This window comes from Streptomyces scopuliridis, assembly GCF_042790125.1.
GTDB classification, from domain to species: domain Bacteria; phylum Actinomycetota; class Actinomycetes; order Streptomycetales; family Streptomycetaceae; genus Streptomyces; species Streptomyces scopuliridis_A.
On sequence record NZ_JBHTZS010000010.1, the window covers coordinates 221744 to 266690 of the forward strand.

38 protein-coding genes (1 of these 38 only partly in view) are annotated in these 44947 nt (G+C 70.5%); 11 read left to right on the top strand and 27 right to left on the bottom strand.

The window, feature by feature from the left end; translation table 11 throughout:
* On the bottom strand, window positions 1-4021 hold the 5' portion of the coding sequence (locus ACFRKB_RS18260) for a golvesin C-terminal-like domain-containing protein (protein WP_383106891.1). Its footprint begins 4601 nt before the window's first position; the window shows 4021 of its 8622 coding nt (coding positions 1-4021); the start codon lies at window positions 4019-4021; the stop codon falls past the left edge of the window.
* A 555-nt stretch (window positions 4022-4576) separates the two neighbouring features.
* Here ACFRKB_RS18260 and ACFRKB_RS18265 point away from each other — a divergent pair.
* Both ACFRKB_RS18265 and lepB read left to right on the top strand, forming a co-directional pair.
* On the top strand, window positions 4577-5092 hold the full coding sequence (locus ACFRKB_RS18265) for an MmpS family transport accessory protein (RefSeq protein WP_383106892.1): 516 nt from the start codon (window positions 4577-4579) through the stop codon (window positions 5090-5092).
* Window positions 5089-5742 (top strand): signal peptidase I, encoded by a 654-nt coding sequence (lepB, locus tag ACFRKB_RS18270; RefSeq protein ID WP_383106894.1) that lies wholly within the window; start codon window positions 5089-5091, stop codon window positions 5740-5742. Before ACFRKB_RS18265 ends, lepB begins: the two co-directional genes overlap by 4 nt.
* Window positions 5743-5851: 109 nt before the next feature.
* On the opposite strand, the gene ACFRKB_RS18275 is transcribed toward lepB, so the two are convergent.
* The 3 genes from ACFRKB_RS18275 to ACFRKB_RS18285 all read right to left on the bottom strand — a co-directional run bounded on the left by ACFRKB_RS18275 (window position 5852) and on the right by ACFRKB_RS18285 (window position 11778).
* Window positions 5852-7180, bottom strand: coding sequence for a class I SAM-dependent RNA methyltransferase (locus tag ACFRKB_RS18275; protein WP_383106895.1), 1329 nt, complete (start codon window positions 7178-7180; stop codon window positions 5852-5854).
* Between the two features lie 224 nt (window positions 7181-7404).
* Complete coding sequence (locus ACFRKB_RS18280) at window positions 7405-9468, bottom strand: APC family permease (protein WP_383106896.1); 2064 nt, start codon at window positions 9466-9468, stop codon at window positions 7405-7407.
* Between the two features lie 132 nt (window positions 9469-9600).
* Window positions 9601-11778, bottom strand: coding sequence for a glycoside hydrolase family 3 N-terminal domain-containing protein (locus ACFRKB_RS18285; RefSeq protein WP_383106898.1), 2178 nt, complete (start codon window positions 11776-11778; stop codon window positions 9601-9603).
* 318 nt (window positions 11779-12096) lie between these two features.
* On the opposite strand from ACFRKB_RS18285, the gene ACFRKB_RS18290 reads away from it, so the two are divergent.
* Both ACFRKB_RS18290 and ACFRKB_RS18295 read left to right on the top strand, forming a co-directional pair.
* Window positions 12097-12765, top strand: a complete 669-nt coding sequence (locus ACFRKB_RS18290) for a potassium channel family protein (RefSeq protein WP_030350197.1) — start codon at window positions 12097-12099, stop codon at window positions 12763-12765.
* Entirely contained in the window at window positions 12765-13442 is a 678-nt protein-coding gene (locus ACFRKB_RS18295; RefSeq protein ID WP_365974247.1) for a potassium channel family protein, read from the top strand. The genes ACFRKB_RS18290 and ACFRKB_RS18295 overlap by 1 nt, the downstream gene beginning before the upstream one ends.
* Before the next feature lie 58 nt (window positions 13443-13500).
* Here ACFRKB_RS18295 and ACFRKB_RS18300 read toward each other — a convergent pair whose 3' ends face one another.
* The 11 genes from ACFRKB_RS18300 to ACFRKB_RS18350 form a co-directional block, all read right to left on the bottom strand.
* Complete coding sequence (locus tag ACFRKB_RS18300) at window positions 13501-14304, bottom strand: DUF3159 domain-containing protein (RefSeq protein WP_383106900.1); 804 nt, start codon at window positions 14302-14304, stop codon at window positions 13501-13503.
* Between the two features lie 3 nt (window positions 14305-14307).
* A complete protein-coding gene (locus ACFRKB_RS18305; RefSeq protein WP_078490470.1) occupies window positions 14308-14694 on the bottom strand; it encodes an OB-fold nucleic acid binding domain-containing protein in 387 nt (128 codons plus the stop codon).
* A 34-nt stretch (window positions 14695-14728) separates the two neighbouring features.
* Window positions 14729-15418, bottom strand: coding sequence for a response regulator (locus ACFRKB_RS18310; protein ID WP_383106902.1), 690 nt, complete (start codon window positions 15416-15418; stop codon window positions 14729-14731).
* Between the two features lie 25 nt (window positions 15419-15443).
* Window positions 15444-17987 (bottom strand): ATP-binding protein, encoded by a 2544-nt coding sequence (locus tag ACFRKB_RS18315; RefSeq protein ID WP_383106904.1) that lies wholly within the window; start codon window positions 17985-17987, stop codon window positions 15444-15446.
* Window positions 17988-18112: 125 nt separating this feature from the next.
* Window positions 18113-18775, bottom strand: a complete 663-nt coding sequence (locus tag ACFRKB_RS18320; protein ID WP_383106967.1) for a potassium-transporting ATPase subunit C — start codon at window positions 18773-18775, stop codon at window positions 18113-18115.
* A 14-nt stretch (window positions 18776-18789) separates the two neighbouring features.
* Entirely contained in the window at window positions 18790-20901 is a 2112-nt protein-coding gene (kdpB, locus tag ACFRKB_RS18325; RefSeq protein WP_383106968.1) for a potassium-transporting ATPase subunit KdpB, read from the bottom strand.
* A 26-nt stretch (window positions 20902-20927) separates the two neighbouring features.
* Complete coding sequence (gene kdpA / locus ACFRKB_RS18330; RefSeq protein ID WP_383106905.1) at window positions 20928-22592, bottom strand: potassium-transporting ATPase subunit KdpA; 1665 nt, start codon at window positions 22590-22592, stop codon at window positions 20928-20930.
* A 3-nt stretch (window positions 22593-22595) separates the two neighbouring features.
* Window positions 22596-22685 carry a K(+)-transporting ATPase subunit F gene (gene kdpF / locus ACFRKB_RS18335; RefSeq protein WP_037727062.1) on the bottom strand — a complete coding sequence of 30 codons (90 nt, stop codon included), beginning with the start codon at window positions 22683-22685 and terminating at the stop codon, window positions 22596-22598.
* A gap of 312 nt (window positions 22686-22997) precedes the next feature.
* Window positions 22998-23780, bottom strand: coding sequence for a DUF3710 domain-containing protein (locus tag ACFRKB_RS18340; protein WP_383106907.1), 783 nt, complete (start codon window positions 23778-23780; stop codon window positions 22998-23000).
* Window position 23781: 1 nt separating this feature from the next.
* Window positions 23782-24306, bottom strand: coding sequence for a dUTP diphosphatase (gene dut / locus ACFRKB_RS18345; RefSeq protein WP_383106909.1), 525 nt, complete (start codon window positions 24304-24306; stop codon window positions 23782-23784).
* On the bottom strand, window positions 24303-24923 hold the full coding sequence (locus ACFRKB_RS18350) for a PaaI family thioesterase (protein WP_365974239.1): 621 nt from the start codon (window positions 24921-24923) through the stop codon (window positions 24303-24305). Before ACFRKB_RS18350 ends, dut begins: the two co-directional genes overlap by 4 nt.
* A gap of 58 nt (window positions 24924-24981) precedes the next feature.
* Between ACFRKB_RS18350 and ACFRKB_RS18355 the strand changes: the two genes are divergently transcribed.
* Complete coding sequence (locus ACFRKB_RS18355) at window positions 24982-25440, top strand: DUF3093 domain-containing protein (protein ID WP_383106910.1); 459 nt, start codon at window positions 24982-24984, stop codon at window positions 25438-25440.
* A gap of 27 nt (window positions 25441-25467) precedes the next feature.
* On the opposite strand, the gene ACFRKB_RS18360 is transcribed toward ACFRKB_RS18355, so the two are convergent.
* From ACFRKB_RS18360 to ACFRKB_RS18375, 4 genes are all read right to left on the bottom strand, one after another.
* Window positions 25468-26382, bottom strand: a complete 915-nt coding sequence (locus ACFRKB_RS18360) for a hypothetical protein (protein ID WP_383106911.1) — start codon at window positions 26380-26382, stop codon at window positions 25468-25470.
* Between the two features lie 13 nt (window positions 26383-26395).
* A complete protein-coding gene (locus tag ACFRKB_RS18365) occupies window positions 26396-26692 on the bottom strand; it encodes a DUF4193 domain-containing protein (RefSeq protein ID WP_030350183.1) in 297 nt (98 codons plus the stop codon).
* Window positions 26693-27095: 403 nt separating this feature from the next.
* Window positions 27096-28328: a sensor histidine kinase gene (locus ACFRKB_RS18370; protein ID WP_383106913.1), complete on the bottom strand. Its 1233-nt coding sequence runs from the start codon at window positions 28326-28328 to the stop codon at window positions 27096-27098.
* A 5-nt stretch (window positions 28329-28333) separates the two neighbouring features.
* A complete protein-coding gene (locus ACFRKB_RS18375; RefSeq protein ID WP_030350181.1) occupies window positions 28334-28987 on the bottom strand; it encodes a response regulator transcription factor in 654 nt (217 codons plus the stop codon).
* Window positions 28988-29337: 350 nt separating this feature from the next.
* On the opposite strand from ACFRKB_RS18375, the gene ACFRKB_RS18380 reads away from it, so the two are divergent.
* Window positions 29338-29520 carry a hypothetical protein gene (locus ACFRKB_RS18380; protein ID WP_030350180.1) on the top strand — a complete coding sequence of 61 codons (183 nt, stop codon included), beginning with the start codon at window positions 29338-29340 and terminating at the stop codon, window positions 29518-29520.
* A 170-nt stretch (window positions 29521-29690) separates the two neighbouring features.
* On the opposite strand, the gene ACFRKB_RS18385 is transcribed toward ACFRKB_RS18380, so the two are convergent.
* Entirely contained in the window at window positions 29691-30545 is an 855-nt protein-coding gene (locus ACFRKB_RS18385; protein ID WP_383106914.1) for an inositol monophosphatase family protein, read from the bottom strand.
* A gap of 11 nt (window positions 30546-30556) precedes the next feature.
* A complete protein-coding gene (locus ACFRKB_RS18390; RefSeq protein WP_383106915.1) occupies window positions 30557-31684 on the bottom strand; it encodes a ferrochelatase in 1128 nt (375 codons plus the stop codon).
* Window positions 31685-31832: 148 nt separating this feature from the next.
* On the opposite strand from ACFRKB_RS18390, the gene ACFRKB_RS18395 reads away from it, so the two are divergent.
* Together ACFRKB_RS18395 and ACFRKB_RS18400 are read left to right on the top strand one after the other, a co-directional pair.
* The gene (locus tag ACFRKB_RS18395) at window positions 31833-33080 is read left to right on the top strand and encodes an MFS transporter (protein WP_383106916.1); all 1248 of its coding nucleotides are present in this window, start codon (window positions 31833-31835) and stop codon (window positions 33078-33080) included.
* Window positions 33040-34359, top strand: coding sequence for a D-arabinono-1,4-lactone oxidase (locus ACFRKB_RS18400; RefSeq protein ID WP_383106917.1), 1320 nt, complete (start codon window positions 33040-33042; stop codon window positions 34357-34359). Before ACFRKB_RS18395 ends, ACFRKB_RS18400 begins: the two co-directional genes overlap by 41 nt.
* A gap of 50 nt (window positions 34360-34409) precedes the next feature.
* On the opposite strand, the gene ACFRKB_RS18405 is transcribed toward ACFRKB_RS18400, so the two are convergent.
* Window positions 34410-35243: a hypothetical protein gene (locus tag ACFRKB_RS18405; RefSeq protein WP_383106919.1), complete on the bottom strand. Its 834-nt coding sequence runs from the start codon at window positions 35241-35243 to the stop codon at window positions 34410-34412.
* Between the two features lie 488 nt (window positions 35244-35731).
* On the opposite strand from ACFRKB_RS18405, the gene sepH reads away from it, so the two are divergent.
* Complete coding sequence (sepH, locus tag ACFRKB_RS18410; protein WP_383106920.1) at window positions 35732-36760, top strand: septation protein SepH; 1029 nt, start codon at window positions 35732-35734, stop codon at window positions 36758-36760.
* 125 nt (window positions 36761-36885) lie between these two features.
* Here sepH and ACFRKB_RS18415 read toward each other — a convergent pair whose 3' ends face one another.
* Window positions 36886-37713, bottom strand: a complete 828-nt coding sequence (locus ACFRKB_RS18415) for a sulfurtransferase (protein ID WP_383106921.1) — start codon at window positions 37711-37713, stop codon at window positions 36886-36888.
* 211 nt (window positions 37714-37924) lie between these two features.
* On the opposite strand from ACFRKB_RS18415, the gene ACFRKB_RS18420 reads away from it, so the two are divergent.
* The gene (locus tag ACFRKB_RS18420; RefSeq protein WP_383106923.1) at window positions 37925-38701 is read left to right on the top strand and encodes a VOC family protein; all 777 of its coding nucleotides are present in this window, start codon (window positions 37925-37927) and stop codon (window positions 38699-38701) included.
* Between the two features lie 44 nt (window positions 38702-38745).
* On the opposite strand, the gene ACFRKB_RS18425 is transcribed toward ACFRKB_RS18420, so the two are convergent.
* From ACFRKB_RS18425 to ACFRKB_RS18440, 4 genes are all read right to left on the bottom strand, one after another.
* A complete protein-coding gene (locus ACFRKB_RS18425) occupies window positions 38746-39387 on the bottom strand; it encodes a thymidine kinase (RefSeq protein ID WP_383106925.1) in 642 nt (213 codons plus the stop codon).
* A gap of 67 nt (window positions 39388-39454) precedes the next feature.
* Entirely contained in the window at window positions 39455-40651 is a 1197-nt protein-coding gene (locus ACFRKB_RS18430) for an alkaline phosphatase family protein (RefSeq protein ID WP_383106926.1), read from the bottom strand.
* The gene (locus ACFRKB_RS18435; protein ID WP_383106928.1) at window positions 40651-41256 is read right to left on the bottom strand and encodes a DUF5998 family protein; all 606 of its coding nucleotides are present in this window, start codon (window positions 41254-41256) and stop codon (window positions 40651-40653) included. Before ACFRKB_RS18435 ends, ACFRKB_RS18430 begins: the two co-directional genes overlap by 1 nt.
* A gap of 319 nt (window positions 41257-41575) precedes the next feature.
* On the bottom strand, window positions 41576-44446 hold the full coding sequence (locus ACFRKB_RS18440) for a bifunctional acetate--CoA ligase family protein/GNAT family N-acetyltransferase (RefSeq protein WP_383106930.1): 2871 nt from the start codon (window positions 44444-44446) through the stop codon (window positions 41576-41578).
* Between the two features lie 146 nt (window positions 44447-44592).
* Here ACFRKB_RS18440 and ACFRKB_RS18445 point away from each other — a divergent pair, with 146 nt between their 5' ends.
* Window positions 44593-44874, top strand: coding sequence for an HPr family phosphocarrier protein (locus ACFRKB_RS18445; protein WP_030350167.1), 282 nt, complete (start codon window positions 44593-44595; stop codon window positions 44872-44874).
* The last annotated feature ends 73 nt before the right edge of the window (window positions 44875-44947 follow it).

The following is a 44947-nucleotide window of genomic DNA, read 5'->3' on the forward strand; positions in this document are numbered from 1 at the left end:
TGAACGTGAAGTTCTTCGGCTGCGAGCTGCCCACACCGTCGGTGAACTGCCCGAGCAGACCCTTGGCCGTGTAGTAGAACTCGACCTTCCGGCCGGAGATGTCGGTGACCGAGCGAATGTGGTCGTAGATCTTCGAGTTGTTGAGGTTGCCGGTGTCCGAGGTCAGCACACCCGAGTCGTTGATGTACTGGTAGCCCTTCTGGCCCTTGTCCCAGTACTCGACGTTCAGCGACTGCCGGCCCGCCGGGTCGGTGATGTACTTGAGGAACTTGGTCGGCTTGTTGTTGGACTTCCGCTCCTCGTACGTGAACAGCTGTGTGTTGCCGTTCTTGTCGATCGTCGAGGTGAGATAGCCGTCGCAGCCGAACAGGAACCTGGTCCCGTCCGGGCGGGTCATCGTCCAGGCGTCCGGGACCGGGTCACTGGACGGCTTGCAGTCCAGGCCCGATTTCATGGTGACCTTGTAGTGGACGCCCGCGGGAGCCTTCCAGGTGCCGTCGTCCTGCTTGCGGAAGACGTGCGTGGTGCCGTCACCGTCGGGGAGACGGATCTCCGTCGGGTTCGGGTTGGGGTGGAAGTCCAGCGGCGCGCCGAGCCGGATCGGGCCGGCGGCCTGCATCGACCAGCCGTGACCGGAGACCGTGTCGGAGGTGTCGAGTGAGTTGTAGGCCATGCGGAAGAACGTGCTCAGGCCCCGGCCGGGGTTGCTGAACGCGTTGTACGACCACACGCTGTTGCCGGAGGAGAGGTTGTTCATCACCGTCGAGCCGGCGCCGGTGTTCTTGCCCGCGTAGGCGTAGAACTTCTCCATGCCGAGCGAGTTGGACGTCGGGTCCTCGACCGCCACGTTCTGCTTCAGCGGGGTGATCGCGGGGTTGGTGACCGAGAGCCAGGAGCTGTCGGCGATCTTCTTCACGTCCCAGCCGAGGACGTATTCGGTGCGTTTGTTGCCGCTGTCGGAGTTGATCGGTGTCTTGACCGTGGCCTTGACGGTGGCGGACTCGCCGGGGATCAGGGCCGGGATGGCGGTGGCCGCCTGGTTGCCGCCGGTGGTGACGTCGGTGCCGTCGGGCAGCTTCCAGGTGTAGGACAGCTGGCGCTCACCGGCCGCCCACGCGGTGCTCGTGGTGTTGGTGACGGTGAAGTCCACGGTGTACGTGGAGTTCGGGGTCATCCGGGCGGGGGTGGTCGGCGCGTAGTACGTGTCCTCGGTGGTGGAGTCGACGTAGATCACGCGCAGCAGCGGGCCGAGCTGCCAGTCGGCGGCCTCCGAGGACAGCCACAGGGTGCGTTCCTGCTGGGTGGCATCGGTGTCGTTGGCCAGTTTGACCATGGCGCCCTTGTTGTTGGCGGGGTTCTGCACCCAGCTCTTGGTGAGCGTGGTGGCATCCCACCAGTGGCGGCCGACCTCATCGGTGAACTGCGGCACGGTGTCGGAGACCGTGGCCGAGAAGTCGCCGCCGGGAGCGGTCCAGGGGGCCGAGGTGGCCGACTGGTTCCAGGTGGCGGTGGTCTCGTCGAAGGCCTTGTTCAGGCCGCGGAGTTCATAGACGGCACCCGCGGCGGTGTTGGTGGTCTCCGCACCCCACAGGAACATCCGTCCTTCGAGGACGGTGGCCGTGGTGGGGATGGACGCGGTGTTGAACTTCAGCGCGGCCCGGGTGGTGCCGTAGGTACCGGAGTTGTCACCGGTGCTCAGCCACTTCTGGCCGACCCCGAAGGACTGGATGGTGTCGTGGTTGGTGGTGGGCTGCTGGGAGGAGAGCGTGGTGTCGGTGACGTCGTCGGTGCCCTGGAGCAGCCGCATGGTGCGGCCCGGCTTGGGGATGCCGACGGTACGCGTCGGTGAGCCGAGCACCTGCCCGTCGATCGTCTTGACCGCGATCTGGTAGTAGTACGACCGGCCGATCTCCGGTGTTCCGACCCCGTTCGGGGACGGTGTCGCGGTGGTGTCGGTGTACGCGGTCGCGGTCTTGGCGATCGGCGCCACCAGGGTGGCGGACGACGGGGTGAAAACCTGCCGCGTCGACCGGTGCAGCTGGTACTCGGCGATGTCGAGCTTGGTGTCCCCGCTGTCGTTCTTGTACGCGGGCCAGCTCAGTTCGGGTCCGGTGGAGTGCACGACCTCCGGTGAGTTCAGCGAGGTGCCGACCTTGCCGTAGGTGACGGTCAGCCGCGGGATGGTCGCCGTCTCTCCGCCGTACGTGGAGCCGTCGGCGGCCTCGTAACGCGGGCCGCCGGTCGGCGCGGCGGCCGACTCGTCCGTGGCCTTGAGTACGAAGCCGTGGTTGGCGGCGGTCCCCGAGACCCACTTCTGGACGGTGTCGGTGACCGGGAAATTGTGCCACTGGTTGTACTCGCCGGTGTTCTTGACGATCGAGGCGGGGTTCACCAGGCGCACGGCGTCGGCCATGGTCCGCTTGGTGGGGTCCCCCGTGTCGCCGAGGACGATCTTGTCGGCGTTGCCCTTGTTGAAGTCCAGCTGAGTGCTGGTCAGGGCCTTCCAGGTGGACGTGGTCCCGGCCGTCTGGTCGACCGTGTAGTTGTGGGTGGCCCCGGCGTGAATGACCTTGTACGGGGCCGCGGTGGTGTTGTCGGCCAGCGGCGAGTAGTGCGCCTCGACGCGGTAGGACGCCGTTTCGGGGATCTGCGGCTGGTAGGTGTAGGACTCGCCGGTGACCGCGTTCTTGTTGTACGCGTAGTCGCTGCCGATGTTCTGCGTGCTGTTGGTGGTGACCCTCGGCCACTCGCCGACGGCGGCCGTCCCGGGGTCACCGTCGTCGATCTGCACGGTGGTACCGGACAGCTCACCGACCAGACCGCTGGTGTTGGACCAGTTGGCACCGTCCTCGGTCCAGGTGCCGGTGGCCCGGTAGGCGCCGATGGTCACGTCATTGGCGTTGGTGGTGTGCGATTGGTCGAAGTACATGCCCAGGCGGGCCGAGTCGACCTTCACCCCTGACGGGATCTCCGACAGCGGGAACTGCACCAGGGAACGGGCGAGACCGACATCGGTCTTGCCCGCCGACAGCTTCCAGGTGGTGTTGAAGTTGGTGGACGGCTGGTCCGAAAGGACCATGGTGTCCTTCGAACCGGCCGCGTCCGGGGTGATGGTGATCGTCGGGTCGATCACGACCGGGTACTGCCGGTCCTTGTGGGCCAGCCACCGGGTGTCCGGGACAACCGTGATCTTCCAGTTGTCGCCGTCCTTGGTCAGCTTCTGGGTGACCTCGGTGCTGTACGTGCCGCCGGTCGGAGACGTCGAGTCCTTCGCCGCGTCCGTCATGTACGGGGCGGGGATGACCATCACCGGTGTCTGAGGGCCCTCGCCGTACAGGGCGATGGAGCCGTCCTTGCGCGACGTGGGCGTCAGACCGCCCGCGTCCAGCGTGAAGGTGAACTTCACCGGTCCGTCCGGGCGCTCGGCCAGGACGATGTTCTCCTTGACCTGGCCCGGCTCGACGACGTATTCGAGATCGGCGCCCTCGACGGCGTCCGGATAGGTGACCTTGGCGCCCTTGGCCGCAGGCTTCAGCTCCTTGCCGGCGGGCGTTGCCACGGTGTCCAGGCCGAGGGTGACGGACGCGCCGCCCTCGCCCTCGATCCGCACCAGCTCACCCGGCTTGGAACCGAAGTAGGTCCGGCCGAGGTTGGCGGTGTTGGCGTAGTCGAAGCCCTTCTTCGCGGTCTCCCGCACGGAGACGTCGATCGGCTTCCAGGTCTTGTTCTGCTCGTCCTGGTACGCGGTGGGGACCGCGGTCAGTTCGGCTTCGACGCGACCGTCCGAGAGCTCGAAGAAGCGGGCACTCGGAGTGCGCCGGTTCTTCAGCTCCTTGACCCGCTTCGGCTTGGGGTCTTTCGTTCCCTTGGGCAGTTTCTCGCGGCTGGATATCTCCAGGGCGTTGGCCGGTTCGGGGTCCTCCTCGTCGGCGAACCATCCCTTGACGGCGTCGAGGACACCCGTCTTCTCGCCTCTGTCGCCGCTTGAATCCGCCGCTGCCGCCGGCGTCGCAAGGGCCATGGCCGGGAGCAAGGTCCCCACCACGGCCGATGCGACGAGACCGGCAAGCAGTCTTCGGTGTCGCGTTCTCACGTACGGTCCGCCTTCTTCTTCGCGCCATGTGCGCCGCATTTTCGCCGCCGGTGACCATTTCCGGGCGCCCTGGCCTGCTTTTGGGCATGCCAAAGGCGCGATCGGATTCGGGACCGAAGCGCTCTCAATGATTCAGAGCGCGTTCTATACATGTTCATGACGAGGCGTCAACAGGACGGAAGTTTGGGGCACTTCACCGCACACGGCCCGAAGCCCCACAGTTCACCGCATGACAGCGACTGCCTCTTTGCGGCGAATTGTCCGTGGGGTTTCCCGCAGTGCTTGATATGGGCTATAACCAGCCGGATTTGAATGCCATTCACTCCTGAAGGGGCCTCGTATGGGCAGACGTCCGGAACACCGACCGGGTGGCCCGGCCCTGTCGAATGCCTTGTTCCTCCCCTGTTCCTCCCTTGTTCCTCCTTCGACCGGCCGAGCAATTCCCGCCCTGGTCGCCTCTCGTATCGGAGACGTCCCCGCCCCATGAGCACCGACACCCTGAGCACCGATACCGCCGATGCCGCTTCCGGGACGGACCCGGCCGAGCACCGTCCTGAGAGCTCGGGCACCGGCCGCCGCATACTCGTCGGCGCGGCCGTCGCCGTCCTGCTCGCGGCGGGCGTGGTCGGCTACGGCATCCTCACGACCCCCGACGAGCCGAAGCCGGTGCCGACCGCCGCCGTCACCTACGAGGTCCACGGCTCGGGCACGGTGAAGATCGACTTCATCGCGCACGGCGAGCAGACCAAGTCCCTTACCGTGTCCGGCTCCGAACTGCCCTGGCGCAAGGACGTCGAGGTCGCGCTCGGTGCCGAGCCCACCGTGCACATCGTGCTCGACGGCAAGGGCGGCGACGCCGGCTGTGCCGTAGCCGTCCGAGGCAAGCACGTCCAGCGGTCCACGGCGACCGGCCCGTACGGACGGGCGACCTGCAGCGCCCCACTGCGCCCCGCCGGCAACGCCTCCGACCCCACTTCCGAGAACGGCGAGACCCCGTGAACCTCACCCGCGGCACCCGCGCGGCCGCCACTCTCGCGGGAACGATCCTCGCGGCCCTCGGGCTCGTCACGGCCACGGGGGCACTCATGTCCCTCCAGACCTCCTACACCACGGCGACCGCCCGTCAGGCGATGGAACCCACCTACCGTGACGGCGCACCAGTTCCCATCGAGAAGATCGATGGCGCGGCGGTCCGGCGGGGCGACGTCGTGCTCTACCAGGTGCCGAACAGGTACGGCGGCCTGCCCGTCCTCCAGCGCGTCATCGGGCTCGGTGGTGATCACATCGTCTTCGCGGACGGTTCCCTGACGGTCAACGGCCAGACGCCCAGAGAGCCGTACGTGAAGCAGCCGGATGCCAGCCCGAGCACCCCCGACCTCGATGTCACGGTGCCTCCCGGCCGCATGTTCCTCCTGGGCGACAACCGGGAGAACTCCAACGACTCGCGATACTTCCTGAGCGACAACTCGGGCACCGTACCCACCGCCGCGGTCCAGGGCCGCGCACTCGCGAGCGGTACCACGCCCGTGATGCTCGGACTGGCCGTGGTGCTGGGCGTACTCTGCACAGTCGGCGGCGGCATCTGCGCACTGATCGCCCGACGATCCCGCCCGGCCTGGACTTCACCGGAGCCCGCCACATTCACGTGAGGGGTGGGCGGCGTCCGCCGCTCGACCGTGGGCGTTCCACCGGCCTGCCGCTGAACACGGCGGCGGCGCCGTCACGCACACGATCCCCGACACACCCTGAAACCGGAGGTCAGGAGCCCTTCGCGACCGGCTCCAGGATCGCCACGCACTCCACATGGTGCGTCATCGGAAAAAGGTCGAACGCCCGCAGCGTCCGCGGCCGGTATCCGCCCTCCCTGAAGTACGCCAGGTCGCGGGCGAGGGCGGCCGGGTCGCAGGCCACGTAGGCGATGCGGCGGGCGCCGAGGGCGGAGAGGTGTTTGACCGTCTGCTTGCCCGCGCCCGCGCGGGGTGGGTCCAGGACGATGAGGTCCGTCTCGGTGATTCCCGTGCGCGGCAGTACCTGGTCGACCTTGCCCTGTTCGATCCGGACCCGGGGCAGCTCCTGGAGGTTGTGCCTGGCGTCCTCGACCGCGCGCTTGCCGGATTCGATGCCGAGCACCGCGCCCGTCTCCCCGACGCGCTCCGCGATCGCCCCGGCGAACAGGCCCACTCCGCAGTACAGATCGAGGGCCGTCTCGCCCTTCCTCGGCATCAGGCCCTGCATCACGGCCTCCACCAGCAGCTGCGGCGCCTGCGGGTGCACCTGCCAGAAGCCGCCCATGCCCACGCGGTACGTACGGCCGTCGGCGCGCTCGCGGACGAAGGCGCGGCCGTGGACGCGGTGCACTCCCCCGTCGCGTTCGTCCACCCGCAGGACGGAGACCGGCTTGTCCAGCTCCACCAGCGGCAGCCGGCCGCCCTCGCGCGGGGTGAGGATCACCTGCCGGTCGCCGGAGCCCGACGCGGCGATCGCCTCGACCGTGGCGATCTGCGGCCACTCGCGCCGCTCGACGCCCAGTTCGCTGACGCCTTCCGCGGCGATCATGCAGTGATCGACCGGCTCGACGTCGTGCGACCGGTGCTTGCGCAGCCCCGCGCGACCGTTCTCGTCGACCGCGTACTGCACGCGCGAGCGCCAGGCCGGCACCTCGCCCGCGGGCAGTTTGTCGCCGGGGGCGGGCATGACCGTACCGTCCCAGCCCGCCTCCTCCGGGGTGAGGCCCGCGAGCCGCTGGAGCTGCTCGGCGATGACCTCGCCCTTGAGCCGCCGCTGCGCGCCCGGCTTGGCGTGCTGCCAGTCGCAGCCGCCGCAGCGGCCGGGTCCCGCGTACGGGCACGGGGCCTCGACCCGGTCCTTCGACGGCTCGATGATCTTCACCGCGTCGGCGCGGAGATAGCGGGACTCCTCCTCGCCCTCCGTCACGCGCGCGACGATCTTCTCGCCGGGCAGGGCGTGCCGTACGAAGAGCACACGGCCCTCGGCGGTACGGGCGATGCAGTGGCCGCCATGGGCGACGGGGCCCACCTCGACCTCGTACTCCTCCCCGACCAGCGAAGCCTGCGGTTCTGTTGACATGGGAGGTGGCTCCAAAAGTTCAGAGGTGAGGGGGAACGGGGAGGCGTGGACGACGGCCCACCGGACAGCCCACCAGTCTACGTGCGCGTCACCCACCCGGCCGCCACGAGCCGCCCCCTCAGCCCTCTACCAGCCCGCTCCCTGCCCAGCCCACTCCTGCCCAGCCCGCTCAGCCCGTCCCAGTCGGCCCGGCCCGCTCAGCCCTCCCAGTCGGCTCGGCCCGCTCAGCCCTTCCCACCCCGGTCCGGCCGCTCCGGCTCCTTCGGCCGCGCGTCCACAGGACCGCGCCTGACCGCGCCCGGCGCCACATACGCCGCCCGCCGCTTCGCCCGCTTCTTCGCCAGCTCCGAGGACTCCAGCTGGTACGGCACCGACGTCACCATCACCCCCGGAGTGAAGAGCAGCCGCCCCTTCAGCCGCAACGCGCTCTGGTTGTGCAGCAGATGCTCGTACCAGCGCCCGACCACATACTCCGGGATGTAGACGCTCACCGCGTCGCGCGGATTCTCCGTGCGCAGACCGCGTACGTACTCGATCACCGGCCGGGTGATCTCGCGGTACGGGGAGTCGAGGATCTTCAGCGGTACGTTGATGCCGCGCCGCTCCCACTCCTCCCTGAGCAGCTTCGTCTCCGCCGCGTCGACATTGATGCTGAGCGCCTCCAGCGTGTCCGAGCGCATCAGCTTGGCGTACCCGAGGGCGCGCAGCGTGGGCCTGTGGACCTTGGAGACCAGCACGATCGAGTGCACCCGGGACGGCCGGACGCTGTCGTCGGACGGTCCCTCGGCGGCGGCGATCTCCGCGGAGACCCGGTCGTAGTGCTTACGGATCGCGGTCATCGTCCCGTAGAAGATCACCATGCCGAGCAGCGCGACCCAGGCGCCATGGGTGAACTTGGTGGCCAGCACGACGACCAGCACCAGACCGGTGAAGAACGCGCCGAAGGTGTTGATCGCCCGGGACCGGATCATATGGCGGCGCTTGGCCGGGTCCCGCTCGGTCCGCAGATGGCGGTTCCAGTGCCGGACCATGCCGGTCTGGCTGAGCGTGAAGGAGACGAAGACCCCGACGATATAGAGCTGGATCAGCCGCGTGGAGTCCGCCCCGTAGAGACCGACGAGCAGCGCGGCGGCCCCGGCCAGCAGCACGATGCCGTTGGAGAAGGCCAGCCGGTCGCCGCGGGTGTGCAACTGGCGCGGCAGATAGCGGTCCTGGGCGAGGATCGAGCCGAGCAGCGGGAAACCGTTGTACGCGGTGTTGGCGGCCAGGAAGAGGACCAGCGCGGTGGCCGCGGCGAGCAGGACGAACAGGAACGTGCCGCTGCCGAAGACGGCCGCGGCGACCTGCGAGATCACCGGGTTCTGGACATAGCCCGAGCCGACCGGGACGCCGTCGCGGAGCAGATCCGTGCCGGGCGACTCCGCCATCTTCACATCGGTGGCCATGGCCAGGCCGATGATGCCGCAGAACATCGTGACGGCCAGGCCGCCCATCAGGGCGAGGGTCGTCGCCGCGTTCCTGCTCTTCGGCTTGCGGAAGGCCGGGACACCGTTGCTGATCGCCTCGACGCCGGTCAGCGCGGCACAGCCGGACGAGAAGGCCCGCAGCAGCAGGAAGACCAGCGCGAAGCCGGCCAGGCCCTGGTGCTCGGGCTTGATCTCGAAGCCGGCCGTCGGGGCACGCATGGTCTCGCCGAGTACGAGCCCGCGGAAGGCGCCCCAGACGATCATGAGGAACACCCCGCCGACGAAGACATACGTCGGGATCGCGAAGAGCTTCCCCGACTCCCGTACGCCCCGCAGATTCATCAGCGTGAGCAGCACGATTATCCCGATGGCGCACAGGACCTTGTTCTCCACCACGAAGGGGATGGCGGACCCGAGGTTCTCCACGCCGGAGGAGATCGACACCGCCACGGTCAGTACGTAGTCGACGAGCAGCGCGCTGGCGACGGTGAGCCCGGCCTTGGGGCCGAGGTTGGTGTTCGCGACCTCGTAGTCGCCGCCGCCGCTCGGGTAGGCGTGCACGTTCTGCCGGTACGACGCGACGACCGTGAACATCAGGACCACGACGGCCAGCGCGATCCACGGGCTGAAGTGGTACGCCGACACGCCCGCGATGGACAGGACCAGGAGGACCTCTCCCGGTGCGTACGCCACCGAGGACAGCGGGTCGGAGGCGAAAACGGGCAGGGCGATGCGTTTGGGGAGGAGGGTCTCCCCCAGCCTGTCGCTACGCAGCGCCCGCCCGATCAGGATGCGTTTGGGCACGTCGGTCAGTTTGGACACGGAAGGGATCGTATGCGTTCGAACAACGCCGTGTGCGGGCACCACCCCCCACCTGCGGCCCGGCATGTCGGCGGGCCGCAGGCGGGTGCCGTCAGCGGATGAGTGGGTGCCGTCAGCGGATGAGCGGGGCCGTCAGCGGGTGAGGGTGAGCGTACGCCGCGCCGTCGCCCGCGAACTGTTCCCCGTGTACAGGTCGATGGATCCGGGCTCCACGAGGAAGCGGCCCGCCGGGTCGTTCGTCCAGAACCCGAGGTCCTCGGCGCCGAGCCGGAACCGCACCACCGCGCTCTCCCCCGCGCCGAGCGTGACGCGCCGGAAGCCGCGAAGGCGCCGCACCGGCTGGACGACCGACGCCGCCCGGTCGTGCACATAGAGCTGGACGACCTCGTCACCCGCGCGCCGCCCGGTGTTCCGTACGGCGACCGCCACCTCCACCTCGGCGCCGCGCGTCAGCTCCGCGACGCCGACGGCATCCCGGCTCAGCTCCGGCTCACCGATCTCGAAGTCCGTGTAGCTGAGGCCGAATCCGAACGGGAACCGCGGTCCGCGCCCGACGTCCAGATACGACGAGGTGAACGGCGCCCCCGGGCCGTCGGGCTCCGACGGGCGGCCGGTGTTCTCGTGGTTGTGGTAGACGGGGATCTGCCCCACCGAGCGCGGGAAGCTCACCGGCACCTTGGCTCCCGGGTTCACCTCGCCGAACAGCACATCGGCGAGCGCGTGACCGGCCTCGATGCCCAGGTGCCAGGCCGCCAGCACGGCGGGCGCGCGATCGATCCAGCCGTCGACGGTGAGCGGGCGCCCGCCGACGAGTACGACGACGAACGGCCGGCCCGTCGCCGCGATCGCCCGGATCAGCTCCTCCTGGCCCGCGGGCAGGGAGAGGTCGCTGCGCGACGCCGCCTCCCCGCTGAGCTCCGTGGGCTCTCCGGCCACCACTACGGTCAGGTCGGCGGAGCGCGCCGCCGCCACGGCCGCGTCATGGTCCTCCGCGTGCCGGACGACAGCGGCGTCCGGGAGGGCGGCCCGTATGCCGTCCAGGACCGTGACCGCGGGGAAGCGGGAGGCTCCCGGCCCCGACCAAGTGCCGTGCAGATCGGTGGAGTCCGCGAACGGGCCGACCACGGCGACCGACGGGAGGGTCCGGCTCAGCGGCAGCGTGTCCCCCTCGTTCTTGAGCAGCACCACGCACCGGCCGGCGGTCTCCCGGGCCGCCGCCCGGCTCTCCGCCGTCGGCCCGGTCAGCGCGGCGCCCTCGTCCACGTACGGCCGCTCGAACAGCCCGAGACGGAGCTTCAGCCGCAGCACCCGCGCCACGGCGTCGTCGAGACGCCCGGCCGAGAGCGCTCCGGCGCGCAGCAACTCCCGTCCGTGGTCGGCGAGATCCGTGCTGACCATCTCCATGTCGAGGCCCGCCTCGAAGGCGAGCCCGGCGGCGGCCCCGGCGTCCTCGGCGAAGCCGTGCGTGATCAGCTCATGGACCCCGTTCCAGTCGCTCACCACGACGCCGTCGAAGCCCCACTCCTCCTTGAGGATGTCGGAGAGCAGATGCGGATGGGCGTGCGCCGGGACACCGCTGACGGTGTTGAAGGCGGCCATCACCGTCGCCGCGCCCGCCTCCACGGCGGCCTTGAACGGCGGCAGATAGAGATTGCGCAGGCGCTGCTCGGAGACATCGACGGTGTTGTAGTCACGGCCGCCCTCGGCGCCCCCGTACGCGGCGAAGTGCTTGGCGCAGGCGGCGATCCGGCGCGGATCGCGCAGGTCCTCGCCCTGGTGGCCGCGGACCTTGGCCGCCGCGAACGCGGCCGTCAGATACGGGTCCTCGCCGCAGCTCTCGGCGATCCGTCCCCAGCGCGGATCCCGGGTGACGTCCATCATCGGCGCGAACGTCCAGTGCACACCGTTGGACCGGGTCTCGCCGGCCGCCACCTCGCCGTCCCGCTCGGCGACCGCCGGATCGAAGCTCGCCGCCTGCGCGAGCGGGATCGGGAAGGTGGTCCAGAAACCGTGGATCACATCGAAGCCGAAGAGCAGCGGGATGCCGAGCCGTGACTCCTCGACGGCGATGCGCTGGAGGGTGTTGGTGTGCGCGGCGCCGTGCAGATTGAGTACGGAGCCGAGGGCCCCCTCGCGGGCCGCCGTCTCGATGAGATGGTTCTGACCGCCGCCGGGTCCGGTGTCGCCGGTCCACGCCAGTTGCTGGAGCTGGCCCAGCTTCTCCGCGTCCGTCATCCGGGCCAGCAGCTCCGCGATGCGCCGGTCGTGCGTACGGTCCTGCTCGTACGTACGGTCCTGTTCCTGGTCCATGCTCCGCGTCCCCATGTGCCTGAAGATGATGGCGTGTCCCCGCCACGGTACGGAACACCGTCGGCGCCGGTGATGCGTACCCCCTCCGACGGGGCACACGCCTGATCTCCTGTCCCTGGTTGCCGATACGGTGGGCGTGAGCGCGAACGAGGTCGACATCCCCGGCACCGCTCGGGCCCATGACCGGCCGCCGGTCGCGCCATGGCGCCCCGCGGGCCTTCACCTGCCCGCGATGTGTTGCCCGGCGAGCCGAGAGAAGAGAAGTGAGCAGGATGTATTCGCAGTTCAGGTGGGGTATGAGGAGTGCGGGGTAGGGCCGTGCATATTGTCATCATGGGCTGTGGCCGGGTGGGTGCCGCACTCGCGCAGAACCTGGAGCAGCAGGGGCACACCGTCGCCGTCATCGACCAGGACCCCACCGCGTTCCGGCGGCTCGGCTCCGGTTTCGGCGGCCGTCGCGTCAGCGGCGTCGGGTTCGACCAGGACACCCTGCGGGACGCGGGGATCGAGGATGCCGGCGCCTTCGCCGCGGTGAGCAGCGGCGACAACTCCAACATCATCGCCGCCCGGGTGGCCCGCGAGATGTTCGGCATCGAGAACGTGGCCGCCCGTATCTACGACCCGAAGCGCGCCGAGGTCTACCAGCGCCTGGGCATCCCGACCGTGGCCACGGTCCGCTGGACCGCCGACCAGATGATGCGCCGGCTGCTGCCGTCCGGCGCGGAGCCGCTGTGGCGCGATCCGAGCGGCGGCGTACAGCTCGCCGAGGTGCACACCGCGGAGAGCTGGATCGGCCACAAGATCAGCACGCTCCAGGAGGAGACGGGCGTCCGTGTCGCGTTTCTGACCCGGCTGGGCGAGGCGATGCTGCCGACGTCCCAGACAGTGCTCCAGGAGGGCGATCTCGTCCACGTGATGATGCGTACGGACGACATCGAGAAGGTCGAGGCGGCATTCGCCGAGGGCCCGGACGGAGGCGGGAACTGATGCGCGTCGCGATTGCCGGGGCAGGCGCGGTGGGCCGTTCCATCGCGGGTGAGCTGCTGGAGAACGGACACGAGGTCCTGCTGATCGACAAGGCACCGACCGCCATCTCGGTGGAGCGGGTGCCGCTGGCGGAATGGCTGCTGGCCGACGCCTGTGAGATCACCTCGCTGGACGAGGCGGCGCTCCAGCGCTGCCATGTCGTGATCGCCGCGACCGGCGACGACAAGGTCAATCTGGTCGTCTCACTGCTCGCGAAGACCGAGTACGGCGTCCCGCGGGTGGTGGCCCGGGTCAACAACCCCAAGAACGAATGGCTCTTCAACGAGTCCTGGGGGGTGGATGTCGCAGTCTCGACGCCGCGTCTGATGTCGGCGCTGGTCGAGGAGGCGGTGAGCGTCGGCGATCTCGTACGGCTGCTGCGCTTCAGCCATGGCGACGCGAACCTGGTCGAGCTGACGCTGCCGCCGGAGTCGGCCGTGACCGGCACGCAGGTCGGCGATGTGAGCTGGCCCGAGGACACCTCGCTGGTCACGATCATCCGCGGGACGCGTGTCCTCACCCCGCACCCGGAGGAGACGCTGGAGGCGGGCGACGAGCTGCTGTTCGTGGCGGCCCAGGCGCGCGAGGAGCAGCTGGAGGACCTGCTGTCGGTACGCCGCGAGGACGCGGCCGGCTAGCGCCGGACGGGCCGGACGGGCGATACCCCGCCCGTCCGGCGCCCCGACGATGTCCCGCTCAGCGGCGGTGTCGTGGCCCCGACCCGTCCGCGGCCGTCGCGGCGGCGACGGCGGCGCGCTCCTTCTCGGCCCGCTCCTCCGCCTCCATCTCGGCGAACACATCGATCGGCGGCGGCGCCTTCGCCAGGAAGACCCAGGTCAGATAGACCGCCAGCAGGAACGGCGGGATCTTCAGCGCGATCAGGATCCAGCCGAGCTGGGTGGTGTCCGCCCACCAGTAGAGCGGGAAGAGGATCGCGCACTTGGCGAGCAGGATCAGCCCCCAGGCCCAGCTGGCCTTGGCGTACGCCTTCTTGCGGCCCGGGTTACGGGTGCGCCAGGAGAGGTTCTCCTTGAAGATCGGGCCGAGGATCAGCCCGATCAGCGGCACGCCCGCGAGCGTGGTGCCGATGTACGCGACCGCCAGCCCCAGTGTGTAGATCATGCCCGGCAGATAGAAGTCCTTGGCGTTGCCGGTCATCATCGCGAAGACGACACCGAACGCGACGCCGAAGACCCCGCTGAAGGCGTGCTTGACGGTGTCCCGGCGGATCAGCCGGACGACGACGAGCAGCAGCGAGACGGCCAGCGCGGCGATCGCCGACGTGTGCAGGTCCTTGTTGACGGTGAAGATCGTGACGAAGAGCAGGCCGGGAAGAACCGTCTCCACCATGCCGCGCAGGCCGCCGAAGGCCTCGAAAAGAGCCGCCTCGGTGACTGCTTTCGCATCACCGTCCGAGGCGGCCGGGGTGCCGGAGGAGGCAGCTGAAGCGGATGAGGTCGATGAAGCGGTCGAGGCGGCGGGCTTGTCGGGTGACGTCACCGGCTACTCCTGTCCGAGTGGTCGGAGTTCGTATTTGGGATTGAACAGCACCCGCCGGCCGTGGCTCAGGGAGATCCGGCCGGAGGCGATCAGCTTGCGGCCCGGCTCTATGCCCATGATCGAGCGCCGGCCCAGCCACACCACGTCCAGCGGCGCGGTGCCGTCGAACAGCTCCGCCTCCAGCGCGGGCACTCCGGCCCGTGGACGCAAGGTGACCGTCCGCAACGTACCAGTCACCCGGACGATCTGGCGGTCGTTGCAGTCGGAGATCCGCGTACAGCCCGATGCCTGCGCGTCCTCCCGCAGCTCCTCGGACTCCAGATCCTCCTGGGAGCTGGAGAGCCGGTCGAGCATCCGGCGGAAGCGGCCGGTCGGCTTCTCAGCACTCATGGGGAAAAGGGTACCGGGGTAAGGGCACGTCGGATCAACGCTCGAACCGATAGCCCATGCCCGGTTCGGTGACGAAGTGCCTGGGGTGCGACGGATCGGCCTCCAGCTTGCGGCGCAGCTGGGCCATATAGACCCGCAGATAGTTGGTCTCGGTGCCGTACGACGGGCCCCAGACCTCCTGGAGAAGCTGTTTCTGGCTGACCAGCCGGCCGGTGTTCCGTACGAGCACCTCCAGCAGATGCCACTCGGTCGGGGTGAGCCGTACGTCCCTGCCCTCGCGGTGGACCTTCTTGGCGGCCAGATCGACGGTGAACCCCTCGGTCTCCACGAGCGAGACCGTCTCGTCGCCGTCGCCGCCGACCGGCTCCGCCCGCCGGACCGCCGCGCGCAGCCTGGCCAGCAGTTCGTCCATGCCGAAGGGCTTGGTGACATAGTCGTCGGCGCCCGCGTCCAGCGCCTCGACCTTCTCGTCGGAGGTGTGGCGCGCGGAGAGCACCAGGATCGGTACGCGGGTCCAGCCGCGCAGGCCCTTGATCACCTCGACGCCGTCCATGTCCGGGAGACCGAGGTCGAGCACGACGACGTCGGGGTGGCGGGCGGCGGCGAGCTCCAGCGCGCTCGCGCCGTCGGAGGCCGCGTCCACCTCGTACTTGCGCGCTTTCAGATTGATCACCAGCGCGCGTACGATCTGCGGCTCGTCGTCGACCACGAGCACCCGGGTCATAGGGTCTGCCTTTCTGCGGGCCCGGTCATGTGAGGGACCGGGCGGGTGGTTCGGGACGTACCGGCTCGCGTCCGGACGCCACTGTGAGGGTGAGGACCATCGTCAGACCGCCGCCGGGGGTGTCCTCGGCGGCCAGCGTGCCACCCATCGCGTCCACGAAGCCACGGGCGACCGCCAGGCCCAGGCCGACGCCGGCCCCGCGTGGCGCGTCGCCGTGGCGCTGGAAGGGTTCGAAGATCCGGTCCTTGGCGTCGTCGGGGACGCCGGGGCCCCGGTCCACGACCCGTACCTCGACCCGCGCGCCGAGGGCGCTGGCCGCGACGGTGACATGCCGTCCCTCGGGGCTGTACTTGACGGCGTTCTCGACGATATTGGCGACCGCGCGCTCCAGCAGACCGGGGTCGACGGCCACCATGGGCAGCGATTCGGGAATGTCCAGCTCCACGCTGTTCTCCGGTACGCCGCCGAGCGCCCAGGGGACCACCTCATCGAGGTCGATCTCCCGCATCAGCGGGGTGACGGTGCCGGTCTGGAGGCGGGACATGTCGAGCAGATTGCCGACCAGATGGTCCAGCCGGTCGGCGCCGTGCTCGATGCCCTCCAGCAGCTCCGCCTGGTCCTCCTCGGACCACTCGACATCGTCGGAGCGCAGAGAGGTGACCGAGGCCTTGATGCTGGCGAGCGGTGTGCGCAGATCGTGGCTGACGGCCGCGAGCAGGGCCGTACGGATGCGGTTGCCCTCGGCGAGGGCGCGGGCCTGTTCCGCCTCGCCCACCAGGCGCTGCCGGTCCAGTACGACGGCGGCCTGGGCGGCGAAGGCGGCGAGCACCCTGCGGTCCTCGGCGGGCAGGACGCGGCCGGAGAGCGCCAGCGCCATGTGGTCGCCGACCGGCATGTCCACATCGGCGGACTCGGGGCGGTCGACGGGGTGGGGTCCGACGCTGCCGGCCCGGGTCCAGGGCTCGACATCGCTCACACGTTCGAGCAGCGCCACGGACTCCATGGAGAACGTCTCGCGGACCCGCTCCAGCAGCGCGTCGAGCGTGGTCTCCCCGCGCAGCACGCTGCCGGCCAGGAAGGAGAGGATCTCCGACTCGGCGCGCAGCCGGGACGCCTGGTGGGTACGGCGGGCCGCCAGATCCACCACGGACGCCACCGACACGGCCACCGCGAAGAAGATCACGATCGCGACCAGGTTCTTCGGGTCCGACACGGTCAGCGTGTGGGTGGGCGGCGTGAAGTAGAAGTTGAGCAGCAGCGAGCCCACGGCGGCCGAGGCGAGCGCGGGCCGCAGCCCGCCGAGCAGCGCGGCCAGCACGGTCAGGAAGAGGAAGAGCAGGACATCGTTGGCGAGCCCCGGGGTGTTGTGCAGCGCCGTCAGCAGTACCGAGAGCAGGATGGGCGCCGCGACCCCGGCCAGCCAGCCCCAGACGATCCGGGAGCGGCCGAGCCTGGCCCCGCGCGCCACCGGCAGCCCGCGCCCCTTGGCGGCCTCCTCGTGCGTGACGATATGGACGTCCAGATCGGGCCCGGACTCCCGCGCGACGGTGGCACCGACACCGGGCCCGAAGATGTACTGCCAGGTCTTGCGCCGGCTGGAGCCCAGCACGATCTGGGTGGCGTTGACCCCGCGCGCGAATTCGAGCAGCGCGGAGGGGATGTCGTCGCCGATGACATGGTGGAAGGTGCCGCCCAGATCCTCCACCAGCGTGCGCTGGACGGTCAGTTCCTTGGGCGAGGCGGCGGTCAGGCCGTCGCTCCTGGCTATGTAGACGGCCAGGATCTCGCTGCCGGAGCCCTTGGCGGCCATCCGGGCGGCGCGGCGGATGAGCGTACGTCCCTCCGGTCCGCCGGTGAGGCCGACGACGATGCGCTCCCGGGCCTGCCAGGTGGAGCGGATGTTGTGCTCGCCGCGGTACTGCTGGAGGTATTCGTCGACCCGGTCGGCGACCCAGAGCAGCGCCAGCTCACGCAGCGCGGTGAGGTTACCGGGGCGGAAGTAGTGCGAGAGCGCCGCGTCGACCTTGTCGGGCTTGTAGACATTGCCGTGCGCCATGCGCCGCCGCAGCGCCTGGGGCGACATGTCGACCAGCTCGATCTGGTCGGCCCGGCGCACGATCTCGTCGGGGACGGTCTCCTGCTGCCGTACCCCGGTTATCGACTCCACGACATCGCCGAGGGACTCCAGATGCTGGATATTGACCGTGGACACGACCTCGATCCCGGCCTTGAGCAGCTCCTCGACGTCCTGCCAGCGCTTGGCGTTGCGGGAGCCCGGCACATTGGTGTGGGCCAGTTCGTCGACCAGCGCGACCGTCGGGCGGCGCTCCAGCACCGCGTCGATGTCCATCTCCGTGAAGACCGTCCCGCGGTACTCCAGCTCGCGCCGCCGGACCGCTTCGAGCCCGTGCAGCATCACTTCCGTACGCGGCCGGTCATGATGCTCGACGAACGCCACCACACAGTCCGTGCCGCGCTCCACCCTGCGGTGGGCCTCGGAGAGCATCGCGTACGTCTTGCCGACGCCCGGTGCCGCGCCCAGATAGATCCGAAGCTTGCCGCGTCCCATGGCCCCATTGTCTTCCAGAAGAGCCACCGCGCCCGACGCGCCGACTGTGTCGAAAATACAGCCAGGGGTGCGGGCAAAAGGGGCGGCACCGGTCTCGTGAGTCGGTCTTGACACGATTCTGATGGTCAGCCGACCAGCTCCCGCAGCGCGATGTTCAGCGCGAGGACATTCACCCGGGGTTCCCCGACGAAGCCGAGAACGCGCTGCTGGGTGTGGTCCTCGACCAGTTTCTCCACGCGCTGGACGGGAAGGTGGTTGCGCTCCGCCACCCGGTGGACCTGGAGCCGTGCGTACGCCGGTGAGATGTCCGGGTCGAGGCCGGAGCCCGAGGAGGTGACGGCGTCCGGCGGTACGGCGGAGGCCGGGACGCGGTAACCGGGCGTGGAGTTGTCCTTGATGACCGCGGCCTTGGCGTCCTTGACCCACTGGATCAGCTCTTCGTTGTCGCCGGCCCGGTTGGTCGCGCCGGAGAGGATCAGCTTGTACTGAGTGTTGACGGTGTTGCTGCCCAGCCCGTTGGACGGGCGCGGCTGGAACCACTTGAGGTCGGGCTCCGGGGTCTCCTGGCCCTCCTTCAGCGGCAGGTCGTAGCGCTGGCCGATGAGCGAGGAGCCGACGACCTTGCCGGCCTCCCTGACCTCGGACCCGTTCGCCTGCCGGGGGAAGAGGCCCTGGGCGACGCCGGTGACGGCCAGCGGGTAGAGCACCCCGCACAGGACGGTGAGGACGAGGAGAGCGCGCGCCCCGGCCCCGAGGAGCCGTGCGGTGTTGCGTGCCGAGCTGTTCATGGAAGTCATGCCGTTCACCCGATACCGGGGATGAGGGAGAGGAGCAGATCGATGATCTTGATGCCGATGAAGGGGGCGATCAGCCCGCCGAGGCCGTAGATGCCCAGATTCCTGCGGAGCATCCTGTCCGCGCTCATCGGCCGGTACCGCACGCCCCGGAGCGCGAGCGGTACGAGCGCGACGATGATCAGCGCGTTGAAGATGACCGCGGAGAGGATCGCGGACTCCGGTGAGGACAGCCGCATGATGTTGAGCTTGTCCAGGCTCGGATAGACGACCGCGAACATCGCGGGGATGATCGCGAAGTACTTCGCCACGTCGTTGGCGATGGAAAAGGTCGTCAGCGCGCCACGGGTGATGAGCAGTTGCTTGCCGATGCCGACGATCTCGATGAGCTTGGTCGGGTTGGAGTCCAGGTCCACCATGTTCCCGGCCTCCTTGGCGGCCGACGTACCGGTGTTCATGGCCACGCCGACATCCGCCTGCGCCAGCGCCGGGGCGTCGTTCGTCCCGTCGCCGGTCATCGCGACGAGCTTGCCGCCCGCCTGCTCGCGCCGGATGAGGGCCATCTTGTCCTCGGGGGTGGCCTCGGCGAGGAAGTCGTCCACCCCGGCCTCCTCCGCGATCGCCCGCGCGGTCAGCGGGTTGTCCCCGGTGATCATGACGGTCTTGATGCCCATGCGGCGCAGCTCGTCGAACCGCTCCCGCATCCCCTCCTTGACCACGTCCTTGAGGTGGATGACGCCCAGCACCCGGGCCCCGGCGGCGTCCTCCAGGGCGACCAGCAGCGGCGTACCACCGGCCTCCGAGATCGCGGCGGTGAGTTCCCGGGCGTCCGGGGACACCGGGCCGCCGCGCTCCTCGACCCAGGCGACGACCGAACCGGCCGCCCCCTTGCGGACCTTGCGCCGTACCCCGTTCTCCGCGAGGTCGACGCCCGACATCCGGGTCTGGGCGGTGAAGGCGACCCACTCGGCGCCGGCCAGTTCGCCCTGGTGGCGCTCGCGCAGCCCGTACTTCTCCTTGGCCAGCACCACGACGGAGCGGCCCTCGGGGGTCTCGTCGGCCAGCGAGGAGAGCTGGGCCGCGTCGGCGAGTTCGGCCTCCGTCACGCCCTTGACCGGGACGAACTCGGCGGCCTGCCGGTTGCCGAGGGTGATCGTGCCGGTCTTGTCGAGCAGCAGCGTCGAGACATCGCCCGCGGCCTCGACCGCGCGCCCCGACATGGCGAGCACATTGCGCTGGACGAGCCGGTCCATACCCGCGATGCCGATCGCGGAGAGCAGCGCGCCGATCGTGGTCGGGATCAGACAGACCAGCAGCGCGATCAGCACGATCACCGGCTGGCGCTGGCCCGCGTAGACGGCGAACGGCTGGAGCGTGACGACCGCGAGCAGGAAGACGATGGTGAGGGACGCGAGCAGGATGTTGAGCGCGATCTCGTTGGGGGTCTTCTGCCGGGCCGCGCCCTCCACCAGCGCGATCATCCGGTCGATGAAGGTCTCGCCGGGCTTTGTGGTGATCTTGATGACGATACGGTCGGAGAGGACCTTCGTCCCGCCCGTGACGGCCGAGCGGTCGCCGCCCGACTCCCGGATGACGGGCGCCGATTCACCGGTGATGGCCGACTCGTCGACGGAGGCGACGCCTTCGACCACATCGCCGTCGCCGGGGATGATGTCGCCGGCCTCGCAGACCACCAGATCGCCGATGCGCAGCTCCGTACCGGGCACCCGCTCCTCGTGCCCGCCGGTGACCCGGCGGGCGACGGTGTCGGTCTTGGCCTTGCGCAGGGTGTCCGCCTGCGCCTTGCCGCGCCCCTCGGCGACGGCCTCGGCCAGATTGGCGAAGACGGTCGTCAGCCAGAGCCAGGCGGCCACGGCCCAGCCGAACCAGTCACCGGGGTTCAGCGCGGCCAGGACCGTACTCATGACGGACCCGATGAGGACCACGAACATCACGGGCGACGCGACCATCACCCGCGGGTCGAGCTTCCTTATCGCCTCGGGGAAGGAGCGCAGCAGCTGCTTGGGGTCGAACAGGCCCCCGCCGACGCGTCCGTCATCGGGTTTGTGCCCGGTGGGGACATCGCTGTGCGGCGCGCGGGCCGGAGTGGTACTGGACATCTCGTCCTCTTGGATCGTACGGGTGGTCACGACGCCAGCCCCTCGGCCAGCGGCCCCAGCGCCAGCGCCGGGAAGTAGGTCAGTCCGGCGACGATCAGGATCGTGCCCACGAGCACCCCGCTGAACAGCGGTTTCTCGGTCCTGAGCGTGCCCGCGGTCTCGGGTACGGGGCTCTGCTCGGCGAGCGATCCCGCCAGCGCGAGGACGAACACCATGGGCACGAAGCGGCCGAGCAGCATCGCCAGCCCGATGGTGGTGTTGAACCACTGGGTGTCGGCGTTGAGCCCGGCGAAGGCCGAACCGTTGTTGTTGGCGCCCGAGGTGTAGGCGTACAGGATCTCGGAGAAGCCGTGCGGCCCCGAGTTGGTCATGGAGTGGCCCGGGGTGGGCAGCGCCATGGCCACGGCCGTGAAGCAGAGCACCAGCGCCGGGGTGATCAGGATGTAGCAGGCGGCGAACTTGATCTGACGGCTGCCGATCTTCTTGCCGAGATACTCCGGCGTACGTCCGACCATCAGCCCCGCGATGAACACCGCGATGACGGCCATGATCAGCATGCCGTAGAGACCGGAGCCGACCCCGCCGGGCGCGATCTCGCCGAGCTGCATGCCCAGCAGCGCGATGCCGCCGCCGAACCCGGTGTACGAGGAAAGGAAGGAGTTGACCGCGCCGGTCGAGGTGAGGGTGGTGGCCACCGCGAAGATCGACGAACCGCCGATCCCGAAGCGGGTCTCCTTGCCCTCCAGGGCGCCGCCCGCGATCTCGAACGCCGGGCCGCCGTGGTGGAACTCGGTCCACATCATCAGCGCGGTGAAGCCGAGCCAGATCGTCAGCATCGCGCCGAGGATCGCGTATCCCTGCCGGAGGCTGCCCACCATCCGGCCGAAGGTGCGGGTCATCGCGAACGGGATGAGCAGGATCAGGAAGATCTCGAAGAGGTTGGAGACCGGACTGGGGTTCTCGAAGGGGTGGGCGGAGTTGGCGTTGAAGTAACCGCCGCCGTTGGTGCCCAGCTCCTTGATGACCTCCTGGGAGGCGACCGCGCCACCGTTCCACTGCTGCGAGCCGCCCTGGAACTGACCGACCTCGTGGATGCCCGCGAAGTTCTGGATGGCGCCGCAGGCGACCAGCACGAGCGCGCCGATGACGGCGATCGGCAGCAGGATCCGGACGGTGCCGCGCACCAGGTCCGACCAGAAGTTGCCCAGCTCGCCGGTGCGGGAGCGGGCGAAGCCGCGTACGAGCGCCACCGCGACGGCCATGCCCACGGCCGCCGAGAGGAAGTTCTGGACCGCGAGCCCGCCGGTCTGGACGACATGGCCCATGGCCTGTTCGCCGTAGTACGACTGCCAGTTGGTGTTGGAGACGAAGGAGGCGGCGGTGTTGAACGCCTGGTCCGGATCGATCGACGCGAAGCCGAGCGAGCCGGGAAGCCCGCCCTGGACCCGCTGGAGCAGATACAGGAACAGGACACCGACCGCGGAGAAGGCGAGGACCCCGCGCAGATAGGCGGGCCAGCGCATCTCGGTGGCGGGATCGGCGCCGATGACGCGGTAGATCCACTTCTCGGCCCTGAGGTGCCTGGTCGAGCTGTAGACACGGGCCATGTAGTCGCCGAGCGGGCGGTACGCCAGAGCGAGTGCCACCATCAGGGCGAGCAGCTGGAGCACACCGGCGAGGACGGGGCTCATCACTCAGAACCTCTCCGGGAAGAGAAGGGCGAGGACGAGATAGCCCAGCAGGGCGACGGCTACGACCAGGCCGACGATGTTCTCGGCGGTCACAGCTTCGTCACCCCCTTGGCGACGAGGGCCACCAGCGCGAAGACCGCGAGCGTGGTGACGACGAAGGCCAGGTCGGCCATCGGGTGCTCCTGAAAAGAGTGCGGAAGATCTGACCTCCTGAGGAAACCCGCTGATCCGGCGGACTCCGCCTCCGTTGACGGGTCTCATACGGATGAGGGCCCTGGCTTGACGCACTTCCTACGGTCCCGCCCGTGACCTGTGACACGCTTGTGACCTGTGAAAAGACCGGGGAAAACAACGATGGGCCGCACCCCGTGAAGGGGTGCGGCCCACGCTATTCGCGGTCAGATGTCAGCGCACTTCGGTGATCTCCGGACCGCGCTGGAGCTGCCCCATGCCACCGGAGAAGCGGGACCCCTCCTGCTCCTCCTGCTGGACGCCCTCGGCCACCATCTGCGCGTCGTCCGGCAGCTTGAGGACGATCGGGTCGCGGGGCGCCATCGGTCCCTCGCCGCGTACGACGACGGTGTCCCGGAAGATCTGCTCCAGCAGCCCCGCGGCCTCGGGCTGCACCGCGCCCTGCCCGGAGATCACACCGCGCAGGAACCAGCGGGGTCCGTCGACCCCGATGAAGCGCACCAGCTGGACGCCTCCGGTGCCGTCCGGCAGCTGTACGGGGACCTGCGCGCGCAGCTCCCAGCCCAGCGGGCCCTCGACCTCGTCGATGATGCCGCCCTGCTGGGTGATGCCGGAGGCGATCTCCTCGCGGACCTCGCCCCAGATGCCTTCCTTCTTGGGCGCCGCGAAGGCCTGGAGCTGTACGGCGCTGTCGCGCACGACGACGGTGGCGGCGACGATCGCGTCACCGGCGACCTCTACCCGCAGCTCCATGCCGTCGACCGCGGGGACGAAGACGCCTCCCAGATCCACCCGGCCCTCGCCGGGCTGGGAGACCTCGGAGATGTCCCAGGGACCGTCGGGCCTGGGCGCCGGCGGAAGGTTCGCCCGGCGGGGTGCTTCCTCCGCCTCGCTGGCATCGGCGTCCGCGCCGACGCCGTCGGTGAGCTGCCCGGCCTCGCCCGCTGCGTCCGCCGTGCCCTCTGCGGAACCACTCTTCTTGCGACGTCCGAACACGTCACTGTCCTTCCCGGTCGGATACGACCGAAGCGTATCGATTCCCACCCTGTACCCCGCCCACGGCGGAATGACCACCGGTGGAGCCGAAGCCCCCCTCGGCCCGCGCGGAGCCGGGAAGCTCCGCCACCTCATGGAAGCGCACCTTCTCGACCCGCTGGACGATCAACTGGGCAATCCGGTCGAACCGCTCGAACCGAACGCTCTCGCGCGGGTCCAGATTGACCACGATCACCTTGATCTCTCCACGGTACCCGGCATCCACCGTCCCGGGGGCATTCACCAGTGCGACACCGCAGCGGGCGGCGAGCCCGGAGCGCGGGTGCACGAAGGCCGCGTAGCCGTCGGGCAGGGCGATGGCCACCCCCGTCGGCAGGATGGCCCGCTCACCGGGGGCGAGCTCAGCGGCCTCGGTGGTGACCAGATCGGCTCCCGCGTCGCCCGGGTGCCCATACGACGGAAGCGGCGCCTCCGGATCGACCCGGCGGATCAGTACGTCAAGGGGGCCGGCAGGGACAGGACTCATGGGTTCACCTCGAAGGCGCGGGCGCGCTTGATCTGGTCGGGATCGGCCATGGCGGCCCGGATCTCCTCCTGGCGGCCGTTGTCGATGAAATGGTCGACCTTGACCTCGATGAAAAGGGCGTCGGCACGGACGGCGACGGGCCCCCCGGGGCCGCCGAGCCTGCCGGTGGCGGTGCAGTAGATCTTCCGCCCGTGGACGGCCGTGGTCTCGGCCTCCAGATACAGCGACGTGCCCACCGGTACGGGCCGTACGAACTCGGTCTGGAGCCGGCCGGTCACGGCGATCACCCGCAGCAGCCAGTTCAGCGAGCCGAGCGTCTCGTCCAGCGCGGTGGCCAGCACACCGCCGTGCGCGAGCCCGGGGGCGCCCTGGTGGGCGGGCTTGACGGTGAACTCGGCGGTGATGCGGACGCCCTCACCGGCGCGCGCCAGCAGCTGGAGTCCGTGGGGCTGTGCCCCACCGCAGCCGAAACAGTGTTCGTAGTGCGCCCCGAGCGGCTCCCCGGGGGCGGGGGCGTCGGGGTGCCGTACCGGCGGTACGGCATCGGCCGGCGGCGTCAGGGGCCCCGGCCCCGCGGGGGATCCGGGGGGCGTCCCCCGGGATGGCACGTTGCTCACAGGCGCAGACCTTACCCGCGCGGTCGCCCGGGAGCCGCACCGTGCCAAGCTTGGCTCCATGGAGCCTTCCGCCGCGCGCTACGACGAACGCCTGACCGCCCCCCCGTCCTGGTGGGGGATCACCGCTCTGATCGCCGTCTCGGGCGGTCTGATCACGCTGCCGATGGGGTTGCTGCCGATGCTCGGCGGGGTGATCGGCGCGGGCGCCCTGGCGGCGGCCGCGGTGAGTTCGTACGGCTCGGCGCGGATCCGGGTGGTGGCGGACTCGCTGGTCGCGGGCGAGGCGAGGATCCCGGTCTCCGCGCTCGGTGACGCGGAGGTGCTCGACGCCGAGGAGGCGCGCGCCTGGCGGCTGCACAAGGCCGACCCGCGCGCCTTCATGCTGCTGCGCAGCTATGTGCCGACGGCGCTGCGCGTGGAGATCACGGACCCGGACGACCCGACGCCCTATGTCTATGTGTCGACCCGCGACCCGAAGGCGCTGGCGGCGGCACTGAACGCGGTACGGGCCGCCTGAGAGCCCGCACGGCGGGCGGCGACCTGTCTAGTGGCCCAGTTCCCTGGGCAGCTCGGCGGGGAGCTGCGTGGGCCGCTCCAGCGGCGGCAGCTCGGGCAGCGCGTCCCAGGGGATCTGGCGGGCCCGCAGGTCCTTGCGGATGCGCTCGGCCACCTTCTTGGTGTCCCGCCGGTTCATCAGCGCGCCGACGGCCGCTCCGATCATGAACGGAACGAGATTCGGCAGGCTGCGGACCGTGCGCTTCATGATCTGCTGCCGCAGCTCGCGCTTCATCCGGCCGCTCAGCGCGCCGTTGAAGGTCGACGGTTTGGTGATGTCGACCCCGCGCTCCTCCGTCCAGGACGTCAGATAGGCGGCGCTGCGCTGCCTGAGCGTGCCGGACGGGCGCAGTCCGTAGACCTCGTGCAGCTCCGCGATGAGCTTCAGCTCGATCGCGGCGACGGCGGTGATCTCGGCTGCCAGCTCGGCCGGCATCGCGGGCGGTACGGGCATCATCGCGGCCGCGCCGATACCCGCGCCGACCGTGGAGGTGCTGTTCGCGGCGCCCGCGACCAGCTTGTCCGCCAGCTCCTCCGGGCCCAGGCCCGGGAACTGCTTGCGGAGGGTGGCGAGATCGCGGACCGGAACCCGAGGAGCGTTCTCGATGATCCGGTCGGCGAGATGGGCCAGCGCCGCCTTCGCGCTGTCGCCGCCCCTGCGTACACCCCGTTTGACGGTGTCCAGGCGCCGGCCCCCGGTCTTGGGGCCGCCGTGGTCTTCCCAGACCGCTTCGAGCGAGGCCGGCCGGCCTCGCTCGTCGTCACCCGCGCCGGAACGGGGCGACGGGGCGGAGTGCTCGGCAGCGGGCTGAACGCCTTCTGCCGGGCCTGTGCCGCCCCCGTACACCTCCGGTGAACCCTTACGCCGGAAGCGCCGTTTCCGGAACGGTGTGTCGCCTGCCACGGCCGGCCTGACCTCAGTCGCAGTCGCGGCAGATGGGCTGACCGTTCTTCTCCCTGGCGAGCTGGGAGCGGTGGTGCACCAGGAAGCAGCTCATGCAGGTGAACTCATCCGCCTGCCTGGGCAGCACCCGGACGGACAGCTCCTCGTTGGAGAGATCCGCGCCGGGCAGTTCCAGGCCCTCGGCCTGCTCGAACTCGTCGACGTCGACCGCTGACGTGGACTTGTCGTTCCGACGGGCCTTCAGCTCTTCAAGGCTGTCCTGATCGACGTCGTCATCGGTCTTGCGTGGGGTGTCGTAATCCGTTGCCATGTCGCTCTCCCCCTCTGGGTGTCTGTGGTGTCTCAGCGCGGGTAACGCGTGAGAGGCCGGACTTGTGCCCGACCTGAGGCGGAGATTTTGCCTCACATCAAGGTCTGTTACTCAATCGACACCCAACCGGACTCACGTGGAGTGATCGGCCTCGGGTGGCGAAGGGGACCGTACACGGTCCCAATGTCGTACTTCACGGGCGCCACCCCGTGTACTTCCCGTGATCCCGACCCCTGGAAACCCGGACTTTACCGGCTTTCCGAGAAGGCGTGATCACACAGAGTGGATAGGCGGGAATTCGACCCTGTGATCGATCACACACGGGTCCGCCAAAAACTGATGCCGAGAATTCCGCGCAAAGCGAACAAAGCGATCGTCCGCCCCGAACACTCCGCGCAGTCTCTCAGACCGGGAGAGTGACACGCATCACGAGTCCACCGCCTTCGCGCGGTTCGGCGTGAATTCGTCCGCCATGGGCGCGCGCCACGGATCTGGCGATCGAAAGACCGAGGCCAACTCCCTTGTCACTGCCGGTGCGCTCCGTCCGCAGCCGCCGGAACGGCTCGAAGAGATTGTCGATCTCGTACGCGGGAACCACGGGACCGGTATTCGATACCACCAGGACCGCCTGCCCCGGCTCGATCGCGGTGGTGACCTCTACCCAGCCGCCCTCCGGGATGTTGTAACGGACGGCGTTCTGCACCAGATTGAGCGCGATCCTCTCCAGCAGGACGCCGTTGCCCTGCACGACGGCGGGCACGCGTTCGCCCCGGATCTCCACCCCCTTCGCCTCCGCCTCGGAGAGCGTCTGGTCCACGGCGCGGGTCGCGACCTCGCCGAGATCGACCGGTTTTCGTTCCACGATCTGGTTGTCGCTGCGGGCGAGCAGCAACAGGCCCTCCACCAGCTGCTCACTGCGTTCATTGGTGGCCAGCAGGGTCTTGCCGAGCTGCTGGAGCTCCACGGGCGCCCCCGGATCGGAGAGATGGACCTCCAGCAGGGTGCGGTTGATCGCGAGCGGTGTACGCAGCTCGTGCGAGGCGTTCGCGACGAACCGTTGCTGCGCGCTGAACGCCCGCTCGAGCCGCTCCAGCATCTCGTCGAAGGTGTCGGCCAGTTCCTTGAGTTCGTCGTCGGGGCCGTCCAGCTCGATGCGCCGGGACAGGTCGGAGCCGACCACGCGGCGCGCGGTACGGGTGATCCGGCCCAGCGGCGAGAGGACCCGGCCGGCCATCGCGTAGCCGAAGGCGAACGCGATGACGCTGAGGCCGACCAGCGCGAAGAGCGAGCGGCTGAGCAGATCGTCGAGCGCCTGCTGGCGCTGGTGGTTGACGCAGGCGTTCATCGCCGCGTTGAACTCCTCCGGGGGCGCCTGGTCCGGGAAGTTGCAGACGTCGCTGCTGACCTTGCCCGTCACGATCTTGAAGGGCAGCTCGCTGCCCACGTGCAGGGCCTGCGCGGCCAGCAGATAGATGATCGAGAGCAGCAGGATGCCGGCGATCAGGAACATTCCGCCGTAGAGCAGCGTGAGCCGTATCCGGATGGTCGGACGCACCCAGGGAAGCGACTGGTCCGGGCGCCTGGGGTCCCAGGTCGGTTTCGGCGGCGCCGCGGGGGGCGCGGGTGTGCTGGCCACGGACATCAGATCCGGTATCCGGAGCCGGGCACCGTGACGATCACGGGTGGCTCACCGAGCTTGCGGCGCAGTGTCATGACGGTCACGCGGACGACATTGGTGAACGGGTCGGTGTTCTCGTCCCACGCCTTCTCCAGCAGCTGCTCGGCCGAGACGACCGCGCCCTCGCTGCGCATGAGGACTTCGAGCACCGCGAATTCCTTGGGGGCGAGCTGGATCTCCCTGCCGTCGCGGAAGACCTCGCGGCGGTTGGGGTCGAGCTTGATCCCGGAGCGCTCCAGCACGGGTGGCAGCGGTACGGTCGTACGGCGGCCGAGCGCCCGTACCCGCGCGGTCAGCTCGCTGAACGCGAAGGGCTTGGGCAGATAGTCGTCCGCGCCCAGCTCCAGCCCCTCGACCCGGTCGCTGACATCGCCCGAGGCCGTGAGCATCAGGACCCGGGTGGGCATCCCCAGCTCGACGATCTTCCGGCAGACGTCGTCTCCGTGGACGACGGGCAGATCGCGGTCGAGCACCACCACGTCGTAGTCGTTCACCCCGATGCGCTCCAGGGCCGCCGCTCCGTCGTACACGACGTCGACGGCCATGGCCTCCCGGCGGAGTCCGGTGGCCACCGCATCGGCGAGCAGTTGCTCGTCCTCGACGACGAGTACGCGCACGTCGCTGTTCCTTCCTCTGGGCCCGTCACCCGTGATCAGGGCAGGTTGTATCACTGGCTGTGCGGGCCCATCCTGCCCTTAACGGCCATAAACCGGCGGTAAGACGATGCCGGATGACCTGGCACCTCCGGGAATGGACCGGATTTGTTGATGCGTTGAGGTTTCTCGGCGGCGGACGGTGGGGAAGACGCTTTCACACCCGAGATCACGCCCTGTTTGTGGCATGCCACACCCTTATCTGTCATCCAGAGGCAGTGGGTGCGTGATCTTCCCGCCGTCGGCACACCCCCGTGCCACCGACCACGACGTCGGCACACCCCCGTGCCACTGACCCACGACGAGGGGGCGCAATGGACGCGTTCACCGCCGGGCTTCTGCAGCGTATAAAGGCCACGGAAACGGATCTCACCCATGCCCGTGAAACGGGCGACGACTTCCTCGCGGATGTCGAACAGGAAGAGCTGGACGACCTTCGCCGGCTTGCCGCCGAGCACGGCGTGGATGTGGAGGTCGGCGCCGCCAGTGGCGTCTGACCTGCACCGCGGTCGCACAGACACCGTCGTACAGCCATAGCCGTACAGACATACAGAATCTAGACAATTACAGAGCCGTAGATACCTACAGAGAAGGGCCCCGGCGCCGAGGGGAACGGTGCCGGGGCCCTTCCATGTGCCGGTCCGGCCGTGCCTCGGCCGGACAGAACCTAGTCGTGCCAGGCGCCGTACTCCTCCAGCAGCGCCTGGAGCGGCTCGAAGACACCGGGGGTGGCGGCCACCGTCAGGTCGTAGCCCGGCCGGGTGCCGGGACGGCCGCCCGTGAGCGCGCCCGCCTCGCGGGCGATGAGATCACCGGCCGCCAGGTCCCAGGGATGCAGTCCGCGCTCGTAGTAGCCGTCGAGCCGGCCCGCCGCGACATCGCAGAGGTCGGCCGCCGCCGAGCCGCCGCGGCGGATGTCGCGCAGCCGGGGGATCAGCCGCTGGGCGATCCCCGCCTGGTGGGTGCGGACGGCGGTGACGTAGTTGAAGCCGGTGGACACCAGGGCACGCTCCAACGGCGGAGCGGGGCGGCATCCGATCGGGCGGTCATTGAGGAACGCTCCGCCACCGCGCACGGCGCGGAAGACCTCGCGGCGCAGCGGGATCGCGACGACTCCGGCCAGCGTCTCGCCGTCGCGTTCCGCGGCGATGGAGACGGCCCAGGTGGGCAGCCCGTACAGGTAGTTGACCGTGCCGTCCAGCGGGTCGATGACCCAGCGGACCCCGCTGCTGCCCGCCGAGCTGGCGCCTTCCTCACCCAGGAAGCCGTCGTCGGGGCGGTGTTCGGAGAGATAGCCGGTGATCAGTTTCTCGGCCGCGATGTCCATCTCGGTGACGACGTCGATGGGGCTGGACTTGGTGGCCGCGACGGCCAGATCGTCGGGGCGGCCGTCCCGCAGCAGCGAGCCGGCCCGGCTCGCCGCCTCCAGGGCGAGTGCCAGCAGTTCGTCGCTCAGGGCGTCGCCGGGCAGGGCGCCCTCGTCGGCGTCCTTGTTGGCGTCCTCGTTCGGGGCGTCGGTCACAGCGGGCTCCTTCAGGCGTACGGGCTGTCGGCGCCCGCCGCGGCGGGCCTGGGGGCACGGGCGGGGCAGCAGCCGACCGGGCAGAGGTCATGGCTCGGGCCGAGCGCGCCCAGGGCGCAGCGTTCCACCGCGCGCCCCCGCTCGGTGGCGGCGCGTTCCAGGAGGAGATCACGTACGGCCGCGGCGAAGCGCGGGTCCGCCCCCACCGTCGCCGAGCGGCGTACGGGGAGCCCCAGCTCGGCGGCCTTGGCGGTGGCCTCGGTGTCGAGGTCGTACAGGACCTCCATATGGTCGGAGACGAAGCCGATGGGGGCCATCACGACGGCAGGGACGCCGGCGCCGTGCAGGGTCTCCAGGTGGTCGCAGATGTCCGGCTCCAGCCACGGGATGTGCGGGGCGCCGCTGCGCGACTGGTAGACGAGCTGCCAGGGGTGCTCGACGCCGGTCTCCTCGCGGACCGCGTCCGCGATCAGCCGGGCGACATCGAGATGCTGTGCCACATAGGCACCGCCCTCGCCGCGGGCCTCGGCCGGCCCCGAGGTGTCGGCGGCGGCGTCGGGGATGGAGTGGGTGGTGAAGGCGAGATGCGCGCCCGCGCGTACGTCCTCCGGCAGGTCCGCGAGCGAGGCGAGCACGCCGTCGACCATGGGGCGCACGAAGCCGGGGTGGTTGAAGTAGTGGCGCAGCTTGTCCACCCGCGGCACCGCGAGCCCCTCTTCGGCCAGGGTGGCGAGCGCGTCCGCGAGGTTCTCGCGGTACTGGCGGCAGCCCGAGTACGAGGCGTACGCGCTGGTGGCGAGCACGGCGATACGGCGCCGGCCGTCCGCGACCATCTCGCGCAGGGTGTCGGTCAGATACGGCGCCCAGTTGCGGTTGCCCCAGTAGACCGGCAGATCCACGGCGTGCTCGGCGAAGTCCTTGCGCAGGGCGTCCAGCAGGGCGCGGTTCTGTTCGTTGATCGGGCTGACCCCGCCGAACAGGAAGTAGTGCTTGCCCACTTCCTTCAGCCGTTCCTGGGGGATGCCACGGCCCCGGGTCACGTTCGCCAGGAACGGAACCACATCGTCCGGGCCCTCGGGACCGCCGAAGGACAGCAGAAGCAGAGCGTCGTAGGGGGAAGTCGCGAGCTGTTCTGGCATGTGTCCGATCCTCCCACCCGGCGCTCCACGTCCGGCAACCGCGCCCCGACGGAGGCGGCCGGCGCCGTCCGGCCGGAAATCCGGGCGCGCGCGACGGACCCGCGACCGTAAGCTGTATCGCCAGATTCATTCCTTACCGGAGCGTCCGTTGCCCAGTTCCTACCACGCGATATTCGCCGCTCCCGGTACCAAGGGATTCAGTGCGGCCGGTCTGATCGGCAGAATGCCGCTCGCCATGATGGGCATCGGCATCGTGACGATGATCTCCCAGCTCACCGGGCGTTACGGACTGGCGGGGGCGCTCTCCGCGACGCTGGCGATGTCCGCCGCGCTGCTCGGTCCGCAGATCTCCCGGCTCGTTGACCGGCACGGCCAGGGGCGGATCCTGCGGCCGGCCACCCTGGTCGCGGTGACGTCCGTGGCGGGGCTGCTCGTCTGCGCCCAGCAGTCCGCCCCCGACTGGACCTTGTTCGTCTTCGCCGCGGGCGCGGGGTGTGTGCCGAGCCTCGGCGCGATGGTGCGGGCGCGCTGGGCCGCGATCTACCGGGGCTCACCGCGCGAGCTGCACACCGCGTACGCGTGGGAGTCGATCATCGACGAGGTCTGCTTCATCTTCGGCCCGATCGTCTCCATCGGGCTCTCCACCGCCTGGTTCCCGGAGGCGGGTCCGCTGCTCGCGGCCGTCTTCCTGATCGTCGGTGTCGTCTGGCTGACCGCGCAGCGCGCCACCGAGCCCGTACCGCAGCCGCGCGAGCAGCACACCGGGGGTTCGGCGCTCCGCTCCCCCGGGCTGCGCGTCCTGGTGGCGACCTTCGTCGCGACCGGCGCGATCTTCGGCGCGGTCGATGTGGTGACGGTCGCCTTCGCGGAGGAGCGGGGCCACAAGTCGGCCGCGAGTCTGGTGCTGGCCGTGTACGCGCTCGGATCCTGCCTCGCCGGGGTGGTGTTCGGGCTGCTGCATCTCACCGGTCCCCCCGCGCGGAGGTGGCTGGTGGGTATCTGTGTGATGGCCGTGAGTATGATCCCCCTCCAACTGGCCGGGAACCTGCCGTTTCTGGCCGTGGCGCTCTTTGTCGCGGGCCTCTCCGTCGCACCGACGATGGTGACGACCATGGCCCTCGTCGAAGCGCACGTACCGCGCACCAAGCTGACCGAGGGCATGACCTGGACCAGTACCGGGCTCGCGGTCGGTGTGGCGCTGGGCTCGTCGGCCGCCGGCTGGGTGGTGGACGCGGCCGGCGCCGAGGCGGGGTACGGGGTGCCCGTCGCGGCGGGCGCGGCCGCGGCCGTGGTGGCGTTCCTGGGGTATCGCCGGCTGCGCGGGCCGGTACCGAGTCGGGGAGGGCGCGGGGCGGATGACCAGGAACCGTACGACGGCCACAAGAGCGTGGCGTAACTGGGCGGGGACCGTCACGGCCCGTCCGGCCCGCGTGGTGACCCCGGCCTCCGTCGAGGAACTGACCGGGGCGGTACGCCGGGCGGCGCGGGACGGGCTCAGGGTCAAGGCCGTCGGTACGGGCCACTCCTTCACCGCGGCCGCCGCCACCGACGGGGTGCTGATTCGCCCCGATCTGCTCACCGGCATCAGGGAGTTGGACCGGGCGGCGGGCACCGTGACCGTGGCGGCGGGCACGCCGCTGAAACGGCTGAACACGGCGCTGGCCAGAGAGGGACTGTCGCTCACCAATATGGGCGACATCATGGAGCAGACCGTCGCGGGCGCCACCTCCACCGGCACCCATGGCACCGGCCGGGACTCGGCCTCCATAGCCGCCCAGATCCGGGCCCTGGAACTCGTCACGGCCGACGGCTCGCTGCTGCGTTGCTCGGCCGGGGAGAACCCGGAGGTCTTCGCCGCCGCGCGGATCGGGCTCGGCGCGCTGGGTGTGATCACCGCGGTCACCCTGGCGGTGGAGCCGGTCTTCCTGCTGACGGCCCGTGAGGAGCCGATGACCTTCGACCGGGTCACGGCCGAGTTCGGCCAGCATGTCGCGGAGAACGAGCACTTCGAGTTCTATTGGTTCCCGCACACCGGCAACTGCAACACCAAGCGCAACAACCGCAGCGCGGGTCTCGCGGATCCGCCCGGCCGGCTCAGCGGCTGGATCGAGGACGAACTCCTCTCCAACGGGGCCTTCCAGGTGGCCTGTTCGCTCGGCCGCGCCGTTCCCGCCACCATCCCCGCGCTCGCCAGGATCTCCAGCCGCGCCCTCTCCGCCCGTACGTACACGGACATCCCTTACAAGGTCTTCACTTCCCCGCGCCGGGTGCGGTTCGTGGAGATGGAATACGCGCTGCCGCGCGAGGCCGCGGTCGGGGCGCTGCGCGAGGTCAAGGCGATGATCGAGCGTTCCCCACTGCGGGTGAGTTTCCCGGTGGAGATACGGACGGCCCCGGCGGACGACATCACGCTCTCGACGGCGTCGGGCCGGGAGAGCGCGTACATCGCGGTGCATCTGTACCGGGGCACGCCGTACCGCTCCTACTTCACCGCGGTGGAGCGGATCATGACCGCGCACGGCGGCCGGCCGCACTGGGGGAAGATCCACACCAGGGACGCGGCCTATCTGTCCGGGGTGTATCCGCGCTTCGGTGAGTTCACGGCGCTACGGGACCGGCTCGATCCGGACCGGCTGTTCGGGAACGACTATCTGCGGCGCGTCCTCGGGGACTGAGTGCCGATGCCCTCCCCGCGCCCCACTCCCCCGTCCCCGGAGCGGTCCGGTTACGGGCCCGTCGTCGCGGAGTCGCCTGTTCCGGTGTCACTCGTTCCGGTACCGCCGGAGCCGTCGGAGGGCGTCGGTCCCGGACTGGAGCCGCCGGAGTCCGAGGGGGTGGCGGAGGGCGTGGTGGACGGGGCGGGCGACGGATCCGTGCTGCCGCCCTGTCCCGTGTCCGTACCCGTACCCGTGCTCGGTCCGGTGCCGGGCGAGCCGCTCGGGTCCGTACCGCCGGTGCCGTCCGACGACCGCCCGTCCGGTGTCCCGCTCGGATCGCCGCCGGGGCCCGGGGAGTTGGCGGGGTCCTTCGACGGGGTGGAATCGCCGCCACCGCCGCGCACGACGTATCCGACGGTCGTCCCCTTGCCTCCGTTCAGATCCTGCCCGGCGGCCAGTTCGAACCCGGTGATGCCGGCCATCGCCACCACGAAGACGACAACGGCCGCGCGGAGCGGGCGCTTCCAGCCCCGTACCCGGGTGCCATGGGTGGTGGCCTCCCCGAACTCCCCGTCAGGCAGGGGCGGTTCGGCCGGAACGTCCCGTACCGGCACCTGCCGGCCGCCCGGCTTCGCCTGGACGGTGACCTCGCGTATCTGCTCGCCGGTGCGCCGGAACAGATGCTGGAAGAGCGGGCCGCCGCAGGTGGCGATCACGCTGACCAGACCGGCGCCGGCGATCGTCCCGTACACGCCGAGCCGGGAGGCGAGCACGGCCGCCGCGACCGCCGCGAGCGTGCTGCCCCCGACCTGCGCCACGCTCAGTTCGAGCCGCCGCTCCCCCTGCTTTCCGGATACCTCGCTCCCGTCCTGGCGCGTACTGATGCCCGGCCTCTGATCCATCTACCGTCCCTGATCGCCCATCTGCCCCACCTTGCACCAGGAAAGGACCACTGGGCGAAACGGATAGTTCCGATTTTGGGGATTCTGTGAAGCAGGACACCCGTTCGGGATCGTCACCCGGACTCAACTCCCCTACCCTGGGAGAACTTGGGCGGCGCGCCGGTCCACCCCCGTGGCCCGAATGGAGTACTGTGGCGAGCCCTGGGGCCGGACTCCCTCATGGGCGTCCGGGACCAACGGGAAGGGGGCCGAACGTGGCACTCGATCCGGCGGAGCCGTGGCACCGTACGGGCACCTGCTGCAGAGAGTGACCCGGTTCGTCACTCTGCGTCGCAAACGGGTAACCGTGCCATCGGCGATCCAGGACCCATGCCCGACACGCCGGGCAGCACGGAAAGGTTGTGGCAGGCTGCACCCGGGCAGGCCACACTCGACTAGCGGAAGCAGCGACGCACGTGACGTCGGCAGGCACCACCCGGGAGGTCCCCATGCCCGAACTGCGTGTCGTGGCCGTCTCCAACGACGGCACACGACTGGTGCTCAAAGCTGCCGACAGCACGGAATACACGCTTCCGATTGACGAGCGGCTGCGCGCCGCCGTGCGCAACGACCGCGCGCGTCTCGGCCAGATCGAGATCGAGGTGGAGAGCCACCTCAGACCGCGCGACATCCAGGCGCGGATACGAGCCGGTGCCTCCGCCGAGGAGGTCGCGCAGCACGCCGGAATCCCGGTGGACCGGGTCCGCCGTTTCGAGGGGCCGGTGCTCGCGGAGCGCGCCTTCATGGCGGAGCGGGCCAGGAAGACGGCCGTGCGCCGGCCCGGCGAGAACACCGGACCCCAGCTCGGTGAGGCCGTACAGGAACGGCTGACGCTGCGCGGCGCCGACAAGGAGACCGTGCAGTGGGACTCCTGGCGTCGCGACGACGGCACCTGGGAAGTCCTGCTGGTCTATCTGGTCGCGGGCGAGCCGCACTCCGCGAGCTGGACGTACGACCCGCCCCGGCGGCTCGTGCAGGCCGTGGACGACGAGGCGCGCGCGCTGATCGGTGACACGGACGACACGGTCGCCGCGAAGGAGCCGAGCTTCCCGTTCGTGCCCCGGATCGCCCGGCTGCCGCGCGACCGGCCGCTGGATCGTTCCCTCGACCGGCAGCTGGAGCGGCCGGTCGCGCCGGAGCCGGAGGACACGAGCGAGCGCGACTCGCTGACCAGCCTGCTGGAGGCGGTGCCGAGCTTCCGCGGCGACATGGTGGTGCCCGAGCAGCCGGCGGGTCCGCCCGCGGACCAGGAGGAGGAGCCGGACGCCGAGGAGCCGGTGGCGCCCGCCGCCTCGGCCGGTGCCGGATCGGCGTACGCGGATGTGCTGATGCCACGCTCGGTGGCCGGTCACCGGGACCGGCTCACGGGCACGACGGACCGCCAGGCGGAGGCGGACGGCGTCCGTCCGGGCAGGCGGGCCGCGGTGCCGAGCTGGGACGAGATCGTGTTCGGTACGCGCCGCAAGAAGCAGGATTAGCGGGTTCGTACGCCACGTACATACGGCGCGGGAGGGGCCGGTACTCACCACTGCTGGTGAGTACCGGCCCCTCCGGTGTGTCCAGGACCTGTGGGGATCCGGCTTACTCCTGTGGGGGATCCGGCTTACTGGGGATCCGGTCCCTTGGCGACCGGACGTGAGGCGTCGGCGGACCACTCGGACCAGGAACCCGCGTACAGCGCCGCCGGGATGCCCGCGATCTCCAGGGCAAGCACCTCATGGGCCGCCGAAACCCCCGAGCCGCAGTAGACGCCGACCTTCGAATCACCGGTGACCCCCAGCGCCGCGAAGCGGGACGCGAGGTCCTGGGCCGGGAGGAACCCACCGTTTTCAGCCACATTCTCCGAGGTGGGCGCCGACAGCGCGCCGGGGATATGGCCGCCGACGCGGTCGATCGGCTCGACATCGCCGCGGTAGCGCTCGGCCGCCCGCGCGTCCAGCAGCAGCCCCTCGCGCGCCAGGGACGCCGCGGCGTCCGCGTCCAGCAGCGGGAGCGCGCCGGGCGCCGGGGTGAAGTCGCCCTCCTCCGGCACGGGGATCTCGGTGGTCATGGGGCCGGTCCAGCCGGCCAGCCCGCCGTCCAGGACCCGGACGTCCGGGTGGCCCGCCCAGCGCAGCAGCCACCAGGCGCGGGCCGCCGCCCAGGACTGTCCGCCGTCGTACACCACGACCGGCCTGTCCTGCGAGACTCCGGCCCGGCGCATCGCCGCGCCGAAGGCCGCCACGTCGGGCAGCGGGTGCCGGCCGGCCGCGCCGGGCGGGCCCGCCAGTTCCTGGTCGAGGTCGATGAAGACGGCGCCCGGCAGATGGCCGGCCTCGTACTGCGCGCGGCCGGGCGGACCGCCGAGCTGCCAGCGGGCGTCGAGCAGGACGGGCGGGCGGGGGCCGGCCGACTCGCAGGCGAGTTCCGCCGCGGTGATGATGGCTGTCATGGAAGCCATCCTCGCGCACGATCCGGGCCGCCCGTAACGGAGGAGAAACAGGGGGTAAACGGCAAATCGAGATCCCGCCAAATGCGGCGCGGCCACCCGGCGCCGGATGGCGGTGGGTGACAGCATCTTCACGGCTGTACGGCCATGTCCCGCACCGCGGCTCGCGCTCGGCCCGGGGCCGCCATGACGAAGGTCCGAGGAGAGAGTGACGATGACCGAGGCAGCGATCCGGCGCACACCCGGCACACCCTGTTGGGTGAGTCTGATGGTGCACGGCCTTGCCGCGACCGAGGAATTCTACGGAGCGCTGTTCGGCTGGGAGTTCCAGCCGGGACCGCAGCAGCTCGGACCGTATGTCCGCGGACTGCTCGACGGCAAGGCGATCGCGGGCATCGGCCAGCTGCCGCCGGACCGGCAGCTGCCCATCTCCTGGATGACCTATCTGGCGACGGACGACGCCGATCTGACGGCCGAGCTGATCAGGAGCTGCGGCGGCACCGTCGGCGTGGGACCGCTGGACGCGGCCGAGGCCGGCCGGATGGCCATAGCCGCGGACCCGTCCGGTGCGGTCTTCGGGATCTGGCAGGCGGCGGCGCATATCGGCACGGCCGTGGCCGGAGCCCATGGCACACCGGTCTGGAACGAACTGATCACGCGTGAGACATCCTCGGTCGGGAAGTTCTACGAGGCGGTCTTCGGCTATGACGTGGAGGAGGTCGTCTCCGCCGACCTCGACTTCATGACACTGCGTCTGGAGGACCGGCCCGTCGCCTCACTGCACGGCGTGGGCCGGTCGCTCAACCGGGATCTGGGCTCGCACTGGATGACGTACTTCGAGGTGGACGACACGGACGCCGCCGCGGGGCTGGTGACCGAGCTGGGCGGGCAGGTGATCGCGCCACCGCGTGAGAGCGAGGACGGGCGGCTCGCGACGGTCGCGGACCCGGAGGGCGCGGTCTTCACGATCGTACGGTCGCCCACGCGCTGACCGGCCGCGTACCGGCCCGCCACTGACCAGGGCCCTGATGCGGGTCAGACCGGGAGGACGTCCGGGGAGAGGGCGGCCGCCCGCGCGGAGGCCGCGGTCATCCGGCGGCGGTGATGGCGCCGGCACAGCACCTCGTACCCGACCTCGTTCCCGTTCTGGTGGACATCCCCGACCACGACCTGCGCCCCCTCGACCACCATGACGCCGCCGACCGTCCGCGCGTTGTGCGTGGCCCGCGCGCCGCACCAGCAGAGCGCCTCGACCTGGAGGACCTCGACCCGGTCGGCCAGCTCCACCAGCCGCTGCGATCCGGGGAAGAGCTTGGAGCGGAAGTCGGTGGTGATGCCGAAGGCGAAGACGTCCAGTTCCAGATCGTCCACCACCCGCGCGAGCTGGTCGACCTGCCCGGGCGCGAGGAACTGGGCCTCGTCGGCGATGACATAGTCGCACCGGCCGCCCTTGGAGAGCCGGTCCACCAGATACGCGTAGAAGTCGAAGCCCTCGGCGGCCTCGACGGCGTCGGTCACCAGGCCGAGCCGGGAGGAGAGTTTGCCCTCGCCCGCGCGGTCGTCGCGGGTGAAGATCATGCCCTGGAGCCCGCGCGCGGACCGGTTGTGCTCGATCTGAAGAGCGAGGGTGCTCTTTCCGCAGTCCATCGTTCCGGAGAAGAACACCAGCTCTGGCATGAGGGGGTGACGGCCTTTCGGTGACAGGAGGAGAGCCCGGAAACCGCGACAAGCGGTCCATCGGGCCCTAAGAGCGTACTTCGAGCAGCGGGACCAGCTGCTCGACGGGGGTCATCGAACCGTGCATCGCGACCATCGCCGACTCGTGCGGCTCCTGTGCGGAGGCGGTGATCGCCACATCGTCATGGGCCGCCGCGACGACATCGCCGATCCGGTCGTACACCCGCTCGTCCATCGCTCCTGGCGGTCCGAACCAGCCCGCCGCGATCGCCTCGTCCCGGCTCGCCACCCAGAAGCGGTCGCCGAGCACCTCGCGCCAGACGGTGAGCACATCGGTCGCGGCGCCCGGTACGGCGTAGACATGGCGGGCCCGGCCCTCGCCGCCGAGCAGCGCCACCCCGGCGCGCAGTTCCCAGTCCTCGTCGAAGTCGATGCGCGACTCCTCGTCGAAGGGGATGTCGATCATGCCGTGGTCGGCGGTGACGTAGAGCGCGGCCCGGGGCGGCAGTTGCTCGGCGAGGCGCTGGGCGAGCCGGTCGGCATACATCAACTGGCCGCGCCAGGCGTCGGAGTCGACACCGAAGCGATGGCCCTTGCCGTCGACCTCGCTGTAGTACGTGTAGACCAGCGACCGGTCCCCCGCGCCGAGTTGCTCGGCCGCCAGGTCCATCCGCTCCTCGCCGGAGAGCCGGCCGAGGAAGGTCCCGCCGCTGAGCGCGACCTTGGTGAGCGGGGTGTGGGCGAAGGTCGGCGACGAGACCTGGGCGGTGTGCACGCCCGCGGCGTCGGCGAGCTGGAAGACGGTGGGGTACGGCTGCCAGACGTGCGGCGCGGTCCAGGGCTTCCAGCGCAGCTGGTTCATCAGCGCGCCGGTCGCCGGGTCCCGGACCGTGTATCCGGGCAGGCCGTGAGCGGCGGGCGGCAGGCCCGTGCCGACGGAGGCGAGGGAGGTCGCGGTAGTGGCCGGGAAGCCCGCGGTGAGGGGGCGGCCGGTGTTGCCGCGCGAGCTGCCGAGCAGGGAGGTCAGATAGGGCGCTTCGTCGGGGTGGGCCTTGATCTGTTCCCAGCCGAGGCCGTCGATCAGAAAGACGCAGTTCCGGTCGGCGGGGGTCAGTTCGGAGATGGCCGCGGTCAGGTTCGGTACGCCCTGGCCGGCCGCGAGCGTGGGCAGCAGATCGGCGAGCGAGCCGCTGCCGTACTCGGGCAGCGGCGCGGTGTCGAGGGCGAGCGGGACGGGGTCCTGCCAGAGGGCTTCGGCGGCCATCAGCGGCCGGGCGCCGTGCCGGCGGCGGTGGCTTCGGAGAGGGCCTGGGCGAACGCGAGCGTCTGGCGGACGGTGTCCGGGCCGTCACCGGCCTCGCTGACGCGCAGGCTCAGATCGTCGGCGGTGGAGCTGCCGGTGTAGCCGTGGTCCGCCTCGCAGTTGGGGTCGCCGCAGGCGGCCGGCTCCAGATCGATCCGGGAGACGGCGCCCCAGCCGATGGTGAGGACGACCTCGCGCGGCGGGGTGCCGGGGGTGTACGACTCCGGGTTGGCGACGACGCGGCTGACCACGACCGACGAGATCCGGTCGAGCTTGACCGACTCGGTGGAGGTGGTGGCGAACGGGGTCGGGGAACTGGAGTCGGCGGCCTGCTCGTCGGTGTGGCTCACGATGAAGCGGTGGGCGGTCAGCACGAGGACGGTGACATGCCGGCGTACCTCGTTGGCGTCGAAGGTGGTCTCCTGATGCACCAGGTACGACGCGATCTGCTCGCCACCGACAGCGGCCTCCACCGCCTCGGCCACGAGAGCCGGGTAGTAGCCGCTGCGCTCGATCGCCGTGCGCAGCCCCTGGGTCGTCGTACCGGTCTTCGCCATGGGCTCCATCCTACGGTGGCCGGATGGCTGCCGGAGACGCCCCGTGGGCCCTGTCTGACACATAGCGCCGTCCGCCCGGAGGGCGGGGCTCGCGGCGTCTGGCGCACTACGTTCGCTGCGCTCTCTCCGTCTCGGCGCCTTGACTCCTCCTTCGGATGCCGAGCGGCGATCGCAAGGCGGAGGGTCGGCGTTGTGAATGGCCCGGACGTACTCGGACGAGCCCGACAACGCAGCGAGCGTGCGTGCCAGACGTCGCGAGTCAGGCGGTATGTGTCAGACAGGGCCCAAGGCCTCATCCGGTCGGAACCTTCAGGGCACGAGCGGCGGCTCAGTAGCTGGGAAGGCGGCGCGGGCCGAGGTCGTCGCGGGCGGGCGGCGGTGCGAGGCGGACGTTCGCGCCGAGGACGGTGAGTCCCCGGGTGGCGACGACCACGGGCTCCAGGGTGACGGAGACGATCTCGGGGTGGTCGTCGACCAGCCGGGAGACCCGCAGCAGCAGCTCCTCCAGGGCGGGGGTGTCGACCGGTGCGGAGCCGCGCCAGCCGAACAGCAGGGGCGCCGAGCGGATGGATCGGATCTGCTCGGCGACATCGCGGTCGGTGGCCGGTACGAGCCGGTGGGCGAGGTCGCCGAGCAGTTCGGAGGGCGCTCCGGCGAGCCCGAAGGAGAGCACGGCTCCGGCGGCGGCGTCGATGGCGGCCCGTACGACGGTGTCCACGCCGCGCGGGGCCATGGCCTGGACGACGGGCCGCAGCTCGGCGGGGCCGCCGAGGGTCTCGGTCAGCTCGTGGTGGGCGAGGCGCAGTTGTGCCTCGTCGGCGAGGTCGAGCCGGACGCCCCCGAGGTCGGAGCGGTGGCGCAGATGGGGCGCGGTGGTCTTCAGCGCGACGGGGTAGCCGAGCCGGTCCGCCGCGGCGACGGCGTCGTCGGGGCCCGGCGCGGGGAGGGTGGGGCGTACGGGGATGCCGTACAGCCCGAGCAGTTCCCGGGTGTCGGCGGCGGCGAGCGGCACGCCGTGGGGGTCGGCGGTGTCGCCGAGCAGCCGGTCGATGAGCGCGGCGGCCGCGCTCTCGTCGATGGTGTCGTCGAGGGACTCGGGCACCTTGCCGGGCTCGGCGCTCTGGCGTCGCCACTGCGCGTACCGGACGGCTTCGGCGAGCGCGCGGACGGCACGTTCGGCGGCGGGGTAGGCGGGGATGCGGCCGGAAGAGGCGGGGGCGGGCGGTGCGGAGGGCGCGGGCGATTCAGCAGGGGCGGCGGGCGCGGGCGGCGCGGAGGGGGCGGGCGGCGCACTGGTGGGGCGCGGGGGCGCGGTCCCGGGCGCGGCAGGACCTCGCGCGCCGCCCTCCACCGCGGCCAGCGCCTCCGCCAGGCCGTCGATCTCCACATGGACCACCGCGACCGGCTTCCCCGGGGCGCTCGCCACGGCCGCGCGCAGCGCGGTGCCCAGGGCGCCTCCGTTGGCGGGATCCGTGGTGCCGGTCTCCCCCACATACGGGATCGCCGTCACCACGACCGCGTCGAAGGCCGGGTCGGACAGGGCCGTCGCGAGGGCGGCGCGGAAGTCCTCCGGAGTCGCCGCGGTGGTGAGGTCGCGCGGCGGCGAGGGGCGCAGGCCCTCCGTCAGACAGGCGTCGTAGGTGAGCAGACCGAGGGATTCGGAGTTGCCGAGGATCGCGACGCGCGGGCCGGCGGGCAGGGGCTGCGAGGCGAGCAGAAGGCCCGCGTCGACCAGTTCGGTGACCGTGTCGACCCGGATCACCCCGGCCTGCCGCAGCAGCGCCGAGACCGTCGCGTCCGGGATACGGGTGACCGGGACCGCGTGGCCGGGCGGCGCGCTGCCGCTGTGCCGCGCGCCCTTCACGACCACGACCGGCTTCAGCGCCGCCGTACGCCGGGCGAGCCGGGTGAACTTCCGCGGGTTGCCGATCGATTCGAGGTAGAGGAGGGCGACATCGGTGTCCGGGTCCTCGTACCAGTACTGGAGGATGTCGTTGCCGGAGACGTCCGCGCGGTTGCCCGCGGAGATGAAGGACGACAGGCCCGCGCCGCGCCGGTAGAGCCCGGAGAGCAGGGCGATGCCGATGGCTCCCGACTGGGTGAACAGGCCGATTCGCCCCTGGTCGGGCGGCTCGGGCGCGAGCGAGGCGTTCAGCCGGACGGTCTCGGCCGTGTTGATGATCCCGAACGCGTTGGGGCCGATGATGCGCATCCCGTACGAGCGGGCCTGCCGCACCAGTTCGCGCTGGCGCTCCAGGCCCTCGCGCCCGCTCTCCGCGTAACCGGCGGAGAGGACCACCAGACCGCGGACGCCGTGCCGGCCGCAGTCCGCGACCGCCTCCGGCACCTGCCCGGCCGGTACGGCGAGGACCGCGAGGTCGACGGGGTCACCGATGAGCGCGACGGACCGGAAGGCGGGGACGCCGTCGAGCGCGCGCAGATCCTCGGCGAAGGCGTGGTTCACCGCGTACACGCGCCCGGTGAAGCCCGCGTCGACCAGATTGCGCAGAACGGTGCGGCCGACGCCGCCGGGCACGCGTCCGGTGCCGACGACGGCCACCGAGCCCGGGGTGAGCAGGCGCTGCACCGAGCGCGCCTCGGCGCGCTGCTCGCGGCCACGCTGGACGGCGAGGGATTCGGCGGTGGGTTCGAGGTCCAGGGTGAGGCGTACGGAGCCGTCCTCGAAGCTCCGCTTCTGGGTGTATCCGGCGTCACGGAACACCTTGATCATCTTGTTGTTGGCGGGAAGCACCTCGGCGGCGAAGCGCCGGATGCCCCGTTCGCGGGCGACCGCCGCGATGTGCTCCAGCAGGGCCGAGGCGACACCGCGTCCCTGGTGGGCGTCCTGGACGAGGAAGGCGACCTCGGCCTCGTCGGCGGGCGCGGTCGCCGGGAGCCCCCGCTCGTCGATGCGGTCGTACCGTACGGTCGCGATGAACTCGCCGCCCACGGTGACGGCGAGGCCCACCCGGTCCACGTAGTCGTGGTGGGTGAAGCGGTGCACGTCCCGGTCGGAGAGGCGCGGGTAGGGGGCGAAGAACCGGTAGTACTTCGACTCGTCGGAGACCTGCTCGTAGAAGCTGACGAGCCGTTCCGCGTCTGCGGTGGTGATGGGCCTGATCCGCGCGGTGCCTCCGTCGCGCAGCACCACGTCCGCTTCCCAGTGACCGGGGTACGCATGGTCCGACGGCGTCTCCATGGGCAAAGCCTACGGCGCGGGCGTCGCCAGGGTCCGGGCCCGGGGCGGGCCGGGTCCCGGGGCAGGCACGGGGGCACTCCCCGGCAACTCCGTGGCACATGAGACGCTGGTCTAGACATCGTTTTTGAGACTTGAAGGGCAACACCATGGCTGAGCGCCGCGTCAATGTCGGCTGGGCCGAGGGCCTGCACGCCCGTCCCGCCTCCATCTTCGTCCGCGCCGCCACGGCCGCTGGCGTCCCGGTGACGATCGCGAAGGCCGACGGCAACCCCGTCAACGCCGCGTCGATGCTCGCGGTGCTCGGCCTGGGCGCGCAGGGCGGCGAGGAGGTCGTGCTGGCTTCCGAGGCGGAGGGCGCCGACGCCGCGCTGGACCGGCTGGCGAAGCTGGTCGCCGAAGGGCTCGACGAGCTTCCCGAGACGGTCTGAACGCAAGACGGCCTGAACGTATTTCCACGGCTTTCCACGACGGAGCCGTGGTCCGCTGAATTCAGCGGACCAC

What these genes read in the sequence shown, in the direction of transcription:
- ACFRKB_RS18265 (WP_383106892.1), top strand. Translation starts at nt 4,577, where the DNA reads ATGAGCACCGACACCCTGAGCACCGATACCGCCGATGCCGCTTCCGGG.
- ACFRKB_RS18275 (WP_383106895.1), bottom strand. Translation starts at nt 7,180, where the DNA reads ATGTCAACAGAACCGCAGGCTTCGCTGGTCGGGGAGGAGTACGAGGTC.
- ACFRKB_RS18285 (WP_383106898.1), bottom strand. Translation starts at nt 11,778, where the DNA reads ATGGACCAGGAACAGGACCGTACGTACGAGCAGGACCGTACGCACGAC.
- ACFRKB_RS18295 (WP_365974247.1), top strand. Translation starts at nt 12,765, where the DNA reads ATGCGCGTCGCGATTGCCGGGGCAGGCGCGGTGGGCCGTTCCATCGCG.
- ACFRKB_RS18305 (WP_078490470.1), bottom strand. Translation starts at nt 14,694, where the DNA reads ATGAGTGCTGAGAAGCCGACCGGCCGCTTCCGCCGGATGCTCGACCGG.
- ACFRKB_RS18310 (WP_383106902.1), bottom strand. Translation starts at nt 15,418, where the DNA reads ATGACCCGGGTGCTCGTGGTCGACGACGAGCCGCAGATCGTACGCGCG.
- ACFRKB_RS18315 (WP_383106904.1), bottom strand. Translation starts at nt 17,987, where the DNA reads ATGGGACGCGGCAAGCTTCGGATCTATCTGGGCGCGGCACCGGGCGTC.
- ACFRKB_RS18320 (WP_383106967.1), bottom strand. Translation starts at nt 18,775, where the DNA reads ATGAACAGCTCGGCACGCAACACCGCACGGCTCCTCGGGGCCGGGGCG.
- kdpB (WP_383106968.1), bottom strand. Translation starts at nt 20,901, where the DNA reads ATGTCCAGTACCACTCCGGCCCGCGCGCCGCACAGCGATGTCCCCACC.
- kdpA (WP_383106905.1), bottom strand. Translation starts at nt 22,592, where the DNA reads ATGAGCCCCGTCCTCGCCGGTGTGCTCCAGCTGCTCGCCCTGATGGTG.
- dut (WP_383106909.1), bottom strand. Translation starts at nt 24,306, where the DNA reads ATGAGTCCTGTCCCTGCCGGCCCCCTTGACGTACTGATCCGCCGGGTC.
- ACFRKB_RS18355 (WP_383106910.1), top strand. Translation starts at nt 24,982, where the DNA reads ATGGAGCCTTCCGCCGCGCGCTACGACGAACGCCTGACCGCCCCCCCG.
- ACFRKB_RS18365 (WP_030350183.1), bottom strand. Translation starts at nt 26,692, where the DNA reads ATGGCAACGGATTACGACACCCCACGCAAGACCGATGACGACGTCGAT.
- ACFRKB_RS18380 (WP_030350180.1), top strand. Translation starts at nt 29,338, where the DNA reads ATGGACGCGTTCACCGCCGGGCTTCTGCAGCGTATAAAGGCCACGGAA.
- ACFRKB_RS18390 (WP_383106915.1), bottom strand. Translation starts at nt 31,684, where the DNA reads ATGCCAGAACAGCTCGCGACTTCCCCCTACGACGCTCTGCTTCTGCTG.
- ACFRKB_RS18400 (WP_383106917.1), top strand. Translation starts at nt 33,040, where the DNA reads ATGACCAGGAACCGTACGACGGCCACAAGAGCGTGGCGTAACTGGGCG.
- ACFRKB_RS18405 (WP_383106919.1), bottom strand. Translation starts at nt 35,243, where the DNA reads ATGGATCAGAGGCCGGGCATCAGTACGCGCCAGGACGGGAGCGAGGTA.
- sepH (WP_383106920.1), top strand. Translation starts at nt 35,732, where the DNA reads ATGCCCGAACTGCGTGTCGTGGCCGTCTCCAACGACGGCACACGACTG.
- ACFRKB_RS18415 (WP_383106921.1), bottom strand. Translation starts at nt 37,713, where the DNA reads ATGACAGCCATCATCACCGCGGCGGAACTCGCCTGCGAGTCGGCCGGC.
- ACFRKB_RS18420 (WP_383106923.1), top strand. Translation starts at nt 37,925, where the DNA reads ATGACCGAGGCAGCGATCCGGCGCACACCCGGCACACCCTGTTGGGTG.
- ACFRKB_RS18425 (WP_383106925.1), bottom strand. Translation starts at nt 39,387, where the DNA reads ATGCCAGAGCTGGTGTTCTTCTCCGGAACGATGGACTGCGGAAAGAGC.
- ACFRKB_RS18430 (WP_383106926.1), bottom strand. Translation starts at nt 40,651, where the DNA reads ATGGCCGCCGAAGCCCTCTGGCAGGACCCCGTCCCGCTCGCCCTCGAC.
- ACFRKB_RS18435 (WP_383106928.1), bottom strand. Translation starts at nt 41,256, where the DNA reads ATGGAGCCCATGGCGAAGACCGGTACGACGACCCAGGGGCTGCGCACG.
- ACFRKB_RS18440 (WP_383106930.1), bottom strand. Translation starts at nt 44,446, where the DNA reads ATGGAGACGCCGTCGGACCATGCGTACCCCGGTCACTGGGAAGCGGAC.
- ACFRKB_RS18445 (WP_030350167.1), top strand. Translation starts at nt 44,593, where the DNA reads ATGGCTGAGCGCCGCGTCAATGTCGGCTGGGCCGAGGGCCTGCACGCC.